At 44.3% G+C, this 57671-nt stretch carries 57 protein-coding genes and 1 tRNA gene (1 of these 58 running past the window's edge); 34 read left to right on the top strand and 24 right to left on the bottom strand.

Annotated elements, in window-relative coordinates; all coding sequences use genetic code 11:
• Positions 1-407 carry the end of a pyruvate kinase gene (gene pyk / locus P8X24_RS07785; RefSeq protein WP_372915100.1) on the top strand. 1024 nt of this gene lie to the left of the window's left edge, so 407 of the gene's 1431 nt are visible here — the last part of the coding sequence; its start codon lies off the left edge, out of view; its stop codon occupies positions 405-407.
• Here pyk and P8X24_RS07790 read toward each other — a convergent pair.
• Positions 404-1555, bottom strand: a complete 1152-nt coding sequence (locus tag P8X24_RS07790; RefSeq protein ID WP_372915101.1) for a magnesium transporter — start codon at positions 1553-1555, stop codon at positions 404-406. The genes pyk and P8X24_RS07790 overlap by 4 nt on opposite strands.
• Positions 1556-1665: 110 nt before the next feature.
• Between P8X24_RS07790 and P8X24_RS07795 the strand changes: the two genes are divergently transcribed.
• From P8X24_RS07795 to P8X24_RS07815, 5 genes are read left to right on the top strand one after another with little or no spacing between them, the layout of a single operon-like run.
• Positions 1666-2001 (top strand): hypothetical protein, encoded by a 336-nt coding sequence (locus tag P8X24_RS07795; protein ID WP_372915103.1) that lies wholly within the window; start codon positions 1666-1668, stop codon positions 1999-2001.
• Between the two features lie 51 nt (positions 2002-2052).
• The gene (locus P8X24_RS07800; protein ID WP_010884731.1) at positions 2053-2598 is read left to right on the top strand and encodes a 50S ribosomal protein L16; all 546 of its coding nucleotides are present in this window, start codon (positions 2053-2055) and stop codon (positions 2596-2598) included.
• 47 nt (positions 2599-2645) lie between these two features.
• Positions 2646-2993, top strand: coding sequence for a 6-pyruvoyl trahydropterin synthase family protein (locus P8X24_RS07805; protein WP_372915105.1), 348 nt, complete (start codon positions 2646-2648; stop codon positions 2991-2993).
• Entirely contained in the window at positions 2987-3751 is a 765-nt protein-coding gene (locus tag P8X24_RS07810) for a 7-carboxy-7-deazaguanine synthase QueE (RefSeq protein ID WP_372915107.1), read from the top strand. The genes P8X24_RS07805 and P8X24_RS07810 overlap by 7 nt, the downstream gene beginning before the upstream one ends.
• Positions 3752-3791: 40 nt before the next feature.
• Complete coding sequence (locus tag P8X24_RS07815; protein ID WP_372915108.1) at positions 3792-4076, top strand: hypothetical protein; 285 nt, start codon at positions 3792-3794, stop codon at positions 4074-4076.
• Here P8X24_RS07815 and cysS read toward each other — a convergent pair.
• The gene (cysS, locus tag P8X24_RS07820) at positions 4073-5503 is read right to left on the bottom strand and encodes a cysteine--tRNA ligase (RefSeq protein WP_372915348.1); all 1431 of its coding nucleotides are present in this window, start codon (positions 5501-5503) and stop codon (positions 4073-4075) included. The two genes, P8X24_RS07815 and cysS, sit on opposite strands and share 4 nt — an antisense overlap.
• 107 nt (positions 5504-5610) lie before the next feature.
• Here cysS and P8X24_RS07825 point away from each other — a divergent pair, with 107 nt between their 5' ends.
• On the top strand, positions 5611-5838 hold the full coding sequence (locus tag P8X24_RS07825; RefSeq protein WP_010884736.1) for an Lrp/AsnC family transcriptional regulator: 228 nt from the start codon (positions 5611-5613) through the stop codon (positions 5836-5838).
• Here P8X24_RS07825 and P8X24_RS07830 read toward each other — a convergent pair whose 3' ends face one another.
• The 3 genes from P8X24_RS07830 to P8X24_RS07840 all read right to left on the bottom strand — a co-directional run bounded on the left by P8X24_RS07830 (position 5839) and on the right by P8X24_RS07840 (position 8442).
• Positions 5839-6507, bottom strand: coding sequence for a TIGR00153 family protein (locus tag P8X24_RS07830; RefSeq protein ID WP_372915110.1), 669 nt, complete (start codon positions 6505-6507; stop codon positions 5839-5841). It abuts the gene before it with no gap.
• A 4-nt stretch (positions 6508-6511) separates the two neighbouring features.
• The gene (locus P8X24_RS07835; RefSeq protein WP_372915350.1) at positions 6512-7732 is read right to left on the bottom strand and encodes an inorganic phosphate transporter; all 1221 of its coding nucleotides are present in this window, start codon (positions 7730-7732) and stop codon (positions 6512-6514) included.
• 74 nt (positions 7733-7806) lie between these two features.
• Positions 7807-8442: a metallophosphoesterase gene (locus tag P8X24_RS07840; RefSeq protein ID WP_372915112.1), complete on the bottom strand. Its 636-nt coding sequence runs from the start codon at positions 8440-8442 to the stop codon at positions 7807-7809.
• 383 nt (positions 8443-8825) lie between these two features.
• Between P8X24_RS07840 and P8X24_RS07845 the strand changes: the two genes are divergently transcribed.
• Positions 8826-9614 carry a nitrilase gene (locus P8X24_RS07845; RefSeq protein WP_372915114.1) on the top strand — a complete coding sequence of 263 codons (789 nt, stop codon included), beginning with the start codon at positions 8826-8828 and terminating at the stop codon, positions 9612-9614.
• Between the two features lie 440 nt (positions 9615-10054).
• The gene (locus P8X24_RS07850) at positions 10055-11092 is read left to right on the top strand and encodes an aromatic amino acid transport family protein (RefSeq protein WP_372915116.1); all 1038 of its coding nucleotides are present in this window, start codon (positions 10055-10057) and stop codon (positions 11090-11092) included.
• Here the strand turns inward: P8X24_RS07850 and trm14 are convergent.
• Genes trm14 through P8X24_RS07865 form a run of 3 tightly spaced genes read right to left on the bottom strand, consistent with a single transcriptional unit; the run spans position 11085 to position 13504 of the window.
• Positions 11085-12140, bottom strand: coding sequence for a tRNA (guanine(6)-N2)-methyltransferase (trm14, locus tag P8X24_RS07855; RefSeq protein WP_372915118.1), 1056 nt, complete (start codon positions 12138-12140; stop codon positions 11085-11087). The two genes, P8X24_RS07850 and trm14, sit on opposite strands and share 8 nt — an antisense overlap.
• 4 nt (positions 12141-12144) lie before the next feature.
• Positions 12145-13215, bottom strand: coding sequence for a GTPase (locus P8X24_RS07860; RefSeq protein ID WP_372915120.1), 1071 nt, complete (start codon positions 13213-13215; stop codon positions 12145-12147).
• A complete protein-coding gene (locus tag P8X24_RS07865; protein ID WP_372915122.1) occupies positions 13142-13504 on the bottom strand; it encodes a TIGR04076 family protein in 363 nt (120 codons plus the stop codon). The genes P8X24_RS07860 and P8X24_RS07865 overlap by 74 nt, the downstream gene beginning before the upstream one ends.
• 136 nt (positions 13505-13640) lie before the next feature.
• Between P8X24_RS07865 and P8X24_RS07870 the strand changes: the two genes are divergently transcribed.
• From P8X24_RS07870 to tdh, 6 genes are all read left to right on the top strand, one after another.
• Positions 13641-15038, top strand: a complete 1398-nt coding sequence (locus tag P8X24_RS07870) for a DUF515 domain-containing protein (RefSeq protein WP_372915124.1) — start codon at positions 13641-13643, stop codon at positions 15036-15038.
• A gap of 7 nt (positions 15039-15045) precedes the next feature.
• Positions 15046-16011 (top strand): hypothetical protein, encoded by a 966-nt coding sequence (locus tag P8X24_RS07875; RefSeq protein WP_372915126.1) that lies wholly within the window; start codon positions 15046-15048, stop codon positions 16009-16011.
• Positions 16012-16017: 6 nt separating this feature from the next.
• The gene (locus P8X24_RS07880; RefSeq protein WP_372915128.1) at positions 16018-19446 is read left to right on the top strand and encodes an ATPase, T2SS/T4P/T4SS family; all 3429 of its coding nucleotides are present in this window, start codon (positions 16018-16020) and stop codon (positions 19444-19446) included.
• Between the two features lie 11 nt (positions 19447-19457).
• Complete coding sequence (locus P8X24_RS07885; RefSeq protein ID WP_372915130.1) at positions 19458-20522, top strand: type II secretion system F family protein; 1065 nt, start codon at positions 19458-19460, stop codon at positions 20520-20522.
• A 4-nt stretch (positions 20523-20526) separates the two neighbouring features.
• Positions 20527-21450 (top strand): type II secretion system F family protein, encoded by a 924-nt coding sequence (locus P8X24_RS07890; protein WP_372915132.1) that lies wholly within the window; start codon positions 20527-20529, stop codon positions 21448-21450.
• A gap of 71 nt (positions 21451-21521) precedes the next feature.
• Positions 21522-22568 carry an L-threonine 3-dehydrogenase gene (gene tdh, locus P8X24_RS07895; RefSeq protein WP_372915134.1) on the top strand — a complete coding sequence of 349 codons (1047 nt, stop codon included), beginning with the start codon at positions 21522-21524 and terminating at the stop codon, positions 22566-22568.
• Between the two features lie 161 nt (positions 22569-22729).
• Here tdh and pheT read toward each other — a convergent pair whose 3' ends face one another.
• The 5 genes from pheT to P8X24_RS07920 all read right to left on the bottom strand — a co-directional run bounded on the left by pheT (position 22730) and on the right by P8X24_RS07920 (position 27971).
• Positions 22730-24400: a phenylalanine--tRNA ligase subunit beta gene (pheT, locus tag P8X24_RS07900; protein WP_372915136.1), complete on the bottom strand. Its 1671-nt coding sequence runs from the start codon at positions 24398-24400 to the stop codon at positions 22730-22732.
• A 58-nt stretch (positions 24401-24458) separates the two neighbouring features.
• On the bottom strand, positions 24459-25961 hold the full coding sequence (gene pheS / locus P8X24_RS07905; RefSeq protein ID WP_372915138.1) for a phenylalanine--tRNA ligase subunit alpha: 1503 nt from the start codon (positions 25959-25961) through the stop codon (positions 24459-24461).
• Positions 25962-26174: 213 nt separating this feature from the next.
• Positions 26175-26813 (bottom strand): DUF120 domain-containing protein, encoded by a 639-nt coding sequence (locus P8X24_RS07910; RefSeq protein WP_372915140.1) that lies wholly within the window; start codon positions 26811-26813, stop codon positions 26175-26177.
• Positions 26810-27361: an endonuclease V gene (locus P8X24_RS07915; protein ID WP_372915142.1), complete on the bottom strand. Its 552-nt coding sequence runs from the start codon at positions 27359-27361 to the stop codon at positions 26810-26812. Before P8X24_RS07915 ends, P8X24_RS07910 begins: the two co-directional genes overlap by 4 nt.
• Complete coding sequence (locus P8X24_RS07920; RefSeq protein ID WP_372915144.1) at positions 27321-27971, bottom strand: haloacid dehalogenase; 651 nt, start codon at positions 27969-27971, stop codon at positions 27321-27323. The genes P8X24_RS07915 and P8X24_RS07920 overlap by 41 nt, the downstream gene beginning before the upstream one ends.
• 84 nt (positions 27972-28055) lie before the next feature.
• On the opposite strand from P8X24_RS07920, the gene P8X24_RS07925 reads away from it, so the two are divergent.
• Genes P8X24_RS07925 through P8X24_RS07940 form a run of 4 tightly spaced genes read left to right on the top strand, consistent with a single transcriptional unit; the run spans position 28056 to position 29883 of the window.
• Positions 28056-28388 (top strand): transcription factor S, encoded by a 333-nt coding sequence (locus tag P8X24_RS07925; protein ID WP_372915147.1) that lies wholly within the window; start codon positions 28056-28058, stop codon positions 28386-28388.
• The gene (locus P8X24_RS07930) at positions 28370-28549 is read left to right on the top strand and encodes a hypothetical protein (RefSeq protein WP_372915149.1); all 180 of its coding nucleotides are present in this window, start codon (positions 28370-28372) and stop codon (positions 28547-28549) included. Before P8X24_RS07925 ends, P8X24_RS07930 begins: the two co-directional genes overlap by 19 nt.
• Positions 28539-29288 (top strand): DNA polymerase sliding clamp, encoded by a 750-nt coding sequence (locus P8X24_RS07935; protein ID WP_372915151.1) that lies wholly within the window; start codon positions 28539-28541, stop codon positions 29286-29288. The genes P8X24_RS07930 and P8X24_RS07935 overlap by 11 nt, the downstream gene beginning before the upstream one ends.
• A gap of 31 nt (positions 29289-29319) precedes the next feature.
• A complete protein-coding gene (locus P8X24_RS07940; RefSeq protein WP_372915153.1) occupies positions 29320-29883 on the top strand; it encodes a DNA replication complex subunit Gins51 in 564 nt (187 codons plus the stop codon).
• On the opposite strand, the gene P8X24_RS07945 is transcribed toward P8X24_RS07940, so the two are convergent.
• Positions 29872-31104, bottom strand: coding sequence for an MFS transporter (locus P8X24_RS07945; RefSeq protein WP_372915155.1), 1233 nt, complete (start codon positions 31102-31104; stop codon positions 29872-29874). The genes P8X24_RS07940 and P8X24_RS07945 overlap by 12 nt on opposite strands.
• Before the next feature lie 83 nt (positions 31105-31187).
• On the opposite strand from P8X24_RS07945, the gene P8X24_RS07950 reads away from it, so the two are divergent.
• Positions 31188-31336, top strand: a tRNA-Trp gene (locus P8X24_RS07950).
• Here the strand turns inward: P8X24_RS07950 and P8X24_RS07955 are convergent.
• From P8X24_RS07955 to P8X24_RS08000, 10 genes are read right to left on the bottom strand one after another with little or no spacing between them, the layout of a single operon-like run.
• Positions 31315-32133 carry a GNAT family N-acetyltransferase gene (locus tag P8X24_RS07955; RefSeq protein ID WP_372915351.1) on the bottom strand — a complete coding sequence of 273 codons (819 nt, stop codon included), beginning with the start codon at positions 32131-32133 and terminating at the stop codon, positions 31315-31317. The two genes, P8X24_RS07950 and P8X24_RS07955, sit on opposite strands and share 22 nt — an antisense overlap.
• Before the next feature lie 9 nt (positions 32134-32142).
• Complete coding sequence (locus P8X24_RS07960; protein ID WP_372915157.1) at positions 32143-32820, bottom strand: aspartate racemase; 678 nt, start codon at positions 32818-32820, stop codon at positions 32143-32145.
• Positions 32817-33332 (bottom strand): cob(I)yrinic acid a,c-diamide adenosyltransferase, encoded by a 516-nt coding sequence (locus P8X24_RS07965; RefSeq protein ID WP_372915159.1) that lies wholly within the window; start codon positions 33330-33332, stop codon positions 32817-32819. Before P8X24_RS07965 ends, P8X24_RS07960 begins: the two co-directional genes overlap by 4 nt.
• A 20-nt stretch (positions 33333-33352) precedes the next feature.
• Complete coding sequence (locus tag P8X24_RS07970) at positions 33353-34291, bottom strand: transglutaminase-like domain-containing protein (protein WP_372915161.1); 939 nt, start codon at positions 34289-34291, stop codon at positions 33353-33355.
• Position 34292: 1 nt separating this feature from the next.
• The gene (locus P8X24_RS07975; protein ID WP_372915163.1) at positions 34293-34886 is read right to left on the bottom strand and encodes a lysine exporter LysO family protein; all 594 of its coding nucleotides are present in this window, start codon (positions 34884-34886) and stop codon (positions 34293-34295) included.
• Positions 34883-35128, bottom strand: coding sequence for a hypothetical protein (locus P8X24_RS07980; RefSeq protein WP_372915165.1), 246 nt, complete (start codon positions 35126-35128; stop codon positions 34883-34885). Before P8X24_RS07980 ends, P8X24_RS07975 begins: the two co-directional genes overlap by 4 nt.
• Positions 35125-35565 carry a hydrogenase maturation protease gene (locus tag P8X24_RS07985; RefSeq protein ID WP_372915167.1) on the bottom strand — a complete coding sequence of 147 codons (441 nt, stop codon included), beginning with the start codon at positions 35563-35565 and terminating at the stop codon, positions 35125-35127. Before P8X24_RS07985 ends, P8X24_RS07980 begins: the two co-directional genes overlap by 4 nt.
• 51 nt (positions 35566-35616) lie before the next feature.
• The gene (locus P8X24_RS07990) at positions 35617-36021 is read right to left on the bottom strand and encodes a Zn-ribbon domain-containing OB-fold protein (protein ID WP_372816803.1); all 405 of its coding nucleotides are present in this window, start codon (positions 36019-36021) and stop codon (positions 35617-35619) included.
• 1 nt (position 36022) lies between these two features.
• Positions 36023-37189 (bottom strand): thiolase domain-containing protein, encoded by a 1167-nt coding sequence (locus P8X24_RS07995; RefSeq protein WP_372915168.1) that lies wholly within the window; start codon positions 37187-37189, stop codon positions 36023-36025.
• A 10-nt stretch (positions 37190-37199) separates the two neighbouring features.
• Positions 37200-38249, bottom strand: coding sequence for a hydroxymethylglutaryl-CoA synthase (locus tag P8X24_RS08000; RefSeq protein WP_372915170.1), 1050 nt, complete (start codon positions 38247-38249; stop codon positions 37200-37202).
• A gap of 252 nt (positions 38250-38501) precedes the next feature.
• Between P8X24_RS08000 and P8X24_RS08005 the strand changes: the two genes are divergently transcribed.
• The 14 genes from P8X24_RS08005 (at position 38502) to P8X24_RS08070 (ending at position 57159) form a co-directional block, all read left to right on the top strand.
• Positions 38502-39059 (top strand): pyruvate/ketoisovalerate ferredoxin oxidoreductase subunit gamma, encoded by a 558-nt coding sequence (locus P8X24_RS08005; RefSeq protein ID WP_372915172.1) that lies wholly within the window; start codon positions 38502-38504, stop codon positions 39057-39059.
• 49 nt (positions 39060-39108) lie between these two features.
• Entirely contained in the window at positions 39109-39426 is a 318-nt protein-coding gene (locus tag P8X24_RS08010) for a 3-methyl-2-oxobutanoate dehydrogenase subunit delta (RefSeq protein WP_372915174.1), read from the top strand.
• 10 nt (positions 39427-39436) lie between these two features.
• The gene (gene porA, locus P8X24_RS08015) at positions 39437-40621 is read left to right on the top strand and encodes a pyruvate ferredoxin oxidoreductase (RefSeq protein ID WP_372915176.1); all 1185 of its coding nucleotides are present in this window, start codon (positions 39437-39439) and stop codon (positions 40619-40621) included.
• A gap of 5 nt (positions 40622-40626) precedes the next feature.
• Complete coding sequence (locus P8X24_RS08020; RefSeq protein ID WP_372915178.1) at positions 40627-41562, top strand: 3-methyl-2-oxobutanoate dehydrogenase subunit beta; 936 nt, start codon at positions 40627-40629, stop codon at positions 41560-41562.
• A gap of 53 nt (positions 41563-41615) precedes the next feature.
• A complete protein-coding gene (gene porD, locus P8X24_RS08025; protein ID WP_372915180.1) occupies positions 41616-41933 on the top strand; it encodes a pyruvate synthase subunit PorD in 318 nt (105 codons plus the stop codon).
• 14 nt (positions 41934-41947) lie between these two features.
• Positions 41948-43135 (top strand): pyruvate synthase subunit PorA, encoded by a 1188-nt coding sequence (gene porA / locus P8X24_RS08030; protein ID WP_372915181.1) that lies wholly within the window; start codon positions 41948-41950, stop codon positions 43133-43135.
• Positions 43136-43145: 10 nt separating this feature from the next.
• Positions 43146-44141: a pyruvate synthase subunit PorB gene (gene porB / locus P8X24_RS08035; protein WP_372915183.1), complete on the top strand. Its 996-nt coding sequence runs from the start codon at positions 43146-43148 to the stop codon at positions 44139-44141.
• A 33-nt stretch (positions 44142-44174) separates the two neighbouring features.
• Positions 44175-44948, top strand: coding sequence for a hypothetical protein (locus P8X24_RS08040; RefSeq protein WP_372915185.1), 774 nt, complete (start codon positions 44175-44177; stop codon positions 44946-44948).
• Positions 44945-47458 (top strand): CDC48 family AAA ATPase, encoded by a 2514-nt coding sequence (locus tag P8X24_RS08045; RefSeq protein ID WP_372915187.1) that lies wholly within the window; start codon positions 44945-44947, stop codon positions 47456-47458. The genes P8X24_RS08040 and P8X24_RS08045 overlap by 4 nt, the downstream gene beginning before the upstream one ends.
• 58 nt (positions 47459-47516) lie before the next feature.
• A complete protein-coding gene (locus tag P8X24_RS08050; RefSeq protein WP_372915189.1) occupies positions 47517-49124 on the top strand; it encodes a chloride channel protein in 1608 nt (535 codons plus the stop codon).
• Between the two features lie 287 nt (positions 49125-49411).
• On the top strand, positions 49412-50203 hold the full coding sequence (locus P8X24_RS08055; protein WP_372915191.1) for an integrase: 792 nt from the start codon (positions 49412-49414) through the stop codon (positions 50201-50203).
• A 418-nt stretch (positions 50204-50621) separates the two neighbouring features.
• Complete coding sequence (locus tag P8X24_RS08060) at positions 50622-53924, top strand: helicase-related protein (protein WP_372915353.1); 3303 nt, start codon at positions 50622-50624, stop codon at positions 53922-53924.
• A gap of 12 nt (positions 53925-53936) precedes the next feature.
• A complete protein-coding gene (locus P8X24_RS08065; protein WP_372915193.1) occupies positions 53937-54392 on the top strand; it encodes a hypothetical protein in 456 nt (151 codons plus the stop codon).
• A 4-nt stretch (positions 54393-54396) separates the two neighbouring features.
• Positions 54397-57159 (top strand): DUF1156 domain-containing protein, encoded by a 2763-nt coding sequence (locus tag P8X24_RS08070; RefSeq protein ID WP_372915195.1) that lies wholly within the window; start codon positions 54397-54399, stop codon positions 57157-57159.
• Positions 57160-57671: the final 512 nt, after the last annotated feature.

Genomic DNA, 57671 nt, shown 5'->3' on the forward strand with positions numbered 1-57671 from the left:
AAAGCTTTGGACTCAGTAGGATAAGAGAGTGGCTGGAAACTAACATTCACAGAGGCACGATAAAGGAGGCAATTACGAGGAGCGTAATAGATGCTCTCTGCACAGTTGATATAAAGTACATCTTAACTCCAACGAGAACGGGAAGGACGGCTAGGCTTATTTCAAGGTTCAAGCCAAAGCAGTGGATACTAGCATTCTCAACGAGCGAGAGGGTCTGCAACAACCTAATGTTCAGCTATGGAGTGTACTCCTTCTGCCTAGAAGAGGGATTTGATGAGAGGGATATAGTTAGGCTGATCAAGGGACTAGGACTCGTGGAAAGTGACGACATGGTTCTTATGACAGAAGGCAGGCCGATAGAGAAAACTGTTGGGACGAACTCCATAAAAATATTCCAGATAGCCTAGTGCAAAGCTAGAGCGACTACGAAAATCGTTCCCAGGACATCAGCTATAGTTGTTATCAGGGGAACTCCAAGGTTGTCAGGGTCGAGATGAATCCTAGGAGCAACGAGAACTAATGTTGCCCCTATGATCATCACAGCTAGGGCGATCAGAGGATAACCTAGGATCAAAGGAGCTACAAGATTGGAGTGCACATGCATTGTAAGCTCAACTATTAGAATTGCCATAACGTTTGCGATTACTATCAAGGGAACGCTCATTAAGAGCATTGCCAGTATTTCAAGGAAAGTATCCTTTGACTTTACCCCTTCTTCACCTTCTAGATGATATCTGGTCGATAACCTAGCTACTATGACGCTCCCCATATTGCCCAGACTGTCAAGGATGGAAGGATAGAGAACGGCCAAAAGTACCATCTTCCCTATCGCCGAGGAGTACTGCTCAAGGAGAGAGCCTGCAAATGACTCTATCAACGCTAAGAGGGTTAATATACCCGCAATTTCGGTAAAGCTACGCTCAATGATGTTCCCACTCTTTATCCCCATCCACATAAGTATGCCTAACGTGAAGAAAAACAGAAGATAGAATATTTGCCTGTTGGCGAGGTAAAGCTTCAGGAAGAATATGAGGGTCGGAATCGTTACTATGTCGGATATCGATGTTATTAATGGTGCGGCTATTCTATCCGGGTCGAATCCTCTCGAATATGGAACAACAGTTATCAGAGCTGCAGAGTATCCCAAAATTATCCCTATCACAAGGGCCGAAAGGATGACAACGAGCAACGCGGCAACTGCCGTCTTAAGGTTGTCCGTGTGTAACACTCCAATAATCCAAAGAATTATCAGGGGTATCTTTGAGGAGAAAATTGCTCTCAAAACTTCTCTCTTGAGTTCCCTGTCCTTGAGTCCCTTTATAATTCCAAGATTTAATTTTGTTGTCAGCCTAGAGGCAAGGGTTCCAAAAACATTCCCCCTAAGATCCATAAGGCCTGGGAGGATGACGAGAATTATGGGGAAGTTCTTTGCGATTTCAGAATAGTTAACGCCTAAGAAAGTCCCTCCTACGAAATCAAGAACTAAGCAGAGAAGCAATGCTGGGAATGTATATCTTATTGATTCTTTCAACTTTTGGAGGGCAATTGTTGCCATTCTCATCCCTCCTCATCCTCTCACCCCTGACAAGGCTATAAAAAGGCAAATTTAAACTTTTTGTATAATCAAAAAGAACGTTAATAAAGCTCCAAGAAGAGGAAAAGATCATGAAGGTATACCATCCTAAAAGAGAATGGCCTGAAGAATATAGGAAGGTCTTGGAGGAAATGCGGGACATAATAGATCCAGTCACCGGTGAGAGCATACTGGACTCAGGAGTTTTAGCTGGGATTGAAGTCACGGAAAACACCCTAAAGGTTTGGCTCAAGTTCGAGAGCCAGGCAGAATATAACATCTTGGGCGGTGCGGCAATGGCGTACTCAAGGATAGTGGGTAGCATAATGGAGAAGTTTGCCTTAGTAAAGTTCGACAACGTTTACGTTTACGACCTCAGGGGGAACATTATAGGGAAGTTTGAAGCCAAAAAGAAGAAAGCTTTATAAGTTTTCCCTGGGCGCATACATTGGAATCACTCTAATCATGGAGGTGAGAATATGGCTCTAAGGCCCGCTAAGATCGATAGGTACGTTGACAAGCCCGCTTACACAAGAAGGGAATACATTAGGGGAGCTCCCGGTCCAAAGATAACGATATTTGACATGGGGAACCCTGCAGGTGATTTTGAGTTCGAGGTTGCCCTCCACACCGCTGAACCTGTTCAGATAAGGCAGAATGCCCTTGAAGCTGCAAGACAGCAGGTCAACAGGTACCTCCAGAAGAACGTCGGTAGGAGTAACTACCACTTCAAGATAAGGGTTTACCCATTCCAAGTCCTTAGGGAAAATCCAATGGCTACCGGAAGGAAAGCTGATCGTTACGGTAACGGAATGAGGAGGCCCTTTGGAAAGCCCATAGGGCTCGCCGCAAGGCTCAAGAGGGATCAAAAGATACTCAGCATTAGGGTTAACAGGCAACACCTTAAGTTCGCTATCGAGGGTGCAAGGAGGGCAGCAATGAAGTTCCCATGCAAGTGTTATTACAGGATTTACGATAAGGAAGGAAATGACGTAACGACAAAGATACTTTCCCAGGGTCTCTGATTCTTAACCCTTTTATTTAGATCTGCCTAATTCTTCTTGGTGATTTCATGAAGACGAGGTTGATCGTTAAGACAAGCTTCGACGCTGCTCATGCTGTTAAAATAGGTAGCGATTGGGAGGAGCTACATGGCCACACGTTCTTCTTAGAAGTTGTTGTTGAAGGGCCAATAAAGCACGGTTATATAATAGACTTTGTAAAGCTCAGGAAAATCATCGAGGGGATAACCAAGGAGCTTGATCATAAGAATCTGAATAAGATCTTTGACAATCCAACGACCGAGAACATAGCTCTATGGCTTGCGGATAAAATAAAGGAGAAGCTGCCCGATAATGTTATTTTAAGGAGGTTAATTCTCTGGGAAGGAAGTGATTATGGGGTGGAGCTGGAGTGGTAAAGGTTATTCTAGCAGAGGTCTTTAACAGCTGGCAGGGGGAGGGAGGAAGCGTTCCAGGTAGTGCCTTTGGGAAAAGGCAGATATTTGTTAGATTCGCGGGCTGTGATTTAAGGTGCAGGTGGTGCGATTCCAGGAAGTACATAGATGCTTCAAGGGTTTCCCGTTGGAGATATGAGATAGAGCCCTTCACGGGAAGATTTGAATACAAACCGAACCCCGCGAGTCTAGAGGATGTTGAGAGGATAATAATTCGCCTAGATACGGGGGATATACACTCGATAAGCTACACGGGTGGTGAGCCAACCCTTCAGATAAATGCTTTGAAAGCTTTGATGACGAGAATGAAGGAGCTCGGCTTTGATAATTTTTTGGAAACCCATGGGGGTCTTCCAGAGGCAATAAGAGAGGTCGCAGATATTACGGACTATGCAAGCGTTGATATAAAGGACGAGAGCGCGAAGGCAGCGAAAGATTGGAGGGGATTGGTGCTCAGAGAAGTTGAAAGCATAAGGATACTTAAGGATGCAGGGGCTGAAGTTTACGCTAAGCTCGTTGTGACGAATGAGACAAAACTAGAAAACGTTCGCTGGTACGCTGAACTGCTGAAGGGTCTTGCTCCTCTAGCCATACAACCTAAGGAACCCATCGACATCTCCATGATTAAGCTTATGGATATTTACAGGGTTGCGGCGGAGATCCTTGGAAAGAAGAACGTTGGTCTTAGCTTTCAGGTTCATAAATACCTAAACGTCCTTTAACTTTAAAAACCCTTTTTACAAACGTAAAAACCGTGGTATTATGGATGATGTCAAGCAATACCTTGAGCTGTTAAGAGCTAGGATGGAATTCACTGAGAAATTTTACGGATTTAGAATGAACTACCTTCCCCTATACTTTGAGGGAGATGAAGTCGTCGTTCTGGATAAAAACGATGGGAAAATAAAGTGGCTTAGAAATAAGAGGCCACTCGACAATGAGGAGTTAAAGAGGATAATACCGAAAATTAAAGAGAACATAGAGAACGGTTTAATTGACATCTTGATGACTCTGAACTTTCAGTACATCCATGGGCCTGAAGATTAAACCTTTATTCTCTTCCAGATAGTTTCTCCGCCCTTGTCTTCAAGCTGTATTCCAAGCTTCCTGAGCTCTTCCCTTATTTTGTCCGCGAGATCATATCTCTTCTCCTTCCTGAGCTGGGCCCTAACCTCCACTAGTAGCCTGATAAGCTCTTCCTCCTCCCCTTTCTTCTCTTCCTTAAAGTAGTCCTCGAATATCCCGAAAACTTCGCTGACGATCCTAAAGAATTCCCAAGCTTTTCTTAATATTGATTCCTTGGGCCTTTCAACTTCGGTTAGATACTTGTTAACCGCGTTAGCTACTTCAAATACGGCCTTCAGTGCTTCCGCTGTATTAAAGTCATCATCCATGGCCTCGTAGAACTTTCTCCTTCCTTCCATAATTGCCTCGTAAGCCTCAAATTCTTCTTCTCCCCAGGTGTAGCTTATCTCAGCTCTCTCCATTGCCACCCTGATGTTTTCGAGGGCATTATAAAGTCTCTCCAAGTTGTTCTTCGCATGTTTTAATCCTTCCTCGGTGTAGTCGAGGGGAGAGCGGTAGTGCTTTTGGAGAACGAAGAACCTTATAACCTCTGGGCTATACCTCTGCAATAACTCCCTCACCGTGACGAAATTGCCCAAACTTTTACTCATTTTCTCTCCTTTAACCATTACGAAGCCCGTGTGGAGCCAGTAGTGAACCCATTCATGGCCAAAGCAGGCCTCGCTCTGAGCTATCTCGTTCTCATGGTGTGGGAAAATTAAGTCGTTTCCTCCCCCATGAATGTCAAACCTTTCACCTAGGTACTTGCTGCTCATTACTGAACATTCGATATGCCATCCCGGCCTTCCTTCGCCCCAGGGGCTTTCCCATTTGGGTTCTCCCGGCTTGGCCTTCTTCCATAGTGCAAAGTCTTCGGGGTTCTTTTTACCTTCACCGGGCTCGACTCTGGCTCCTTTCCTCAGCTCCTCTACTTTAACTCCGCTCAGCTTCCCGTACTCCTTGAACTTCTGGACTTCAAAATAGATGCCGTCGCTTCCCTCGTAAGCGTAGCCTTTCTCCTTGAGCTTTTCGATAAACTTTATTATATCCTCAATATGCTCCGTGACCCTGGGATAAATATCAGCCGGCTTAACCTTTAGGGCCTGCATATCCTCTAAAAATATCCTTATGAACTTTTCGGCAAGTTCCTTTGGGTTCTCTCCTGTTTCATTGGCCCTCCTGATTATCTTGTCATCTATATCCGTGAAGTTCATGACCATCAGAACAGTGAATCCCTTGTGCTCTAGGTACCTTCTTATTACGTCAAATGCTATGTACGTCCTTGCGTGACCCAAATGGGGGTAATCATAAACAGTCGGACCGCAAACGTACATCCGTATCTCCCCTTCTCTGAGAGGCTTAAACTCCTCCTTCTGTCTGGTTAGGGTATTGTAAACCTTCAAAACCATTACACCCACCGTCTAAAACCTTGAGTTATTATCTTATTAGAGTGTCGGTAGGGGCAAGAACAACCTTTAAATACCTGACAGAAAATAATTCAATTTGGTGATGGAAAATGGTGACGGCTTTTATCCTGATGGTGACCGCGGCCGGTAAGGAAAGGGAAGTTATGGAAAAGCTTCTAGCAATGCCGGAGGTTAAGGAGGCTTACGTAGTGTACGGTGAATATGATCTAATTGTCAAGGTTGAAACCGACACCCTCAAAGATCTTGATCAGTTCATAACTGAAAAGATAAGAAAGATGCCAGAGATACAGATGACTTCTACCATGATTGCCATCTGATCACTTGTTCATCATTATTCTTATTCTTTCTGCGGCGTCTTTTGCTTTATCTGAGATGTTGCTGAGAGTTCTTGCTATATTGAGGATGTAAAGACCATCTATCCAGTTTAAGTTGTTATTCAACACGAGTTCCATGAGCCTAGTATCGAGACCATCAATTTTGTTTTCAACTTCTTCTATCTGTTTTATTATCTCATATTCCTTTTCTATTTCCACATCGGAAAATCCGCTTTCAACAACCGTGTCCATCTGCCTAATTGCTTCGTAAACTAGCTTTGCAGCTTTAATGCTTTCCCTACCCATCTTCAAGATAAGTTCCTTTATTTCCTGAGGCACATTTATCTCTTTCTTCACTAGTAACCACTTGGCAGTATCCTCCGCAGCATCGGCAACCTTATCCTGCATGTGAAGATATTCAAGAATATCGGTTCTCTGAACGGGCATTAGCAATTTTGACGTGATACTATTCCTGAGCTCCATTTTTATCCTGTCAGCGACGTCTTCAAGCCTATCTACTTCAATCGCATACTTTCTCATCTCTTCATAGTTTCCCTGGGCCCACAGATCAAGAGCTTTTTCTAGTGTCTCCACGGCCTCCACTACAACTTCTGCGTGCTTTATCAGGGGCTTAAATGGGCTCTTTGCAAATAATCTAGTCCATACTTGCATTATATCACCCCACGATCACCATCAGGGCTTTGAAAATTATCGCTGAAATTACCCCCGCAGTGGGAACGGTAACGAACCACGAGATCACTATATCTTTCACTATATCCTTGTTTATTGCCTTTATTCCCCTAGCAAGTCCAACCCCAATGACAGCCCCAACTACGGTATGGGTCGTTGAGATCGGCATTCCAAGCCAGCTTGCTATTAGGACAACGGTAGCTGCAGAGAAATCTATCGTGAATCCTCTTGTATTTGTGAGCTCTGTAATTTTCTTTCCAACGGTCTCCATCACTCTGTAACCGTAAGTTGCTACGCCAATTGCTATTCCGAGACCACCTAGGGCTAGTATCCACTTGGGAACCGGAACTTTCGCTCCTGCCATTCCCATTGTCGCTATAGTGTACACAGCAGCAACAGGTCCTATGGCATTAGCGACATCATTTGCCCCATGGGCTAGTGCAACATAAGCTGATGTTATTACCTGAACTTTCCTAAATATGATCTCAGCTCCGAGATACGGATCGACGTTTGGAAATCTAGCTCTTAAGATTAGGGACACCATGATGAATGTTACAATTCCCGCAGGAATTCCAAACTTAACAAATCCAATAAAAAGTGATTCTCCATGCAGAACCTTAAGATAGAACATCGTTCCTATGACAACAAAGGCCAACCCTATCCAGAACGGAGACCATCTCTTTGCACTTTTTATTGGATCCTTACTCTGAAGAACCGTTTTGCTGAGCGCTTTGAATACAATAAAAGCAAAGATTGCCCCTACTATTGGGGAAAGGACCCAACTCATGACAACCTTGGCCACTTTGCCCCAGTTGACTATTGACGTTCCCCCGTATACGATTCCGTAACCCACTATTCCCCCGATAATTGAATGCGTTGTTGATACGGGAAGGCCGTACTTTGTTGCAATTATAAGCCATATTGTTGCTCCTAAGAGCGCTGCTATTGACCCATAAATCAGAACGTTTGGGTCATTGATCTTTGAAGGATCAATTATTCCTTTCCTTATAGTTTCCGTAACGCTCTTGCCGAAAAAATAGGCTCCAGTGAATTCTAACACTCCCGCAATTAAAACTGCCTGCTTTGGTGTTATTGCACCTGCTCCAACAGCGGTACTCATTGAATTTGCGGCATCATTTGCCCCGATCGCCCACGCCATAGCCAGTCCTAGAATTATCGTGAAAAACACCCAAGGATCCGCGACCATCGGATCCACCAGTTGGTGGGTATTGAGGCTGATATAAATTCCTTGTCGAAATAAAATATAGACTAACAAATACTCTATATAGAATATCCGTTTATGTGGATAGATGGAGGAATCAACAAGTCTACAACCTTTACATCCCTAAGGAACGGAATCAGTCTTATTCCTTCCCTTATATCCATTCCCTCGAAGAATGGGTTTATCGTAGGTAGGATTATAAAATTCCCAGCTTTAACAAAGCACTTTACTCTTCTCTTAACTCCTCTCAGAGAAATAATTGCAGTTGGATGGATATGTCCCAGGAAGGCCCTCTTGAACTTCACATCCGGTAGGGATCTATGACCATGCATAAAAAGTGTCTCATTTAGCAAGTAGTACTCAACGACAGATACATTATCGAACTTTTCCGTTACCTCCTCAATCCTACCGTCGTGGTTTCCTTTCGTTATTATGATCCTGTAATCTTTCAGCATGCTGAAAAACTCTAGCAGTACTCTCCGCGTGTACTCTCTAAGGCTCAGATCTTCTTTGACATCCCCAAGGATAATAACGAGATCAGGATCCTCAGAAATTATGAATTTCGCAAGTTTCCTCTCAAACCTACTCCTGACGTTTATCCCCCTAAATGGCTCAAATCCGAGGTGAGGATCCGCAAAAATAAGGGTTTTGCCTTGAGGGCTTTCAAATTCAAAAGAATATAAGAAAAGCTCCATGTTAGATTAGCCCTCTCTCTTTCTTTCTCTGCCTCTTTAATCTTCTAATTCTCTTCTTGATCCACTTCCACCTCATCCTACCCTTCTTTTTCCATTTCCTTGGTCTCCTCTTCATGAACGTCACCCCCTTATTCTCTCATTTCTAGCCCAGGAGGCTTAATTTTTAAGTTTTATTAATGCAAATGTAAAGCGAAATTATTTAACGTTTTTTGACGAAATAATGGCTTAAATGCCTGAGATAATAGAATGCGATATATAATGCCATTATTTTACGGAATGGTTTAATTTAACGATGTCATCTTGTCGAAAGATCCACAATATCCGAAAGCACAAATCCACAAACCTTAATTAGAACATTTGTTGTAAGCTCTTTCGGTGAGAACATGGTTAAGGTTGGGTTTGTCCAAATGAATCCTGAGCTTTTATCCCTCGATAAGAACTACTCCAAGGCCGAGAAACTAATAAGAGAGGCAAAGAAATTAGGAGCCCAATTAGTCGTATTGCCTGAATTGTTTGACACTGGATACAACTTTGAGACTAGAGAGGAGGTTTTTGAAGTTGCCCAGCCAATTCCTGAGGGAGAAACTACAAGTTTTCTCATGGATGTTGCCTGGGATCTGGAGATATATATTATAGCTGGTACTGCAGAGAAAGATGGAAGGAATCTATACAATTCTGCAGTCGTGGTTGGTCCAAGAGGATATCTTGGAAAATATAGGAAAGTTCACTTGTTTTATCGGGAAAAGTACTTTTTCGAGCCCGGGAATCTCGGATTTCGAGTGTTTGATCTCGGCTTCTTAAAGGTAGGAGTCATGATATGTTTCGACTGGTTCTTTCCCGAATCTGCTCGAACACTTGCGCTGAAAGGGGCAGATGTCATAGCACATCCCGCTAACCTGGTAATGCCCTATGCCCCAAGGGCCATGCCCATTAGGGCACTAGAAAATAGAGTGTACACAATAACTGCCGACAGGGTTGGCGAAGAGAGGGGTCTTAAGTTCATTGGCAAGAGCCTAATAGCCTCTCCCAGAGCGGAAATCCTTGCCATGGCTTCTGAAACTGAGGAAGAGGTTGGGGTTGTCGATATAGACCTAAGCATTGCGAGGAACAAAAGGCTCAACGAGCTTAACGATATATTCAAGGACAGGAGACCAGACTATTATTTCATCTAACCTCCTCCCCGCTCTAAAGGGTGAGACTTTCAAAAGAAAATGTAATCGCCTTACAAAAAATTACGTCAAGCACGCAAAAGAGATGGAGTGAGGAGGGAGTTCTAAAAAGCCAATAGGTGGAGTACATGACCTCAGTTATGACTTTGGCTGGTGATATAATTGCAACTGGCACTCTCTGGTGTTGGGCCACTAACTGCAAGGGTATAGGAATAAAATAGAAACTTGGATAGAAGGAATAAGGAGGATGTGGTAGCTGAGGGCTCCATACTTTGTTAAAAATTTTCGGTAAAATTATTTTTCACGTGAACTCACTTCTACACTTTTTTGTATAATTGTGCTCAAGTATGCATTTGATCGTTTTCTTGCAATCAGTGAAGTTTATATTTTACATATAGCAATCTATATTATCTCCGAAAAACTATCAATATTTGGTGGTGACCATGAAGAAGAGCGAAGCTCTTGCTATATTAGTAGGAACGCAAATTGGGGCGGGAGTTTTAGGTTTACCCTATGCAGCGAGCGAAGTTGGGTTAGTTCCTGCTTTAGCAGTTTTAATTGGAGTAATGCTTCTCATGCTGTTCACGGCTTATATAGTCCTTGACCTCTCCGCGAAGATGAATGGGGCCCAAATGAGCACAATAGCTCAGAGAGTGCTAGGTAAGCCCGGTGGGTGGATAATGCTTATCAGCATTACTATAATGAGCTTTGGAGCTCTACTCGCCTACATCTCAGGGATGGGTGGAGTTCTAAATGGACTCTTTGGGATTAATGAGAAGCTCGGTGCAGTGCTGTTCTGGCTCTTTGCGAGCTTGATAGTGTACGTTGGGATAGAAATGAGCGGGAAGAGTGAACTCGCAATGAGCTTGGCTATGTTGGTGCTCTTTCTTCTTGTGGCAATCCTACTGCTACCGAAGGGTGATATTCATAAGGCGATGTACTTCAACCGTGAGGGCCTTTGGAAAATCATAGGAGTTTCGATATTTGCCCTAGGGTGCCACAGTATAATTCCCGATGTCTACAAATCCTTGGGCAACTATAGAGAAATGAAGAAGATTGTCTTGTTAGCATTCCTAATACCAACAGCTGTGTATGCACTGTTTATGACATCCTTCCTAATAGTGTTTGGAAAGGAAACTCCTCAAATAGCCACTCAGGCACTAGCCTCACTGTACGGTAGCTTTGGGAATATAGTGGGCAATCTCATCCCCCTCTTTGCTATCACAACAAGCTACATAGGTATAGCCCTTGCCCAGTTAAGCAACCTCCAAGAATTCCTTAAGCTTCCTAGGAATGTTGCCTTCACCCTTACCGTTGTTCCTCCTCTGGTAGTGTACCTCTTGGGAATGGGGGACTTCGTCAGTGTGCTTGGAATTGCAGGAGATACTGGAGATTTAATGGCATTCATAATCCTTCCAATAGTGATTTATATAACAACCAGACTACTGCCAATAGGGAGTGAGGAAGCTGAAGCTACTTGACTACGTAGCAGTGAACATTTAACCCTCCGTGTCCTATGATCCTATGGTGAACAACTCTGAAACCGTTCTCCTCTATAGCCCTTTCAATTTCCCTCTTTTCAGTTGTTATGAAGACCCCTCTCCCATCAAGAACCTTTGCCAGCTCAGAGAAGAACTTCATATAGAGCTCTGGGATCATGCTTTTCCTACCTATCTTCAGGCCATACGGGAGATTGCTTACGACGGTATTAATACTATCAACGTACGAGCTGAGCTTGGTTGCATCACCCAAGATAAATTCAATTTTGTTGTAAACGCCTGCTGAAAGGGCGTTCATTTTTGCTCCAATTAGATGCTTTTTAAATTTCTCAAGGCATATTATCCTATCTTCATATCCCCTCAGTGCTAGCTCTATAGGTATCGTTCCAGAGCCACAGAATGGATCTATAAATGTGCCTTCAGGTTCTGCTAACTCAATTAATGCGTTTGCAATGCTTGCCTTTAGGTGAGCTGGGTGATCATAGACACGCCATGGTCTTCTGTGGAGAGAATGATCCCCCGTAACATCTATCCCCAAGATAAAAGTTCTTCCAATAAGTTCAGCCCTGAATATTACGGAAGGATAATCTAAGTTCACAATTGCATCAGTTTTATTTTGAATGATTTTTCCAACGACTTTTGCTATATCAATGCTTGTAAATTCATGTTCCCCAAGACGTTCCGCTCTAACTGCAAAGCTTTCTTTCCTTTTCAAGTACTCTTCAACCTCTACCTGGCTTGTGGCCTCTTCTATATCTTCCAAGGATTTAGCATGCCCCATGTACAGTAAAACCATAACTCTATGTATTGTTCGAGAATTTTCAATCAGAATTTCTGGTATGCTTAGTTGTCTTTTCCGTCCCTTCTCGTCTACGTACCATTTTTCTTCTGCTCTTATGAATATTCTCCCTGTTATTCCCAAAGGTCTTTCTTTTACTTTATGGGTAACATTGAATTTCGAGAGTATCTTTTCCACTTCTCTTTTAGTTATGTCTTCGATGCCTTGAGCTGTAGTTGCTATTATCTCCATGATTTTAAGCCTCCAGTACAGCTACTACTCCTTTCCATTTCTTTCCAAAACACTCACTTGTGAGAACATTTTTCTCCGTAATCTTCTCTACAAACTTTACGGCATTTGGACACTTTTTAAAGCCTGTCGCTATTGCGACTATGAAATCTCCTACTTTAATCATTCCAAATCTTTTTTCCTTTCCCAGGTATTCCCAGAGTTCTTCTTTAAATTTCCATAAAATAATTCTTGGTTCGGTTAATCCCTCTTTCTGTATCTTCTCAAGTATCTCATCAAAGCTCTGTATGTACTCTTCTTTCTTTTCAGGCTCTAAGCTAAAGAGTGTGAATCTCCCTGTTTGCCATTCTCTAAGGAACCATCTAGCTGTTTCTTCTATGTCAACTTCACCTCCTTCTCTGAACAATCCTCTCCTTTCTCCAATTTTCCTTAAAATGTCTTCTTCATTTTTAAACTCCCTTATTCCGAATTTTTCAGTCAATGCTTCCTTTCTTGTCTCTAGAATCCTCCTTATGAGCTTTAATGCCGGTGAAACAGGATCTCTAATTTTATCTGCTGGAAATCCTCCCTTTATCACGAGTTCATCGAAGTCATCTATTGGAACAACTCCTGGTGTGTCCAATAGCCATAGTCTTTTTGTTAGTCTAATTAGTTGTTTGCCTTTTGTATATCCTGGGATAGGGGCCGTTCCAACTGCATGTTTGCCCTTAAGCACGTTGATGATTGTGCTCTTACCAACATTTGGATAACCTATCAGAGCAACTTTTACTTTCTCTTTGTTTATCCCTTTTGCTATTTTCTTCAACTCTTTCCTAAGAATTCCAGTCCCTTTCCTGTTTCTTGCCGATATAAAAATTACTGGGATTTTACTTTTTTTCTTGTATTCTTCCGCCCATTCTTTAGGAACTAAGTCAGCTTTGTTCATTACAATTAGCAATTTCTTACCACTTTCAATAATCATCTTTTCTAATTTCCTGTTTCTTGTTCCTATTGGATCCCTAGCATCAACAACTTCCAGTATGATATCGGCTTCTTTTATTACTTCCTTGACTACCCTCCAAGCTTTTTTCTGCTTCATCTCTGATCACCGTTATCTCAAATATCACAGTTCCACCATCAGTATATGGAGGGCCAGGGTCTAAGCACTGAACGTACGCTTTTTCGCCCTTTCCCAATCCAAGTTCATGCGGTTTAATTCCTTTCCTTAATGCAACTATGTAAGGAAGCAACGAAGCAAATGCATGGGTGCATATAGCGTCCGTCTCCTCTAGTACCACTTTAGGTCCCTCTATAACTATCTTATCTCCCAATTTAAAGACTGGACACTTTCCTCTAATCTTAACGACTTTTGCTACTAGCCTCTCCATAGCTTACACCTTAAAACATGTTTAAAAACTTTGGAATAAAAATTATAGGGCCGAAATATAAATAAGCATTTGTGCTGTCATGAATATGTAGTGATATCATTAATACCTATTACGATAACCTCAGGTGGTGTCAACGGTGGCCGAGGATATTGAGGCGAAGATAAGAAGGCTCAGAGAATTAGGTAGAGCCGTAAGTGAGAGTGAGGAACAACCTGCCCCTGCTCCGCCAAAACCTCCCAGGAGAAGGGTCTCCAGAATTGGCATGTTGAGAGAGAAAGAAAGGAAAAAAAGGATCATTATTGGTGCCCTTGTCTTATCGATCATTATTGTCGGGGCCATCGTTAGTATCTATATGTATTTAGAAAATAAGGCTGCAAAAGAGCTTGAAAATGCAAAGAAAAATAAAATTGCGGAGGTTAATGCATGCTTTAAGGGAGAATTAGCTAATGACACAGCTAAAATCCAACTAATAAACGCTATAATGGCAGCAAAAAGCATAGAAGAATTAAGTAAAATAGATGTAAAAAAGATTTGTGAGGAGAGATGGAAAGCCTTACAGGAAGCTAAAAAGAGAGCCGAAGAAGAGAGATTAGCTAAAGAACTGGCAGAATTGAAAAACCAGACGAAAACTAACATAAGGATAGCGTTTGATCCACTACTTCATGTCCAAGTTCCTGATAAACTTAGGGAAGATATCATTGATACAATGAACGCGCTACTCTCACAGGTAGATAGGGCAAAGACGAAGGAGGATGTTATGGAAATAGATCCAACCCCTTATCTCTTGGACTTATGGAAAAAAGTCTACCTTTATAGAATCGATTCAATTCCTGGGACTAAGGTTATCCTAGCGAAGGGAAATATCACAAATATCTATACAAAATCAGAGGCTAAGGAGGTAATAAGTAAAACTGAAACGCTTACAGACTTGCTTCAATATCAGATTAAAGAGGTTCAGCTAGTTCAACTTGCTCTTGTTTTAAGCAGAAAGGACGTTAATGGTGGGTTCTTGGAACCTGGGGATAAGATTCAAATATATGATAAAAGAACTGGTAAGAGGCTAGTACCCGAGGGTTATGTGGTGTTAGTTCTTTTTGACGCCGGCCAAATCCAAGTGTCTGAATCTCAATCCAAGACAAACTCTTGGTCTTCAACATCATCAACGCTTACCCAAGAATCTTCGAGTACTAATTACACCCCAGGAGAAACCCCGTACCAAGTATCCCAAACCACACAGAGCCAAACTTCAGTTCAACAGGGGAGTAGTGAAACTCTCTCAGCGAGTTATCAATATTCAGTAAATTTAGCGGAAATCCTTAAGGCAATAGCTGCTGGAAAGATAACTAATCCTGCAGAAGTGCAGAAGAAGCTAGAGAAATATGGATGGAAAGTGCTTAACCTTGAAGAGGCATCTAACCTACTGGCATTGGATGAAAACACTAGAGTGCTTGTAATAGTCGAAGTTCCCGCCGAATTCGTTTCTGAAATATTGAAGTCAGAAAATTACATTGTAATCACCAAGATATCGGGGTGAGAGGTACATGAGAAGCAATAAGGGACTTGTTTTCCTTGTTATAGTACTTGTCTTTGCTTTTGTTCCAGCTCTTACTTTAGCACAATTTGAAGTAACAGAAAATAACAATATTTACCTTACAGGAACAGTAGAACTGGAGCTTAATGTAACTCTTGTTAATTTAGATGATGCTCCAAAGTACATAATGGTTAATCCGAGATACCAATTTGAGGTTATTAGGGAAAATAGAACTGAGTTCTTACATCACAATAGCACTGGTGCTTCAATCATAGGCAACCCTGCAAAAACCCTATTAAATTATAGGCCAGGTTTCTGGATATACCCTCATGAAGTTCTTAAGATTAGGTTCTTTATTAATGAGGTTGACAAAATTCCAGTTCCCTTATACGATTATTATCAACCTCAATGTACTGGGTATGCATATGTGGAAGATCACGACCTTAGAATTAACGTACCTGTAGGGTTTTATGCAACCCCTTTCTGTGATGTTTTGTACCCTCAGCTCCTAAATAACCCCATCTACCTATATCCAGAGGCCTTATTTAATGTAAAGGACTTCAATGTGATCATGTATAGTTATGAAGGGACTGTTAAATTTAAAATAACCCATAATACTACCCTTGATCTGCCAACAAGAGATGTTTTTGCAGTTGCCCCTCCTATATTATTCCCTAACGCTGAAATATATGGATACTCTCCATCCCCAACAATGGACTATAGTGAATATTTAGAATACGTTAAGAGTTTTTGGAAACTAAAGGCTCCAAAAACACTTTCTCCTCCTAGTAATTCAAAAGGTGAAACAGTGTTGTACGATATAACTAATGATCTCCTAACTTCAAAGTTTGAAATTTCAAGGGTAAAAGACGTTAAGCCGGTAAAAATTGAATATCCAATATGGATAGTATGGTTGGGAGATAATTCCACCCTTGAAATTACGTACAAGTTTAAGTGGGGGATAAATAAGGGGTGAGCGTTATTGGTAGAAGAAAAAAAGAAGAAATCTTGGATTGATGAGATATTAAGTAGTGATAATCTCACATTGGAAGCTATATTGAAGAAGGGAAGGGTTGCTGAAGAGGGTACCGATAAAAAAGAGACAGCAAAGTCATTTTCGTTAGGCGATATCCTAGCTGGAAAGCAAGCCCCACCACCCGAAACTAAGAAGCCAGAAGAAAAGCCACCTCTTCCCCTGGCGTTCCTAAAAGATCAGGGAGCTCCTAAACTAGAAGATATCCTCAAAAGACCTGAAGCACCAATTAGAAAAACTGAGGAAAAACCAACAATAAGCCTGCAAGATATCCTTTCGGCAGGTGGCAAACCCACCGAATATATTGGAGAGGTTAAAGTTCTTGATGTTTACGGTAATATAAGGGTTCTAAGGGTTAAGGGGGAGGCAGTTCCAATATATGAAATTAACCTTCCCAAGCTAAGCAAAGAAGAGGAGAAGCTACTCAAGATGGTTAGAGATAGAGCAATTGTTGAAATTCAGATTGATCCTGAAACAATACCTAATTTTGAAGAAAGAAGGAGAGTATTTATGAGAGAAGTCAGAAGAATGGTAAAAGAAATGGCTCCAACTCTTTCCGAAGGAAGAGTTGAACTCCTAGCAGAATTAGTTGTTCAAAACATGATAGGATATGGGAAACTTGATCCCCTTGTAAGAGATGACAATCTTGAAGAAATCATGGTCATTGGAACTAACAGGCCAGTGTACGTTTGGCATAGACGTTTTGGCATGTGTAAGACAAACATTGTATTTGAGAACGAGAGGGAGATATTAAATATAATTGAAAGGATCGCCAGGGAGGTTGGGAGGAGAATCGATCAACAGAACCCACTCCTTGACGCCAGGCTTCCTGATGGTAGCAGAGTTAACGCAACACTACCTCCAATAAGCCTGGATGGGCCAACGCTGACGATAAGAAAGTTCAAGAAAGATCCTCTGACTATTATAGACTTGATAAAATATGGAACTTTAAACTCGGAAGTCGCTGCGTTTCTCTGGTTACTTGTCGATGGTCTCGGTGTTAAGCCGGCAAATATTCTAGTTGCAGGTGGAACTGGTTCAGGTAAGACCACAACCCTTAACTCGCTAGCAATGTTTATCCCACCAAGCGAGAGGGTCATAAGCATAGAAGATACTGCCGAGCTACAGCTCCCAATAGAGCATTGGGTAAGGCTTGAAACGAGGCCACCAAATGTTGAAGGCAAAGGAGAAATCACAATGGACGACCTCGTCAAGAACACGCTAAGAATGCGTCCTGACAGAATTATAGTCGGCGAAGTTCGTGGTCCAGAGGCCAGGACGATGTTCACGGCAATGAATACAGGGCATGATGGAGCTCTCTATGACTTTTCAGTTATCCAGCTCTCAGACGGTCGCTTCATTCTGATCGGTGATCTGCTCGAAGAACTATTCAAGAAGTACTCTGATAGGATTGAAACTTACAAAGATTTAGAGTATGTAGTTCTCGACGAAGAAGACAGGTTCGAGGTTGTAAGCATTGGCCCAGACCTCAAGGCCAGAAAGCATATTGTTTCGAGGATTTGGAGGAGAAAAGTTAGGGAAGGAGAAAAGTTAATCCGCGTGATAACCAGGACAGGCAACGAGGTCATCCTTACCAAGACCCACCCATTCTTCGTCTTCTCGGAGGGTGACGTGGTTAGAAAGGAAGCAGAAAAGCTCAAGCCCGGAGATAGAGTTGCGGTAATGAGGAAGCCACCAAAACCGCCGCAGAGAAAGGCAATTATTAATCCAGAGATTTACGCGGGAATAAGTGACTACTATCTCGTCCCCAATGGAAATGGCCTCGCGAAGGTTCCAAATGATGGCGTTCCTCCGGAGATGGCCCAGTATCTCCTTTCAATAAACTCAAAGCCTGTAAAGATCGTCCGCGAGGTAAATGCGAATCTTTCCTACATAGTTGGGGTCCTCCTCGGAAATGGCTACATCTCTTCAAACGGTTACTATATCTCAGCTACATTCGATGACGAATCTTACATGGAAGCGTTCACCTCTGCAGTTCAGGAGTTCCTTCCAGAGAGCGAGCCCCAGGTTAAGCGTGAATCCGGATATACCGTTGTAACATACGGCTCAAAGCCTTTCGCCGAATTCCTACATAGGGCCTTTGGAATACCAAAAGGAAGGGAGGATGCTGTTGACGTTCCCGATTTAGTGCTCTCGAACGATGACCTGCTGAGGCACTTCATAGCAGGCCTTTTTGACGCCGACGCCTACATAGATGAAAAGGGCCCAGCGGTTGTCCTGACGACCAAGAGTGAGAACCTCGCGAGAAAGGTCTGGTATGCTCTCCAGAGGCTCGGAATAATAAGCACGGTTTCTCGTGTAAAGAACAGAGGTTACAAGGAGGACGTGATCTTCCGGGTTATCGTAAGGGGAGTTGAGAACTTAGTTAGATTCTATACTTACATCCCACTCAGACATCCAAGGAAGAAAGCGAAGCTTGAGAAGATAATAAAGAAGCATAAGGCCCACCGCGGAAAGGGAGCTGATCATGTGCCGATTTCACCTGTAATGCTCGAACCTCTCAGGAAGAAGCTAGGTCTCACTGTTTCAGAGCTCTCGAAGCTTGCCTCATATTATGCTGGCGAGAAGGTCTCGGAGAGTTTAATTAGGCATATAGAAAAGGGCAGAATAAAGAAAGTTAGGAGATCGGCCCTTAAAGGAATTTCACTGGCTCTTCAGCAGATTGCTAGAGACATTGGTGATGAAGATTCCTGGGTTCAGGCAAAAAGGCTCGAGCTCATAGCAGATGGTGATGTTTACTGGGATGAAGTCGTAAGTATTGAGGAAGTTGATCCTAGGGAGTTGGGCATAGAATACGTTTACGATCTAACCGTGGAGGATGACCACAACTACATTGCCAATGGAATAGTTGTATCAAACTGCATGGGAACGATACACTCCAACTCCGCCAGGGAAACTATAATCAGGCTCGAGAGCCCTCCAATGAATGTCCCCAGGATAATGATACCTGCACTTGATATAATAATAATGCAGGTAAGGTATCATACAAGAAAGAAAGGTACCATAAGGAGAATTACGGAAATAGCTGAAGTCTCTGGAATTGAAGGAGAAAGTGTTCAGTTGAACTTCCTTTACAAATATGATCCGGCAAAAGACGAGTTAGTAAGAACAGAAGTTCCCAGCAGGTTCCTCCAAACTTTATCATATCATACTGGAATGCACCCTGATGAATTAATGTACGAAATAGAAAAAAGGAAACTCGTCCTTGATTGGATGATTGAAAAGGGGATAAGGAGAATAGACGAAGTGGGAGCCCAGATTAGAGAGTTCTACATAGATGAAGAGGAGTTCTTTAAGAAAATAGAAAGAGAAGCAACAACAATAAAGACGAGTAAAAAAGCTAGGGAATTTATCTGAGGTGATGAGTTTTGGGTATAATTTCTGTGTTCATAGAATTCCTTGAGAAGCTTGGAGGTAAAACAATAGAAGTTACGGAAGCTCCAATTAGGAAAATTCCCAGGAGAGAAATGTCAATTAAGGATAGACTTGAACTTCTCAAACAGATGAGGGAACAAATTGAAAAGGAAAAAGAGGAGGAAGAGGAGAGAATAATCGAAGAGGCTATAGAGTGGAGAGAAAAGGTAATAACAAAGCCTCTCTCAGAGAGAATAGCAGAAGGAGTGCTAAAGTATTTCAGGGGACCAGTTGAATCTCTCAGCAGGTCAATTAAGGGTCTGGAACTAGACTTATACAGAGCAAATATCTCAATGTCAAAGGAAAAATATGTGGCCCTAATGCTTGGAGTAGGAATTATAGCTGGAATAATAAGCTTTGTTCTTTCTATCGTGATTTTCCTTCCATGGGATATATCAATACTAATTGGAATGGCAGGTTTCATCTTGGGCTTTATGTACATGAGGTTCTATCCAAAGATCTTATGGAGAAGGAGAGTCGAAGATGTTGAAAAAGCACTTCCCTATGTCCTTAGACACATGGCCTCTCTTCTAAGTGCAGGTGTTGGCATTGCTGAGGCCATGGTTTCTGTAGCCAAGTCAGATTATGGGGTGATCTCTGAAGAGTTCAACTTAATCATACAGGATATGCACAAAGGAGCTAGTTTCGAGGACGCTCTCTCAAGATTTGAAGAAAGAATGGCTTCTGATAGTGTCACCAAGGTTGTAAAACAAATATTGAGGGCAATAAAATTTGGAGGAGACCTTGCAGATATACTGTATAAAATGGCAGACGAATTTGCATTTGAGTATAGAATTAAACTCATGGACTACGTTCAGAAAATAAATGGAATAGCATTTGTGTACATGTTTATGTCTGTTGTTATGCCAACGCTTCTAATAGTGGCAATACTTGCAGGGTCGCTCTTGTCTAAACGTCTGATAATCCCAATTTCAGGACTTGCAGTTCTAATGCTATTAGCCTTCCCGCTCCTCTCTACAATAATTGTTGTTATGATTAAGAGAGCAGAACCGAGGTGAGCATATGGCCAAAAAGGAAAGCCCAATAGGCAGTTTACTGGTCAAGTTTATAGAGCGAGTAATTCCTAAGAAAGTTCTAAAGAAATATGATCTCCTCCTGTATTCGGCAGGGATAGACTTTAAGGCTCCAGAATACTTGGGAGTCTCTATTATGTTAGGTCTTATAGTCGGAGCCACATTACTGATATTATCTGGTTCTATTACCCAATTTGCAATAGGAACATTTGTTGGATTTATAGGGTTTGCTTATGTTTATCCACACTTCAAAATTTCTAGGAGAATAGAAGAGATGGAAAGGACTCTTCCTGATGCTCTTTTTTACTTAGCCGGTTCTTTAAGAGCAGGTGTTTCTTTTTCTGAGGCTTTAGGAGAGCTTACTACAACTAAATTTGGAGCCCTAACAGAGGAATTTAAGAGAACTGTCGCTGAGATAAAAAGGGGTAGACCAACGGTAGATGCACTAAGGGCATTTGCACTTAGAAACAGAAAATCCCTCGTAATTTATAGGGCAATGATGATAGTAATTGAAGCGTTGGAAAGAGGTGCCCCAATGGCAGATGTTCTTATTGCTGTTGGCAATGACGTTAGGGAGGTACTAAGGATCAAAAAAGAAAGGAAAGCCTCTACTGGGATGCAGATGATGTTCTTTATAACTTCTGGAGGTTTTGTTGGACCTTTTATCGTGGCTATAATATCAAATATAGCCACTATGGTAACATTAACCCAGGGAACGAACATTCAAATACCTGTGGCGGAGCTTAAAACTATCTTATGGCTATTCTCAATTATCCAAGGATTTATAACTGGCTTAGGAATTGGAGTTATAAGAGAAGGTAAATTCTCCTCGGGAGCAAAGTACGGAGTACTAATAGGCCTTATGGCAGGAGCAGTATACTGGGCTGGCCTTCAGGTTAAGATTGGATTCTAATTTTATCTCCATAAATCGTTTAAATATCTATTTAATATGATAATATGTCAACCGAGATAGGGGGGAATATCATGCCCGAGAAGATGGTGGCTATCATGAAGACAAAACCAGAGTACGGTGCTGAGCTCGTGGAAGTTGATGTTCCAAAGCCTGGCCCAGGGGAGGTTCTCATCAAGGTGTTGGCAACAAGTATCTGTGGTACCGATTTGCACATCTATGAGTGGAATGAGTGGGCCCAATCCAGAATAAAGCCACCTCAAATAATGGGTCATGAGGTTGCTGGAGAAGTAGTCGAGGTAGGTCCTGGGGTAGAGGGTATTGAAGTTGGAGATTACGTTTCAGCTGAGACCCACATAGTCTGTGGGAAGTGCTACGCCTGTAGAAGGGGCCAGTACCACGTTTGCCAGAACACGAAGATATTTGGTGTTGATACTGATGGAGTTTTCGCAGAGTACGCAATAATCCCCGCCCAAAACGTCTGGAAGAATCCAAAGAGCATACCTCCCGAATATGCAACTCTTCAGGAGCCTCTGGGAAATGCAGTTGACACCGTTTTAGCAGGCCCGATAGCTGGAAAAAGTGTTCTCATAACTGGAGCAGGACCCCTTGGATTGTTAGGGGTAGCCGTGGCTAAGGCTTCCGGAGCTTATCCTGTTATAGTCTCCGAGCCAAGCGAGTTTAGAAGAAATTTGGCAAAGAAAGTTGGGGCAGACTATGTCATTAACCCATTTGAGGAAGATGTCGTCAAGGAAGTAATGGATATAACTGATGGAAATGGTGTCGACGTGTTCCTCGAATTCAGTGGGGCCCCCAAAGCTTTAGAGCAGGGTCTCCAAGCAGTGACTCCCGCCGGCAGAGTCTCCCTCCTGGGTCTATTCCCCGGGAAGGTCAGCATAGACTTCAACAATCTGATAATATTCAAGGCTCTAACAGTTTATGGAATAACAGGTAGGCACCTCTGGGAGACTTGGTACACCGTTTCAAGACTCCTCCAGAGTGGAAAGCTCAACCTTGACCCAATTATTACCCATAAGTACAAGGGATTTGATAAGTTTGAGGAAGCCTTTGAGTTAATGAGAGCTGGCAAAACTGGAAAAGTTGTTTTCATGTTAAAATAATGCCTTTACATACGTAATGTTTTTTGACCTTTTTTCAACATTGTTTGCCAAATGTTTATAGGATACCACTTCTGCAACATATGCGGGAGGTAGCCATGGACATAGAGTTGATAATGAACCTAGAGAACTTTGAAATAATGAGCACAATAATGGAAAATATATCAAGAGCGATACAGAGGTCTCAGAAACAGCTCGAAGGCAACTACGGGCACTTCAATATTCCAGTTCTCAAGAACTTGTGGATGAATCTCCCCTATAATCCCTATTTCCTTTCCGTTGACCAGGATTTTACCGACCCTTCCTGGGATAAAGCTTCCGTGCTCCGTCTCCTCTATCTCATACTCAATCCCTAAGTGTCTCATAAGTGAGTCAAGTATTTCCTTTGCATTTGTAAAGGTATAGCCGGTTCCCGCAAGGGCTACCGCTAGCTTTGGCTCGCTAATGGTTTTAGTTTCCCTCGATTCGTCAATGAGTGTCGCGAGCCCAACCTCAAAGATCCTTTGTGGATACTCCACATGAGTGTTGTTGCTTAGGAACTCCATTAAGCTTGGAAGGAGCCACTTCCTTAGTGCACTCCACTTCTGGCTTATTGGATTTGCTATCTCGACTATGTCTTCCTCTGGAATGTTCATCTTTGTGAACTGAACTTCCTTATTAGTTAAGTTGAACGTCATGATCTCCTGTAAGCCAAAGCCGACCATTAAATCCCTTATTGCATCTTCGAAGTCCTTAAAGGGATCTCCTCTTCCCTGAACCGCCAGCTTTGGTTCCTCCGGCTCTATGTTATTGTAGCCGTAGGCTATGAGAACATCCTCCAGGACGTCCCTAGCATGCATTATGTCATCTCTGAACGCCGGATACTTAAGCTTGGCCTTTCCGCCCTCGATTTCCACAGAGTACATCATCCTCCTGAGGAGCTCCTTTATCTCCTCATCCTTCAAATCAAGACCGGAGAGCTTCCTTATGTAACTAAGGTCAACTTCGAACTCTCTCGGGGTTAAGTCCGGGGTTTCTATCTCGAAGTCCTTGTATACAACTTTAACGCTCTTGATCCTTCCTCCTCTCTCCGCCAATGCTGTTACCATAACGTTTAAGGCCAGCATTATCTTCTTTAGATCCCATCCAGTAACATCTATGAAAACATTCTTAGTTTCTTCAGTTACCCTTCCCGTATACTCCGAGTTTATTATCGGGGGCATTGAGAGAACGTTCCCTTTGGAATCAACAAGTAATGGATAATAGGGTTTGCCCCTGATTAAGTGCCCATACTCCTTACCTTTCTCGTGCTTCTCCAAGACTTCTTCAAGGGTTAGCTCCTCAGTGAACCCCAGGGGGACAAACTTCTCACTCCTCTCTGCGGCCCTGTAATAAATTGGGGGCTTAACTTTGTCAAAGTCAAAGACTCCTATCGCTACTTCCCTTCTCCTCCTCCCAAAGGTTAAGGCTACCTTCTCCTGGAGTTGGATTAGTTGACTCAGTGAATCTTCGTCAAACTCCAGTCCCTCCACTATGGCGTAAACACCGTACGGCCTTACATCCTTGAGCTTTTCATCAACGTAAACTACAACGTCGCTCTTCTCAACTTTGTACTCAGGAAGCCCCTTCTGGATGCCTAGGGCAAATCTTATCTGCCTAGCAACACCCTCCGCACTCCACAGGTCGGGTCTGTTCGTGTCCTTTGAATCAAGCTTGAAGTAAACCTTTCCATTCTCTTCCCAAACATCGTCAAGCTCACACTTTGCATATAAAACTAAGTCTTCCCACTCCTCGATGCTGAACTCCCTTCCTATGAGCCTTTCCAAATCGGATTTTGAAACATCGAACTTTGGCATATTATCACCCCCTTTGTGGGCTGGAAGCCTCGCCCTTTAGGACGGGGAAGAGGTCAGCTCACCAGATTAGCCTAGCTTCCCTGAGCCACTTCAAGTCATAGCTGAATAGGTACCTTATATCGTCGATTCCAAGCTTGAACATCGCCAACCTGTCAATTCCAATTCCCCAAGCTATTACAGGCTCCTTTATTCCCAAGGCTTCTGTCATCTCTTCTCTGAACACTCCCGCCCCTCCAAACTCAACCCAGCCAAGCTCTGGATGATAGGCACTCAGCTGAACACTTGGCTCAGTGAACGGGTAATAGTCAGGAAAGAACTTGACCTTCTTGGCCCCAGCTATCTCTATTGCAAATCTCTTGAGTATCCCAAGGAGATGCCTGAAGGTCAAATCCTCACCAACCACAAAGCCGTCAATCTGGTTGAACTCTATTAAGTGCGTCCTATCTAGAACATCTGGCCTAAAGACCCTCTGTATAGTGAAGTACTTCCCAGGAATTTGAACACCCTCAGCAAGTTGCCTTGCGCTTAAGGCTGTGGCGTGAGCCCTTGGCATTAGCAACATTGCCCTCTCCGGGCTCCAAACGTAGCCCCACCCTCTTGATCCTGCTAATCCTTTTTCATGAGCGGTTTTAACTCTCTCGACTAGCTCCTTGTTAGGGAGGTATCCCTTTTCGGGATACTTGAGCTGATATGTATCGGTCCACTCCCTCGCTGGGTGATTCTGAGGCTGGAACAGGGCATCAAAGTTCCAGAACTGGGTCTCGATTAAACTATCAACGGTCATCTCGATGAAGCCCATCTCAATTAACCTTCTCCTTATCTTATCAAGGAAAACCCTATAGGGTTGCTTTTTCCCAGGGTAGATCCTCTTAACTGGTGCCTTTATGTTGAAGGGCTTGAACTCAACTTCCTTCCACTTGCCCGTGCTTATTAGTTCTGGTGTTAGAATTGTAACTTCCCTCTTTAGTTCTATTCCTTCCTTCACGAGCTCTAAGCCCTTCTCCGTTATCTCAACGATCCTTTCCACTATCTCATCTTCCTGAACTACCTTTCTCCTCTTGAGCTCCTTAACTGAGATTACCTTCTCGACTTCCTCACGTGCGAGATAACCTTTTACCGCAAGCTTTTCGAGAATTTCGTCGATTGCCCTCTTTCCAGCTTTCTCCCCCTTCTCAGTGATCTCGAGTATTAACCCTTCAGGAGTCTTTTCAACTTTAACCCACCCCTCTTTTCTCAGTACACCGACTATTGGCTTTATCTCGTCTTTAGCCAGAACTTCCCTTAATTCGTCAAGTTTAACTCTCTTTCTCTCTTTCAGCAACTTAAGGGCCCTCACTTCTGGCAGACCTATTTCAGCGTACTTCTTCCCTGTATCTGTAAGCTTAACAACCTTTTCCCTTTTCTCTTCAAGCCTTACAAGCCCCTGGGATTGAAGCGTTAGAATTGCTCTCATAACGGCAACTTGCTCAAGTCCCGTTGCCTTCATCAACTTCTCGACTTCTGCCCTTTTCAGTTCTCCCAGCTTAAGTAAGACCAGCTTTTCGTTGTAGCTAAGAGTCATACTCACACCCCGAGAAGTGAGGGTCGAAGGTTTAAAAATCCTTTTTGGTTAAATTAGAATGTCCGACCCCGCCCGGAGGCCCGACCGAGGGAGCGTGCCGATAACGGCACGCCGTGAACGAGGCGACGTCGCCGGGCGGACAGGGCCCGGTCTCCGGGGCCGCCTGAGGGAGCCGATAATGGCGAACAATGAGGGCGGGTGGATAAACCGGGCCTATACTGCTTCAATTCTTATCCTGTCCCCATCTTTGAGATTCAGGGCTTTTCTCAAGTTTACGGAGGCTATTATCTCCGCTATCTTTGGAGGATGAATCGTCCGCGAAGGAATGACTATTGCCCCCTCAATACCATTTATCCTGATTCGATAAGCTCTGACGTCTCCAAAAGTTCTTCCATTCTTTACAAAACCTGGGATTATTATAGGCCGAGAGTTACAGAGCGCATCGAATATTGTCTTTGGAAAGATTACCTTAACGTTTAGGGTTCCTGGGTAGGGATTAAATCCCAAGTACTCTCTTATCAGGGGAGAGTACTGCTTAACATAATAGGCCCCTTCCCCAATCCCGGAAACTACCTCGCCGATAATTATCCCCCTGTAAAGTGCTGATGATAACTCCTCGTACAGAGTTTCAAGTAACTCCATACCTTCATCCTTTATCTGAACCAATGTACCCCTTTTTGAGCACCTTCTTGAGATGTACCCCAATTCTTCGAGCTCATCAAGCCACCTGAGAACTGTCTGAGGAGAAACATTGAGCTCTTTAGCGAGCTCTCTTAGGGTCACCGTAATCTCCCTTCCTATTGCTCCCCTCTTTGTAAGGTTTATTAAGAGGAACAGGGTTTTAAGTTTCATTTTATCCTCCCCTTTGACAATTTATCTGCTAATTTTAAGGGTTTTGGATAGCCTGTTTCATCGAGAACTTGGCTAATCACTTCAATGGCATCTTTAAGGGTTACTAAATTTCCAACGCTAACATATACTTTCCCTACCTTTTCGTAGCTTCCCGGAGGGATCCCCCTTAGGAGTTTCTTTGCGACACCTATCGTTGGCTTCTGAAGGACAACCCCGATGTGAGAGGCAAGACCATATCCACGGGGATGAGCCTTTCCATGTCCTTCTACAATTAACACATCAAAGCTCTCTCCTTTAGATGCCAGCAAAATGGGCTTGGTTTCTCGAAGGAAGAAAAATGTGGGAATGTAGGGGAACGAAATTTCAACTTTCAATGTTTTCATTTTTATAATGTCACACCCAGGATAAGTGCATATAACAAAGCCCACCTTAGCTAGGTCCCCTTTATATGAAACATCAACGGCAGCAATTCTTTCGACCTTCCTAAGGGGGACTTCCCTAACTTTCCTACTCAGCTTTTCCTGAGCTTTTGCTATTTTCTCCAGCATTGATGGCCTCCTCCAGCTTTCTCTCAAGCTTCATATTTAGCTTTGCCCTTGTTAGATCCTCAAGTGTTCTCTCCAATATGTACCTTGCCTGATCCTGCTTCTGCCTGACGTTAACGAGACCTTTTGGATACTCAAGCGTTATTAGTTCTCCATATACTTCCTCCATAAACTTGTACGTTTCCTCAGCTCTCTCTATGTTCCCCTCCATTAGGCTTATCAGGAAATATCTCCTTAGCTCACCTATGAAGTCACCAACCCCTAGGATGTAATCTTGGGGTGGTACACCCAGTTCCTCGTAGCTTGGAAAATCTTTGTTCGTTAAGTAGTGGTGTAGTAATGTTGCCTCAGTAAACTCTTGGTTTGCGGTTTGCACGTGGCCTGTATAGTAAAGATCAGGATGATTGCTCAACTTCTCCCTTAGCATGGCCACGAGCTCTCCTGCTTTCTTGAGTCTCTCCTCAGCTATACCCAGTTCCCCTCTATGCATGGCCTTTATTGAATCCCCACTCAGTCTCACTATCTCCCTTGTGATTTGGAGAGCTTCTTCCCTGAGGGAATCTTTCTCATCAAGCACTTCCTTGACCTTTCTTATTGCTTCTTCAATTCTCATGATCTACCACCACTTATCTTGAGATAACAAAGTTTTTATCTTGAACGGCCTAACTTTGCCCTCGGCTAATGTGGGGGTGAGAAAATGGTGAAGTTCTGTCCTAAGTGCGGGAGTATCATGATTCCTGATAAAAAGAGAGGAGTTTTCGTTTGCAGGAAGTGCGGTTATGAGGAGCCAATAAATCCTGAGGATGCCAAGGCTTACAAGAGAACTGAAGAGGTAAAGCACAAGCCCGATGAGGGAGTTATTGTAGTTGAGCAGGATTTTTCAACCCTACCCACGGCAAAAGTTACGTGCCCCAAGTGTGGCTACCATGAGGCGTGGTGGTGGGAGTTACAGACTAGGGCGGGAGATGAGCCAAGCACGATCTTCTATAAGTGTAAAAGGTGTGGCTACGTATGGAGGAGTTACGAATAGAGGTTCTCAGGAGGTTGGCTGAAAGGGCTTTAAAAGATCTGGAGGAGGCATATAAAAGGACCCCTGATATAAACAACGGAAAGACTTATCTATGGAGAGGTAAAGAAAGAGTTAGGCTCATGCTTAACATTCTGAAGGAGGTGCAGGAGGATGCCATTTGAAATAGTCTTTGAGGGGGCTAAGGAGTTCGCCCAGCTCATAGAGACGGCAAGTAGGCTTATAGACGAGGCAGCTTTCAAGGTTACAGAAGAAGGAATAAGTATGAGGGCGATGGATCCGAGTAGGGTTGTTCTAATTGATCTTAACCTCCCAACGAGCATTTTCAGTAAGTATGAGGTCGATGGAGAAGAGACTATTGGAGTAAATATGGATCACTTCAAGAAGGTTCTCAAAAGAGGAAAAGCCAAGGACACCCTTATCCTGAGAAAGGGCGAGGAAAACTTCCTCGAGATAAGCTTACAAGGAACTGCAACAAGGACATTTAGGCTCCCGCTTATAGACGTTGAGGAGATAGAAGTTGACCTTCCAGATCTCCCCTTCACGGCTAAGGTGGTTGTCTTGGGAGAGGTTCTCAAGGAGGCCGTCAAGGATGCCTCCCTTGTCAGTGACAGCCTCAAGTTCATAGCTGGGGAGAACGAGTTCATAATGAGGGCCGAGGGAGAAACCCAGGAAGTTGAAATAAAACTCACGCTGGAAGATGAAGGATTGCTCGACCTAGAGGTTCAGGAGGAAACCAAGAGCGCCTACGGTGTCAGCTATCTAGCAGATATGGTTAAGGGCATTGGAAAGGCTGATGAGGTAACGATAAAGTTCGGCAACGAGATGCCAATGCAGATGGAGTACTACATTAGAGATGAGGGTAGGCTAATATTCCTGCTTGCACCAAGAGTTGAGGAGTGACTTTTCTTTCTTTCATTTCTAGGTGTTGCTTATGGATATAGAAGTTTTAAGAAAGCTCCTCGAAAGGGAACTCTCTTCAGATGAGCTTACTGAGATAGATGAAGAGTTTTATAAGGATCTAGCTAGCTTTAGGAAGGCCCTCGAGATAAATGCCGAAAGACATGAGGAGAGGGGAGAGGATATAGAGAAGAGGCTCTATTTGGCTCAGATTTCTCTACTTCAGCAGATAGTTAGAGAAATACTCAAGATAAGGTTGCATAAAATAGTTGATATGGCCTTTGAAGGGGTTCCCAGGAACCTAGTTGGAGACGAAAAAAAGATATTCGCAATAATATCTGCCTTCATAAACGGAGAGCCTCTCCCTCTCGAGGGAGAAGTGGAGATAAAAGAAACCGAGGAGATTATCGAAGAGAAACAGACAAAGCCCGCTTTTATTGACCTTTACCTGCTAAGGGTGGATATACCTAGGATCATAGACGAAGAGCTCAGGGAGTATGGACCCTTCAAGGCCGGAGACTTAGTCAGCCTTCCAAGATCCCTGGGAAATGTTTTAGTGAAGAGAGAAGTCGCCGATAGGATAACACTAAGCCTTTAGAACCAGAATCAAGGCCAAGATTAATGGAACAGCTGTTGAGTACAGCATTAGCTCAAAGCTTATGTCCGCTAAGTATCCGCCCAGTAGGGGACCAACTACCCACCCGAGACTCATCATGGTGTTAAGTAGACCCATTCCCTGGCCCCTCTCTACTGGAAGAACTCTTTTGGCAACATATGTTGAGGAGGAGCTTATCATCATTGCCCACTTTATTCCAGAGAGTATGCATACGAGGGTCATAAGCTCAACGGAATTTGCCCAAGCGTAGCCTAAGAAGGTGAATATGTAGCCAATCAGGGAGATTTTATAAAATAATCCTTCACCATACTTATCTATTAGTCTCCCAATTGCGAGGGAGCTTAAAGCTGCAGCTAAGGAGTCAATGCCAAAGAACATGCCAACGAATTCTTCTCCAAACTTCTCTTGGAAGTACACGGAGAGTGTTGAGTAAACCTCACCAGACGCTATCATCGCCAAGAACACTGAGATGTAAAACAATCCAAGTTTTCCCTTCATTAATCTTTTGAACGCTAACTTCGTTAGCTCAACCCTCTCAGATTCTCTGCCCTCTTGCCCTATTATTAATTTGTCACCTCCCCTTTTCGGTCTCTCCCTCTCCTTTATCGGGATCAGAAACAGTATTGAGAGTAGGGAAAATGCAGAGGCTACGAAGAAGGCACTCCTAACGTCCATACTCTTCACTATGTAACTCCCTAGGAAGTTACCGGCCATGTAACCTATGTTCTCAACAAAGTTAAAGAAACCAAAAGCCGACCCTATCTTTGTAGAGAGCTCTGGGATTAGTGCTGAGTAGGCCGGTGTCATTGAAGCGCCTAAGGCTCCCTGTATCGCCCTAAATCCAAGTAGGAGGATCGGAGTTGTTATAAAAGCTATTACGGCGTAAGTTGTTGCTGAGGAGAGTATTCCTAGGGCTATGAAGGGTTTCCTTTTTCCTATCCTATCTGAGAGATAGCCGAAGGGATATTGGAAAATGGTTGACGTTATATTGAAAACAACGCTGAGCATCCCAACAAGGAACATAGTTCCCCCAATAATCTTCATGTATACCGTGAGGTAGGGGAACGCTATTCCCCAAGATAAGTTAGCGAAGAACATTGCTATAGCAAAGAAAAGCATGTTCCTCCTTGTTATACTTTTCTTTCGAACTTTTCTTGCTTTCTCGTTTATTCCCTGGAGCGTCACTGCTTTCCTAGGGTTCATTATAACCACCTTCTAAACGTTTAACCGAGAACCATATAGGAGTAAAGCTTATAAGCTCATCGGGTGCTAAAGCTTAATCGAGTGGGGGCGTGGTGTAGCCTGGTCCATCATCGCGGGCTCCAGAGGCCATGAGGACAGGCGGGTTTGCTGACCTCGGGGCGTGATGAACCTTTGGAGCCCCGAGGGCCGGAGAAACCCGCGGACCGGGGTTCAAATCCCCGCGCCCCCACCACCTAATAATTCTCTCCTAAAGACCGCTAAAGGCGGATCTGGATACTTCTCTCTCATGTAAAAGCCTAAAGCAAAAAGATCTTCAAGAAATCCCTTAATGCTTCCAGGAAGAATAATCCTTGCTTCTTCAGAATTCTTGGATAACCAAGCCATTGCTGGTAAAACCTTCCTAATGGCATCTGGTGTATACGAGAGAGGTGTGAACTTGGGAGAATCCTTAGATTTTATGAATTTAATACCCTGATATTCGTAAACCTCTCCTTTAGTTAGTATCCACCTAAGAGCCTCCTTGCTTGGGTGAACAAATCTGTATCCAACTGGAATCAGCTCAAGATTGATATCCTCTAAAGTCAGAGAAGATCGTGACGGTTTCTCCATGGAGTAAGAGCTAGGTCTAAATCTAAGGTTGTAGAATTCCCCAATTATTCTAAACCCAGTTTTTAGAGCCATCTTTGCACTCAAGCTTCTAAACCTGTTCGTGACAAATTCCATTGCGACAGCTATTCCCTTTTTTGCTAACTCTTCCCCCTTTGCTAAGAGAAAGTTATGTAGCATTTTTCCAAACCCTTTTCCCCTAAATTCTGGATGAACTCTGAGTCCTTCCATCCAAAGAACCCTATTTGGAAACAACGTTAGCTTTGCAGTTCCTATTATTTTGCCATTAAGCTCAAGAACAAAAAAGTTGTCTCCCACCCACTCATCAAAGACTTCGGGAATATAATCTCCACCCATGCTCCTTGCGAGCTCTTCAATGCCCTTCTTGTCCTTAGGTTCCGCTTCTCTTATAATTGGCTCCATTTTTCTTCACTAACCTAAAGCCAACTTAACGGCTACTTCTGCAATAACATCCATTGGATCTACCAATCTAGCTTTTAGGTCTTCCTGCCTCAAAACAACGCTAACTTCTGTGCATCCCGCTATTATGCAGTCTGCGCTTTTTCTCTCCAGCTCTTTAGCTACGTTAAGCAGGATCTCCCTCCCAAGCTTTAAATTTCCGGCCTTGACGCCTTCATATATTCCCCTCATAACCTCCTCCTGGTTTTCGGGTAGAATTACTTCAATTCCATACCTCTCTAGGGCTTTGTGGTAAACCCTACTCACTATCGTTCCCGTTGTTGCAATAAGCCCAGCTTTTCTGCATCCAATCTCGCTAAGCATCCTTGCAGTCTCCTCTACCATACTAATAATTGGTATTCCTATCTCCTTTTGTATGTCCTCTATGAATGCATGCGCGGTGTTGCATGGCATTATTATAAAATCTGCCCCACACTCCTCGAGCTTTTTTGCAGTCCAAATAAGCTGGGGCCTTGGATCTTCTCCCTTCCCCAGGATAAAAGCCGTCCTGTCAGGTATTTGGGGGTTATTATAGATTATTATCTTGGGATGGTCCTGATCCCTCTTTGCTGGGGTTTTTTCAACGATTCTCCTGAAGAGCTCAACTGTAGCAAGGGGACCCATCCCACCTAGTATTCCTATAACTTTCATTTTGCCTCCCTCAGCTTCCCTTCTTTCATCTCGATATCCCTAGCCAGAAGGAACAGGAGGTCGCTTAGCCTATTCAAGTAAATCAAGGCCCATCTCCCAATTCCATATTCCCTGAGAACGGTCGCAACCCTCCTCTCTGCCCTTCTCGCTATGGTTCTACATACATCAAGCTTGGCACTCGCCACCGTTCCTCCCGGAAGAACGAAGCTTCTCAGCTCTATTCTCTCTTCATAATCCCTTATCAGGCTTTCAAGCCAATCGATCTCCTCCCTTCCAACGCCTTTAAACTGACCTTTGCTGCCCAGCTCCCCCATTATTCTGTATAGGTGGGCCTGAACTTTATCCAGTATCTCCCTAACCTGCTCGTCGACATAGTGCCTTGCTTCCCCCAAGAAGCTCGTTAGCTCATCTATAGTTCCGTTGGCTTCTGTTATTGGAGAGTCCTTCCAAACTTCATCTCCTCCAAAAAGCCTCGTGGTCCCCTTATCTCCGACCTTCGTCGTAACTTTCATATCATCACCGAATAAATGATTCACTTAGCCAAGAAAAGCTTAACTACGAGGTCATCCCCCTCCCAGTACGCGTACGTCCAGAACGCCTTGTAGGTTTGTAAATCTTTACTCACTTCACTATCTTCTACAATGGTCTCGGCGAGCATTGTGGCGTACTGCTGGAGAAATATGGGATTGTAAGATATCCTGAGCATTTTAAACCTGAACACCCACACCTTCTTTTCTGAGAATCCTGGGGGGATTGTAACCCTTAGCTCTTCCCTGGGGAAAAGGCCTGTTTTTCTCCTAAATATTTTTGCTATTTCCCTGCTCAGCTTGAAGGCATCATAGTAGGTGGGGGTATAATCGTTCTCCCTAAACCTGTCAACTCCCCAGATGCCCACATACGATACATTTCCTGGGATGTTAAGCATGTAAACTTCAGCAAACGTTATAACTTTACCATTGTAGGCAAAGCTTTCCCAGTAGCTCCCCAAATCGCGTGGGGGGAGCTTTTGATCGAGTATGAAAGTGTAGTTCCCGATCTCTACCGCGACAGCGGAGTGTAGCGTTGGTGTCTCCGAGAAATGGATTACCAAAACGTAAACCGGAGTTACATTTAAGGCCAGAAGAATCCCCGATGTAAGGACGGTGTAGTCAGTGCAGACCCCTTTTCTAATCTTTAAAAATTCCGAGGGCCTTAGTATGATGCTCGAATTCTTGAAATCATCGTATCTAAGATTTTCCTCCTCCCACTTGAGAATGTCCCAGATTGTCCATTCAAGGGTTTCGTTCTTGAATTTTGCTGAAAGGTTTGTTAAAAGATCCCAATCTTGAGGGATGTAACAGGATAAAGCGAGGGTCAAGTTTGACGTTAAGCATTCCTGGGGTCCATTAACGGTCTCTGTAAATTTGTTTCTCTGAAGACATCCCGATGAGATAAGGAGAATCAACAATATGATTACTGCTAGTTTCCTCATTCTATCCACCAGCCGCAATCGAGGCGAGGAACGGGACAATAACCGGGACTATGAGGGACAGTATGAAGCCATGGATGAAGGCGATCATCGTTATTTCCTTCCCACCGAACTTTGTGATTATGGGAAGAGTTGAATCCATCGTCGTTGCCCCGCCAATAGAGATTGAAGGCTCCTTGCCAAACATATTAGCGAAGAAGGGATACAAGATCACGGTAAATACCTCCCTGAGGAAATTAGCGAGAAATCCTATGATGCCATAGAAAGCTGAGTACTGGGCCAAGATAGGGCCGGTAAGGGAATACCACCCAACTCCAGCAACAACTGGAATAGCCCATTTTAGAGGGATATTTAAAATGATTCCTCCAATAACACCTCCAATTAGAGAGCCAATTAACGTGGCTATGGGAAGAAGCAGACTCTTCACGCTTAGGCTTTTCTTAATATCGGCCCATCTACCGTGGAGTCCTATGTCGAAGCCTATAATGAAAATTAGGAGATAGAGGGTGAGCTCGTACAGCTCCCCCGCCTTCACTCCCATTTTTCCCAGTATGTACCCTGCTATTAGGGAAGCTATAACGACCACAGTAACCTTCACTTTATCCCCCTCCACAAAACCTTTGCCGCGCCAATGCTCCCTGCAACTGCAAATAGCATTAGAGTAAAAGAGTAAAGAACGGCCTTTGTCGCGCTAACCTCAACCTCTCCAGCCTTTATCCCCATAAGGAATACAAGAGCAATTACTGATGCAGACATTAAAACTTCGGTATTAACCTTTACTTTATTTCTTAGCAGGTATCCCAGGATGATCCCCAAGATTAGTGGAATCAGGAAGTTCATCTTGCTATCTCCTCCACGAGTTTTACCGCCCTTGGAATAGCCCTCTCAACGCTTTCACTGAGTTCAAGGCCAAGCTTTATCTCCTTAATAGTTATCCCAACGAAGTGTATCTCAGCACTTCTCAGCCTTTCGTCGAGGACCATTAAGAGCTTAAGCCCTTCTATGGCACCCATAAAGTGGGCGCTCCTGATTTCCGCCTTCAATCTTGAGAACACTTCCCCTCCTTTGAGGTGAATAACCTCTCCAGGATTTTCTGAAAGAACCGCATCGATAATTATAATTCTCTCTTCTCCCTGGTAAACCCTCTGAAGTGAGAAAATGTCAGTCCCCAGCTCCTCTACCCTGTAGCCCTTCTCCTTTAGTACCCTGCCTATCTTTATCCCTACTCCATCGTCACCCATGACCTCATTTCCAAGTGCAACTATTAGCGTTCTCATCAAAATTTGAAAAAGAAATAGAGTATTTAAAGCTGAAGTCGAGAAGAAAAGTCACTTCAACACGGGCCTAAACTTGTAGCCGTACAGTATTATTCCGTCTTCATCAAATTCCCTGATCTTCCTAGTTACCATCTCTACTTCCATGCCCTCCTTAATTTCATCTGGATCGACGTCAGTTAGCTGAGCCAGTATTATTGGTCCTTCCTCAAGCTGTATCAGTGCTATTGGATATGGTTTATAGTACTCGAAACCGCTTGGCGGATTCCTAACTAATGTCCATGAGATGACTTTGCCTTTGCCGCTGAACTGGAAGTCTTCAACGTTCCTGCTACCACAAACCGGACAGACGGGTCTCTTCGGGAAGAACACGTGACCGTTCTCACACTTCCCTCCAATGAGCCTGTACTTCTCCTTGAAATGCCTCCAGTAACGGGAAACCTGCATTGGCTTCCCCATTTCAGACCCTCCTCAAAACTGTAACGGTTATATTTGAGCCTGTCCCACCAATATTCTGTGTAACTCCAACCTCAGCATCTGGAACTTGAATTCCCTCTGGTGCTTCTCCTCTCAATTGAAGCACAGCTTCAACTGTCTGATAAACTCCAGTGGCTCCAACTGGGTGGCCTCTCGCCTTAAGTCCACCCATCGTCTGGATTGGATAATCACCATCAATCGCTATCTGCCCCTCCTTTGCAAGCTTTGCTCCCTCTCCCTTCTTTGCCGCACCCAGTGCTTCCAAGCTTAGAGCGGCCATGACCGTGAAGGCATCGTGAACCTCGAAGAAGTCTATATCATCAACCGTGACTCCGGCCATCTTATAGGCCCTCTCAGCGGCAATCTTGGCGGCTTTAAGTGTGAGTAGGTCTTCCCTGTTAGCGAGATTTATTGTGTCAATGGCTCTTCCCATTCCTGCAATTTCAACCCACTTCTCCTTTGGAATTCCAAGCTCCCTAGCTTTTTCGGGAGTGGTTATTATCACCGCGGCAGCTCCATCGCAAACTGGAGAAGCGTCGAACAGCTTTAGCGGGTCAGCTATGTAAGGACTCTTCATAACGGTATCAACGGTGATTGGTCTCTTGAACATTGCATAGGGATTCTTTGCACCGTTAGCATGGGCATTGACTGCGAATAAGGCTAGATCCTCTTCCGTGTATCCATAAGTCTTCATATAATGCCTCATTATCAACGCGTTAAGGGCCACAAAGCTTGCTCCATGGAATAGCTCCCATTCCGCATCGCTTGCATAGGCTAAGTATCTAGTTGCATCACTTGGCCATGCATCGGTCATCTTTTCAACACCAACAACGAGAACAACATCCTCAAGACCACTTAATACGGCCTTTGCTCCCTCTTGGACAGCTGCACCTCCAGAGGCACAAGCCGCTTCGATTTTAACGGCGGGTATATTCCCAAGGCCAGCCCAATCAGCTATTAACGCTCCAAGGTTTTCCTGCTCGACGAATGCCCCAGAAGCCATATTACCCACGTAGAGCGAATCGACTTTATCTACGCTAGCGTCATCCATGGCGTTGAGAATTGCTTCAACCGCGAGATCCCTAAGTGAGAGCTTCCAGTGCTCTCCAACTGGGGTCATTCCAACTCCAACAATAATTGCTTTCCTCATTTAAATCACCTCAAAGTATGTATTTTCTTCTCGCCTTGGCGTACAGTGCGTAGTCGATGACCTTCCTCCTCTTTATGTAATCCTCAACTTTTGGAGCAAGATCTCTCTTCTCCTCAATTGCATCCTGAACAACTATGCTGAACGCATCGCTTCCCGCTCCCGAACCAAATGAAACCCAAAGTATCCTGTCCCCAGGCTTTGCAATGTCGAGAACTGCAGAAATTCCAACCATCGTTGCTCCGCTGTAGGTGTTCCCAATCTTTCCGGTTAAGAGTCCAGGAAGGACTTTTTCCTTAGGTATTCCCAAGATTTTAGCTACAGTAAGCGGGAATTTGACGTTTGGCTGATGGAACACGGCATAGTCAAAGTCACTTGGTTTTAAACCGAGTTCATCCATTAACGTCTTCGCTGCAGTTATTATGTGATGGAAGTACGCTGGCTCTCCGGTGAATCTGTTTCCGTGCCTAGGATAATGCTCATGTTGCCTCCTCCAGAAGTCAGGAGTGTCGGTAACATAGGAGTAGCTCCCCTCAAAGTACGCTAGGGTTTCATTATTCTTCTCCCCAATTATAAAAGCTGCTCCTCCAGCTCCAGCAGTAAATTCAAGGTGATCAGCGGGTCTCCCTTGGGCTGTATCAGCCCCTATTGCCATTGCGTATTCTGCCATTCCAGAGGCGACGAAGCCCATTGCAGCTTGTAATGCTTCAGTTCCAGCCTTACACGCGAATTCAAAATCCGCAGCCTCTAAATCTGGAGTAGCCCCAATGGCTTCAGCTATTATTGTTGAAGAAGGCTTAACTGCATAAGGCTTACTCTCAGTTCCAAACCATATTGCCCTTATTTTCCTAGGATCTATTTTAGCTCTCTTCAGGGCGTTTCTTGCAGCTTCAATTCCGATAGTTACGGCATCCTCATCAAGACCAGGAACGGCTTTTTCTTCGATTGGGAAGCTTGAAACCCCCCAAACTCTACCTATCTCTTCATTTCTGATCCTGTACATTGGCACGTAGGCCCCATAACCAACAATACCCACGTCTTTTGCTGGCTTTAGCAGTTTCATTCACATCACCTTTTAGTGAATTTTCATTAGGACGAACTTTCGTATTTGGAGGATTAAGGATTATATAAAAGGCTTTCGGTGAAAGCCAAAATATCATTCGTTGATTATCGAACACATGAAATAAACATTTTCAACTAAAAGTTTAACAATTGACGTGACAAGCTTCACTCTCCACCGAAAACTAAATAAATGGAACATAATCAAACAAAAAATGATCCAGATTAATCTGAAAAAATTCAAGGAGGCTTGAAGATGATAGAGATCCGTTTTCACGGTAGAGGTGGACAAGGTGCCGTTACAGCTGCAAACATTCTCGCTGAAGCAGCATTTCTAGAGGGCAAGTACGTTCAAGCTTTCCCATTCTTCGGTGTTGAAAGAAGAGGTGCTCCAGTCACAGCATTTACCAGGATAGATGACAAGCCCATTAGGATCAAGACCCAGATTTATGAACCCGATATTGTCGTTGTTCTCGACCCAAGTCTCCTTGAGACTGTGGATGTTACCGCCGGTCTTAAGGATGATGGGATCGTTATTATAAATACCGAGAAGAGCAAGGAAGAAGTACTTAAGAATCTTAAGAAGAAGCCAAAGAAGTTAGCCCTGGTTGATGCTACTACAATAGCTCTCGAGGTTCTCGGCCTTCCAATTACGAACACTGCAATTCTTGGCGCGATTGCAAAGGCAACTGGACTTGTAAAGATCGAGAGTATCAAGGAAGCTATTAAGGATACATTCTCTGGAGAACTTGGGGAGAAAAACGCTAGAGCTGCCCAAGAAGCTTTTGAAAAGACCCAAGTCTTTGAGCTTTAACTATCTTACTTTTTAGCTTAACCCTCTTCCTGAGAATGGGGTGGTCAACGTGAATACGCTATTTGGGAAAACCAAAGATGAAGCAAAGCCAATTTCTCCTAAGTCTGTAGATGAATATCCAGAAGCTCCAGTTAGTTTAGGAACCACACTAGTTAACTTCACCGGAGATTGGAGGACTTTCATGCCCGTTGTTGACGAATCTAAGTGTGTAAAGTGCTACATTTGTTGGAAGTTCTGTCCTGAGCCGGCAATTTACATCAAACCAGATGGAATGGTTGCAATAGACTATGACTATTGTAAGGGTTGTGGAATTTGTGCAAATGAGTGCCCAACCAAGGCAATTACGATGATGAGAGAGGAGAAGTGAGGTGTTAACTATGGAGTACAAGCCAATTAAGAAAGTTGTAAGCGGTAATTATGCGGCTGCTTATGCAGCTCTCCATGCAAAGGTTCAGGTTGTTGCCGCTTATCCTATAACCCCTCAAACGAGTATCATTGAAAAGATCGCTGAGTTCATCGCTAATGGCCTCGCAGACATTCAGTACATTCCAGTTGAGAGTGAGCACTCTGCGATGGCCGCGTGTATAGGAGCTTCCGCAACTGGAGCTAGAGTTTTCACAGCAACTTCAGCTCAAGGTCTTGCTCTGATGCACGAAATGCTTCACTGGGCCTCTGGAGCAAGATTGCCAATAGTAATGGTCAATGTGAACAGAGCAATGGCCCCTCCATGGAGCGTTTGGGATGATCAAACTGACTCGCTTGCTCAAAGAGACACTGGATGGATGCAGTTCTATGCAGAGAACAACCAAGAAGTTTACGACGGGGTACTGATGGCTTACAAAATTGCCGAGAATGTAAACTTACCAGCAATGATCATAGAGAGCGCATTTATCTTGAGCCACACCTATGATGTAGTCGAGATGATCCCCCAGGAACTAGTGAATGAATTCCTCCCGCCTAGAAAGCCCCTCTATAGCTTAGCAAACTTTGACGAGCCTTTCGCCGTCGGCGGGCTCGCAACTCCAAATGACTACTACGAGTTCAGGTACAAGATAGCGAAGGCTATGGAAGATGCAAAGAAGGTTATTAAAGAAGTTGGTAAAGAGTTTGGTGAAAGGTTCGGAAGAGACTACAGTGAGATGATAGAGAAGGCCTACATCGATGACGCAGACTTCGTGTTTATGGGAATGGGTTCACTCATGGGAACGGTTAAAGAAGCGGTTGACCTTTTACGGAAAGAAGGCTACAAGGTGGGTTATGCAAAGGTCCGCTGGTTCCGCCCGTTCCCAAAGGAAGAGCTTCTCGAGATAGCGGAGAGCGTGAAAGGAATAGCCGTCCTAGACAGAAACTTCTCATTTGGTCAGGAGGGTATCCTCTTTAACGAGGCTAAAGGATCTCTCTATAATACCAGTGCGAGGCCAATAATGAAGAACTACATTGTAGGACTTGGAGGAAGGGACTTTACGGTCAAAGACGTTAAGGTTATTGCTGAAGATATGAAAAAGATTATTGAGAGCGGTAAGTTGGATAGGGAAATTGAATGGTATCACCTTAAGAGGTGAGAGTGATGGAGGTTCCTGAGAATATTAAGAAGAGGCTCACCATTCCATTTGACGAACATTTTTATGCCGGCCACACGGCCTGCCAGGGCTGTGGTGCATCTCTCGGCCTTAGGTACGTCCTTAAAGCCTACGGAAGAAAGACTATAATTGTAATCCCAGCATGTTGTTCAACGATAATAGCTGGACCTTGGCCATACTCAGCTTTAGACGCTAACCTCTTCCATACTGCTTTTGAAACTACTGGAGCCGTGATTAGTGGTATTGAGGCCGGCCTGAAAGCTCTTGGTTACAAAGTTAAGGGAGAAGATGGAATAATGGTGGTCGGCTGGGCCGGCGATGGAGGAACTGCAGACATAGGTCTTCAGGCCTTGAGCGGATTCCTCGAGAGAGGCCACGATGCAGTTTACATTATGTACGATAATGAGGCTTATATGAACACCGGAATCCAGAGGTCAAGCTCAACCCCCTACGGAGCATGGACCACAAATACCCCGGGAGGAAAGAAGCACTTCCTTGAGAAGAGACACAAGAAGAAAGTTATTGATATTGTAATTGCTCATAGGATTCCTTATGCTGCAACTGCCAGTGTGGCTTATCCTGAGGACTTTATAAGAAAGCTCAAGAAGGCTCAGAAGACCCCTGGGCCTAGCTTTATTCAGCTCTTTTCTCCCTGTCCAACAGGATGGAGAAGTCCAACTGACAAGACAATAGAGATTGCGAGGCTGGCGGTACAAACCGCATACTTCCCGCTCTTTGAGTACGAGAACGGCAAGTACAAGATCAACATGCCAAACCCAAAGAAGGATCCAAAACCAATCGAGGAATTCCTCAAGCTACAGGGGAGATTTAAGTACATGACAAAGGAAGACATTGAAATACTTCAGAAGTGGGTGCTTGAGGAGTGGGAGAGGCTCAAGAAGCTTGCTGAAGTGTTTGGTTGAATTCCCCTTAATTTATTTAAATTTAAGTGGATAACTCATTTGAGGTGGTATGTATGGCTGAGAGCCCGTTTAAGGCGGATATTGAGAGAGCAGAAAAGGAATTAACAGAAAAAATGACTCCAGGAGCTATAGTGTACCTCCCAGGAAGTAGCGTAATTAACAAAACGGGTTCTTGGAGAGTCTTCAGGCCCGAGTTCAAGAAGGATAAGTGTGTTAGGTGCTTCTTGTGTTACATCTACTGTCCAGAGCCAGCAATCTACTTAGACGAAGAAGGCTACCCAGTTTTCGACTATGACTATTGTAAGGGTTGTGGGATTTGTGCAAATGAGTGCCCAACCAAGGCAATTGAGATGGTTAGGGAAGTTAAGTGAATGGGGTGGTGAAGATGCCAATTAGAACCGTTATGAAGGCAAATGAGGCTGCTGCTTGGGCTGCAAAGCTCGCTAAACCCAAGGTCATTGCGGCGTTCCCAATTACACCGTCAACCCTTGTTCCCGAGAAGATCAGCGAATTCGTAGCAAATGGTGAACTCGATGCGGAGTTTATAAAGGTTGAGAGCGAGCACTCAGCTATTTCAGCACTAGTAGGAGCTGCAGCTGCGGGAGTTAGGACATTCACGGCGACTGCATCTCAAGGTCTTGCCTTAATGCATGAGGTACTCTTCATAGCAGCTGGAATGAGGTTGCCGATTGTGATGGCAATTGGTAACAGGTCATTATCTGCCCCAATCAACATCTGGAACGATTGGCAAGATAGCGTTAGCCAGAGGGATACAGGATGGATGCAGTTCTACGCTGAGAACAACCAAGAGGCCCTAGACCTAATATTACTTGCGTACAAGGTTGCTGAAGATGAAAGAGTTCTATTACCAGCAATGGTTGGGTTTGATGCGTTCATCCTAACGCACACAGTTGAGCCGGTGGAGATACCAGATCAAGAAGTTGTCGATGAGTTCTTGGGAGAGTATGAGCCAAAGCACGCGTACGTTGATCCACACAGGCCCATAACCCAGGGAACGTTAGCTTTCCCAGCTCACTACATGGAAACCAGATACTTAGTGTGGGAGGCCATGGAGAGAGCAAAGAAGGTAATTGATGAAGCATTTGCAGAGTTCGAGAAGAAGTTCGGTAGGAAGTACCAGAAGATTGAGGAATATAAAACTGAGGATGCCGATATAATCTTTGTCACTATGGGGTCACTGGCTGGAACCCTCAAGGAATGGGTTGACAAGAAGAGGGAAGAGGGATACAAGGTTGGGGCAGCAAAGATAACAGTCTATAGGCCGTTCCCAGTTGAAGAGATAAGAGAGCTTGCAAAGAAGACTAAGATTCTCGCCTTCATCGAGAAGAATATAAGCATGGGTCTATATGGGGCAGTCTTTACAGATGCCTCAGCCGCCCTAATTAATGAGAGCGAGAAGCCGATACTCCTAGACTTCATAGCCGGACTCGGTGGAAGAGACGTGACATTTGACCAGCTTGATGAAGCATTGGGAATTGCTAAGAAGGCCCTTGAGGAGGGTAAGGTTGAGAAGCCAATAAGCTGGATTGGACTGAGGAAGGAGCTCTTGTGAGGTGATTAGAATGGCGGTTAGAAAGCCTCCCGTTACCACTCGTGAATATTGGGCTCCCGGTCACGCTGCCTGTGCTGGCTGTGGCTGTGCTATAGCTTTAAAGCTTGCAACTAAGGCATTTAGTGAAGCCATGGAAGAAAAATATGGAGATCCAAATGCATTCGCAATCGCCCAAGCAACTGGATGTATGGAGGTAGTTTCAGCAGTATTTCCATACACCGCTTGGAAAGTTCCCTGGGTTCACGTTGCATTTGAGAACGCTGCAGCTGCGGCAAGTGGAATTGAAGCAGCATGGAAAAAGAAGGGAATTAAGGGGAAGATTCTTGCCATAGGTGGTGATGGTGGTACAGCAGATATAGGCCTGCAAGCTCTCTCGGGAATGCTCGAAAGGTGGCACAATGTAGTATACTTGATGTACGATAATGAGGCTTACATGAACACGGGAATCCAGAGGTCAAGCTCAACCCCCTACGGAGCATGGACCACAACATCACCGCCAGGAAAATACTCAATTGGTGAGGACAAGCCAAAGAAGTGGGTTGCTCTCATTGCAGCTGCCCACCAAGTCCCATATGTTGCAACTGCTAGCATTGGTAACCCATTCGATTTCATAAAGAAAGTAAAGAAAGCTGCTAAGGTCGATGGCCCGGCATTCGTACAGGTTCACTGTACCTGCCCAACCGGTTGGAGAACACCACTCGAAAAGAGTGTTGAGATAGCAAGGCTGGCCATTGAGACTGGGATATGGCCACTCTTTGAGATCGAGTACGGGGACATATGGAACATTAAGATTCAGCCACCAGGAGGGGGAGCAAAGGTACACAAGGAGGGTGGAAGGGTAGTGAGGATAGAATTCAAGAAGCCAATCGAGGAATACCTTAAGCTCCAGGGAAGATTCAAGCACTTGTTCAAGAGACCTGAAGCCATTGAAGAGCTAAGGAATCAGATAAAGGCCATGTGGAAGGTACTTGGTGTTGAGGCAATTCTCCCCAAGCCTGAGGAGTGAGCTTTTTATTCTTTCTCTTTTACTTATCTAACGATGCGGGTAGCAATAATAACAACGGATGCGAGGGTATATTATATAGCTACTAAGGTATTAAGGGAGCATAAGATTCCATTTTACAGCTTAAGGATTGATGAAGAGATCCCCTTTGATGTGGAGATTGTATTGACTTCAGAAAAAGATTACAAAAAGATAAACTTTCCCACTAAAATAGTTGTTAGGGATGAGAATTTTATAGACGAGCTACTTTTGAAGCTAGAGGGGAAGAGAAGGTTTGAGTCCGTATACATTGCAATTGATCCCGGAGAAAGACCCGGAGTAAGCGTTGTAGCTGATAATAGGGTTCTTGAGGTTTATCACTTAAAAAGCCCCAAGGATGTTGATGTTATAGTTCAGCTACTTGAAAAATATCCTGGGGCAAAGATAAAAATCGGCCATGGTGCTAAGAGGCATAGAACGCTTATGCTAAAGACGCTTTCAAAAATCTTAGGTGATGATTATCGAGTAATCTTAGTCAACGAGAAAGGGACAACACCGAGGGTTGGAGGGATAGAAGCCTGGGCAATTCAGGACATTATTGCGTCAATAAATATAGGGTTAAGAGAGGGAAGGGAAGTTACAATAAGGGAACTCATCAAAGGGAATAATGTTACAAAGGGAGAAATAGAAAATATAAAAGCTCAAAGTAGAAGGCTAAGTGGAGGCAAAATCACTATCTCCTCGGAACTTGCGAGGGAAGTTGCGTTGGGTAATATTACGATAGAAGAAGCAATTGAGATTCAAAAGAAGAAAAGAGAGGTGGGAAAATGATACTTGGGAGAGGAGAGGAAAAGAAAGAGGAAATAAAGCTCAGAGTTGCTGAAGCTTTAAAGTGGGATGTGGGAAGGGGAATAGTTAGATTTGATAGAAAATATCAAAGAATGCTTGGTGTCCAAGCGGGAGATATCATAGAGATAGAAGGAGAAAGAGTTACAGCCGCAATAGTTGCAAACGCTCACCCAGATGATAGAGGCCTTGACATAATTAGGATGGATGGATATATAAGGAAGAATGCTGGGGTTAGCATAGGGGATTTTGTAACAGTCAGAAGAGCTCAAGTTAGAGAAGCTAAAAAAGTCATCTTAGCACCAGCACAAAGAGGTGTTATCCTCCAAATTCCTGGGGACATTATAAAGAACAACCTTTTGGGCAGACCAGTTGTAAAGGGAGATATAATAGTTGCGAGTGGCAGGGGTGAATTTTATTCAGGTACACCTTTTGATGAACTATTTAGAGGGTTCTTTGAAGCGATGTCCGTTGGCTTTGGTGAGCTTAAGTTCGTAGTCGTCAACACGATACCAAAGGGTATAGTCCAGATAACGTACAACACTGAGGTTGAAGTTCTCCCCCAAGCAGTTGAGGTTCGTGAAGAGAAAGTTCCAGAAGTTACCTATGAGGATATTGGCGGGCTCAAGGATGCAATAGAGAAGATTAGAGAAATGGTTGAGTTACCTCTTAAGCATCCTGAATTGTTTGAAAGGTTGGGAATTGAGCCTCCAAAGGGTGTTCTTCTCTATGGTCCCCCAGGGACGGGTAAGACTTTACTTGCTAAGGCTGTGGCTAATGAGGCGAACGCTTACTTCATTGCAATCAATGGGCCAGAGATAATGAGCAAGTACTATGGAGAGAGCGAGGAGAGATTAAGGGAAATATTCAAGGAGGCTGAGGAGAATGCTCCAGCAATAATATTCATAGACGAAATTGACGCAATAGCACCGAAGAGGGAGGAAGTTGTTGGGGAAGTGGAAAAGAGGGTTGTGTCTCAATTACTGACTTTGATGGATGGCCTTAAGTCAAGGGGCAAGGTCATAGTTATTGCAGCCACTAACAGGCCTGATGCTTTGGATCCTGCTCTTAGGAGGCCTGGAAGATTTGATAGGGAGATTGAGGTTGGCGTCCCAGACAAACAGGGCAGAAAAGAAATCCTACAAATCCACACAAGAGGAATGCCAATAGAACCAGACTTCGAGAAGGATGCAGTGTTGAAGGTTCTCAAAGAATTAGAAAAGGAGGAGAGATTTGATAAGGCCGTCATCTCCAAGCTTATGGAGGAAGTGAAAGAAGCGAGTAGCGATGAGGAGATAAAGGATATCCTAAAGAAAGAGGGGAAGATATACGTTGAAGTCAAGGGGAAACTTATTGACAAGTTACTTGACGAGCTTGCAGAGATAACCCACGGATTCGTTGGTGCTGACTTGGCGGCATTGGCTAGAGAAGCTGCAATGGTCGTTCTGAGGAGGCTGATCAAGGAGGGTAAGATAAATCCAGAGGCCGAAACAATTCCGAGAGAAGTTCTTGAAGAACTCAAGGTAACGAAGAGAGATTTCCTTGAAGCTCTAAAGATGGTTGAGCCTTCAGCGCTGAGGGAAGTGTTAATTGAAGTTCCAAACGTTCACTGGGACGACATAGGAGGCCTTGAAGAGGTAAAACAACAGCTTAGAGAAGCTGTGGAATGGCCACTCAAGTACCCAAAGGCCTTCAAAAAGTTGGGCATAACTCCTCCCAAGGGTATCCTCTTATATGGACCCCCAGGAACTGGTAAGACATTACTAGCTAAGGCAATAGCCACCGAGAGTCAGGCGAACTTCATAGCCATTAGGGGACCAGAAGTTCTCAGCAAGTGGGTTGGTGAGAGTGAGAAGAGAATAAGGGAAATATTTAGAAAGGCTAGACAGACCGCTCCTTCGATAATATTCATCGATGAAATTGACGCCATAGCTCCAGCAAGAGGAACCTCCGAGGGAGAGAAAGTCACAGATAGATTAATTAATCAGTTACTCACCGAAATGGATGGGATACAAGAAAACAGTGGGGTTGTTGTTATTGCTGCAACAAACAGACCGGATATACTTGACCCAGCTCTTTTGAGGCCAGGAAGGTTTGACAGGCTAATCCTGGTTCCAGCGCCCGACGAGAAGGCCAGGCTTGAGATATTCAAGGTGCACACGAGGAACATGCCACTAGCAAAAGATGTGGATCTTAGAGAGCTGGCTAAGAGAACAGAGGGTTACACAGGAGCTGACATAGCAGCTTTAGTGAGGGAAGCAGCGTTGAATGCATTAAAGAGAGCAGTTTCATCTCTACCAAGGGAATTAGTCGAAGAGGAAAGCGAAGAGTTCCTAAGTCAGCTTGTAGTTACGAGGAAAGATTTTGAGGAGGCGTTTAAGAAAGTCAAACCAAGCGTTACCAAGTACATGATTGAATATTATAAGCAGTTCGAGGAAAGCAGAAAGAGAATGAGCGGCGAAACCGTTAAGGAACCTGATTACTTCACTGGTTAATTTTAATATTCCATTTTTATGATGAAGGATTAATAACCTTGGGAACAATTTAACGACGATGGGATGGGCAAAGATAATATTTGCCTCTATAATTGCCGGAATTGGAGGTGGATTAGGAGCATTGCTTTTCAGGTTCTTAGTTACCGTTACAAGGAAGTTTTTCTTTGATATTCTATCCGCAAGGTTCGAGGTCTTTTTGATGCCAATAATAGGGGCTCTTCTGATATACCCAATAGTCAAGAACAATCCAAGGGTTAGGGGAACGGGAGTGCCCGAGGTTATAGAGAGCGTAATCTTCAGAAAAGGGGAAATAGGGGGAAAGTTCGCAATACTAAAAGTCATTGCAACTTCCATAACAATAGGTTCTGGAGGAAGCGCAGGCAGGGAAGGCCCAATAGGGTTCATAGGAGCATCAATAGCATCTTGGATTAGTAGGAGGCTTTCTCTCTCACCTCAGATAAAAAGACTCATAACAACATGTGGACTTGCCGCCGGAATATCTGGGACTTTTAATACCCCCCTTGCTGGAGCCATGTTCGCCCTTGAAGTTATCTACATGGGAGCGTTTTCCCTAAATTTAGTTCCAATATTTATCTCATCGATAATAGGGAATGCCATAACCTTGGCCTTTCTTGGGAGAGCCTTTGAAGTTGAAATACCTTCTGGGCTGTCTCACTCAATTTCCGAAGGCCTTTATTATGTCCTTATGGGGCTAATTACAGGGGTTTTGGCCCCGGCTTTTGCCAAAACCCTCTACAAGATTGGGGATGTCCTTGAAAGGATTCCCCTTCTACCAAGATTGATTATTGGTGCATTGGTTGTTGGAGTTCTTGGATCGCAACTAGAAGGCTATGGAATTTTTGGTGTTGGTTATGAAGGCCTTCAGCTTGCTTTACTTGGTAAATTAGGATTAAGAACCATGATAATTCTAGCAGTTGCAAAGGCCGTCGCAACGATTTTTACTATTGCCTCGGGCTTTAGCGGTGGTATCTTCGCTCCCAGCCTCTATATAGGGGCAATGCTCGGTGGAGCGTTTGCCATGTTGTTCAACTTAAATCCCCAGAGCTACTCCCTCATTGGAATGGCGGCATTTTTTAGTGCCCTAACCCAGGCGCCAATAACCCAAATTCTTATGGTGGCCGAGCTCACAGGGGAATACTCCCTTCTACCGGCGGTAATGATAGCTTCAACTGTCAGCTTTTTGACTGCGAGGCTCATATTCAAAGGATCTTCTATTTACACTCTCAAACTTGAGAAGAGAGGGCTAAGAATAAGAACTGGAAGGCCAATGATACTTGAAATGGTGAAGGTTGAGGAGATAATGTCTAGGGATGTTGTCTATTTAAGAGCTGGGTTTAAGAATGAGGAAGTAATTTCAAAAGCTATACAGACTTGTCATGACTGTTTTCCAGTTCTGGATGAGAGTGGCACAGTTATCGGCGTTATATGTGTCCAGGATGTTTTGAGGGGGACGAAAGAACCTTTGAGAGCATGTACAATTGAAAAAGATAAGAGTGCTAGGGATGCCCTTGAGATCTTAATGAAACAGAGAATTTTGCCAGTTGTTGATGAAACAGGGAAATTAGTTGGAGTTGTCACTAAGAGCGATATATATAAGGCCTATTATATGGCTGTTGAGGAGACATTCATAGAGGGTGAGCCGTGATGACCTGCTCTCGGTACACTTCCAAGCACGCGTTTTCAGGGATGCATATCTATCTAAAAAGTTCTTCTGAATAAAAATCTCCTTCAATTTTCTATCTTACCAAAAGACCATCGTTCTAATAATAGAGGAAAAATTGTTCTTGGTGGGCCCGCGGGGATTTGAACCCCGGACCTCCACCTTGTCAGGGTGGTTTAGAGGCAGAAGGGCCCGCCTTTTCCCAAACGGAGGTTGGAGAGGGATTTGAAACCAAAAAGCGGCTTGAATTCGGCGCTCTTATCTCACGACTCTTGAAGTTGCACGAGCCAGACAAACTTATCGAAGCATATGGTGATTGGCTCGTGCAAAACCAATACAGCAAGAAGCTTGTGAGACAATATGTGAGTGTTGTTCGCAAACTGCTCTCTCACGAGCTCGAGATTGATTCTCTCGACACTGACATAAAGATACGGGCCTTCAGGGCGTTCGTCAAGTTCGCCTTTGAGAGAAGATATATTCCCGAGCACGTCGCAAAGTATTGGTTGCTTACTATCAAAAAGGAGCAGAACCAAAGCGAGGGGCGGAGGCGGCTTGAGTTCTATTCGATTGATGAGCTGGTGAGGTTGCTTAGAAAGTCCAAGAAAGATGAGCGTCTATACTACCTTGTTAGATTATCTATAGAGAGTGGGCTGAGGCGCTCTGAACTTGTCCTTGCAGTCAAGATGATGATGAGAAGGCGGGTGAAAAAGTTCGATGAGTTTGTGCTCGTTGAGCTCAATAAAGACAACAGAACGAAGAAGGCATTTGTGTGTCTGTGCTCATCAGAGACTGCTAAGTTTTTCATGAATTCAAGTGCAAAGGTTACAGTTTACGTCCTTGAAAATTACGCGAAGAGGGCAAGAATAAGTTGGCAAAAACTCAGACGCTCTCATGCAATCTTTTTAGCACAACTGCATGTGCCTGAGAGTGTTATTGACTTCCTGCAGGGCAGAACTGCTCGAAGCGTGCTCGCAAAGCACTACTTGAACTTGCTCGCTCTCGCACTCAAGGAGTATCCTCGTTTTTTACAGTTTCTCGAACGTGAGATATATTCGAAGCTCTAACCCTCTCACCTCGCTTTTCTTCCTTGATTTGATGCTACTCAAGATGATTTGACATAGTTCCAAAATAAATAAGGAAGAAAAAAGAAGTATCAGCAACAGGAGAAGGTATATGGTATGGCATAAGCTGAGGGAACCCAAGCGATGCTCTAGCCCAACTACAAACCAATAAAAAGACATAAATCTCATGCAGATCGAGCTACTCACTCTGTCTTTGATGAGATCCCCATAACTCTTTGTTATAGACCTCAAGCGTTATAAGGAAGAAGGCTATTGGGAGTATACGGAGAGCAAAAGCGCAAGGAGAGAATAGGAAGACTAAGAGCACTCTTCCGATTCTTATAGTACCCTATATAAATTCTTCAAGCTATCTCAAAATCTTTTTATCTCACGAGATAGAAAATCTCTCCGGTTGGTAGGAATGAAAGAGATGATAAAACCCGGCTACATTCTCAAGAGCACAAAATGGAAAGAACCTATTCTTGTTGAAATGGTTCAGTATAATGAAAGAGCTCAAACATTCAAAATAGCTTGGAAAGGTCTTTTCAGTAGTCAACCTGGCATGTCACTCCTCACAAAAGAAGAACTCAAGAACATAGAGATTGTAGAAAATCCCCTCACATTCAAAGGAGATCCCGAAGCTGTAGCCCTTGCAATCGAAGCCAAGAGATATCAGTTTGCTTCACTCTACGATCCTATTTTAGCCGTTAGCGTTTCAAAGATAGTTCCACTCCCCTTCCAGATTGATGCAGTTTACAACTACATCCTCAAAAATCCCCAAATAAGATTCCTCCTTGCCGATGACCCTGGTGCAGGAAAGACAATTATGGCTGGACTCGTGATAAAAGAGCTCAAGCTCAGAGGACTCGCAGAAAGAATCCTCATCGTAGTCCCGGGGCATCTTATAGACCAATGGCGCAGGGAAATGAAGGAAAAGTTCGAAGAGGAATTTACGGTCGTTGGGAGAGAAATGTATAGGAACACGCCAGATATATGGAGGCGAGAAAAGCAAGTAATAGCATCAATCGACTTTCTCAAACAGGAAGACATAAGGAAGAGCCTTGAAACAGTGAGCTGGGATCTGGTAGTGGTTGATGAAGCTCACAAAATGGCTGCTTACCGATTCGGCAGGAAAATATATCGCACCAAGAGATACCGCGTCGGAGAAGTGCTCTCCCAAAATTCCACCCACATGCTCTTCCTCACAGCAACTCCTCACAAAGGAGATCCTGAGAACTTTCGCCTTCTCCTCGACCTCCTCCTACCGGGGCTCTTCAGCGATAAAGAAATACTCCTTGAAGCTATAAGAAAAAACGAGAACCCTATATTCCTTAGGCGTATGAAAGAAGATCTTGTAGACTTCGAAGGTCGGAGGATATTCAAGCCCAGGTACTCCCACACAGTCTCATTCAAACTCACGGACGAGGAGATGAAGGTCTATAACTATCTCTCCCTCTACATTCGCGACCAGTACACAATGCTGGAAGAAGGGAAGAAAAGAAGCATAGTCTTCCCCCTCGTCATACTTCAAAGGAGGTTTGCTTCAAGTACTTACGCCCTCCTTCAATCACTAAAGAGAAGAAAAGCTCGCTTGGAAGAATACCTGAGAACCGGGAAGATAGAAGAGGAACCGGCACAACTAACCTTTGAGGACCTGCTCGAACTTGAAGATGAAGAAGAAAGGAAACGTTGGAAAAAAGAGCGTGAAATGGAAGTTATGCTTATAACGAGGAAAAAAGAGAAGATAAGACGTGAAATCCAAACTTTGGAAGAACTCATTCGCATGACTGAAGACCTTATAGCGAGGGAACAGGAAACAAAACTCCGCAAGCTCAAGGAGACACTTGAAATCATACGGAAAGAGCACGGGGAGAACGAGAAAGTCCTGATATTCACCGAGTTCAAGGATACTCTCGATTACCTCGTAAACAAGCTCCAAGAATGGGGCTACACCGTGACCTCAATCCACGGTGAGATGTCGATGGAAGAGAGAATTCAGCGCGAAAAGGACTTCAGGACATGGGCCCAAGTCATGGTCGCTACAGAAGCCGCAGGAGAGGGGATAAATCTCCAGTTTTGCCACCTGCTCATAAACTACGACATACCCTGGAACCCAAACAGGCTTGAGCAGAGGATAGGAAGGGTGCACCGCTACGGGCAAAAGTATCCAGTACACATCTTCAACTTCGTCGCTGAGAACACGAGGGAAGGCATAGTCCTCAGGAGATTATTGCAGAAGATAGAGGAGATAAGAAGAGCCCTCGGAGACAAGGTCTACGACGTCATTGGCGAGCTCCTAGACGGGGAGAACCTCTACAAGGTGCTCGCAGAAGTAGCAGCCATGATGAGGGACCCAGAGAGCGTCCTGCAGGAGCAAGAAAAAGCCCTCCAAACAGATGAAGTTGTCAAGAGGGCAAAAGAGGTCCTCGGGGAAAGCCTCGCGACCAAACACATTGACCTCACTAAGGTAAAACACCTTCTCGAAAAGGCTGAAGAGAACAGGCTCTCACCAGAGTACCTTGAACTCTTCTTCGTGAAAGCCATGGCAAGACTCAACGCGAGGGTGAGGGAGAGAGAACCCCACGTGTACTCAGTAGATAGAGTGCCCCGCGTTCTCCGTGAGATAGCCGAAAGAGAAGGCTACGGAAAGGTAGAACGCTCGTACAAGGCAATAACCTTCGATAAGGAGCTATCGGAGAAGAGGGACGACGTTGAGTTCGTCTCCTTCGGGCATCCACTCTTTGAGGCCTTACTTTACTGGGTTCGCGAGAACTATCGCGAAGAACTCCTGAAGGGCTCGGTATTCTATGATCCAAGGAACAGACTACACGGCGTCATCTGGTTCTTTGAGGGAGAAGTGAAAGACGGATTCGGCTCGACGGCAGGAAAAACCCTCATAGCAGTGTACGACGACGGAGAGAAGTTCGAGACCATTGACCCAAAGATCATCTGGGACCTTGAGCCAGCGAGAGACTCCCCAGAGGTTGAGGTGGACTTCCAGCGCAGGGACGAAGCCATGCACTATGCCCATCAGGAATTGAGGAAGTACATGAAAAAACTCCTCGAAGAGAGAAAGAGACAAGCGGAGATAAAGGAAAAGTACGGCATCAAATCACTCAAGAAACTCATAGACGACCTCGATTACAAGCTGGCTGAATATGAGCTCCTCCCACCCGAGGAAAGGAAAAGATATACTCTTACAATACGCAACCTTGAAGAAAGGCTAAACAGATATAAGAAGGCACTCGAAGAACTCCCGGAAAGGATTCGGAGAGAAACAAGCCTTACAACCGAAGTGCCAACCTTTGTGGGTGCAGTCTACGTTCTGCCACGGGGAGATATGGGCGAAGACCCAAGCATAGAGGAGATAGGGATGCAGATAGCGATGGAATACGAGAGAAAACATGGAAGAGAGCCAAGGGACGTCTCGAAAGAGAACCTCGGTTACGATATCTACTCCGAGGGTAACGGTGAGAAGAGGTACATAGAAGTAAAGGCAAGGGCAAGACTTGGGGATGTGGAGCTTACATGGAACGAGTACGTAACCGCGAAGAGGCTGAAGGACAAGTACTGGCTTTACGTCGTCGCCTACGCCGCCGAAAGGCCGACGCTCTACATCATCCGTGATCCCGCTCACACCCTCAAAGTCGTGGAGAAGTACGAGATAAGGTTCAAAGTCCCGGTTGAGGAGTGGAGGAAGAAAGGGGAAAAGGTTGAGGTCTGAGGAGGCGGTAGAATGGAGACCAATGGAGCTGATAACTCGAAAACAGATCCTCAAATGATAGTTGAAGAGCTCAAGCTGATAGAGAGCAAAATACAGCAGTTTGACTCTCAGCTCCATAGTATTACTCAGTTTGGACTTCCATTATTGTTTACTATTGTGTCAGTTGCAATGCTCCTCTATGACAGAAATCAGATACTGGCAGGTCTTGTTCTCATACTGGGAGGCTGGATAATGGGTACCGTCGGATTTATCGCCAGGAAAAATGCCCGCTATCTACGTGCGATGGCAAGTCTTGCACTCAAGAGAGAGCGGGAATTGGGATTCGAGATTACATCAACCATCGTAGAGACAAGAAAAACCCAGTTCAATCACCTCGAAGATAAGGTATTCGACCCAAAATGGTATAGCATATTCAAGTTTATCCTGTTTATTGTCGGATTGTTGGTAATCGCAAGGGCTTGGAGGTGAAATTATGGAGGACAAGCGCTTTATCGAGGTGGCCTTTCCGGTCAAAGCGGTAAGTGAAGAATCCGTAAGGGAGAAGAACATAAGACATGGTCATATTTCGACTCTTCACATCTGGTGGGCGAGACGTCCCCTAGCAGCATCAAGAGCAACTAACTTTGCTGCTCTTATTCCAGCACCAAAGGACGAGCATGAAATTGAAAGAAAAAAGAAATTCATAGCAAAGCTCTCAAAATGGGAGAATTCACTAAACGAGGAAATAATAAAGAAGGCTAGAGAAGAAATTCTTGAATACTTCAAGCAAATACGTGACGACCCAAACCAGGAAAGGCCCCGCGTTCTCGATCCCTTTGCAGGCGGTGGTTCAATACCTCTTGAGGCACTCCGCCTAGGGTGTGAAACCTATGCCCTTGATTACAATCCAGTTGCCGTTCTCATCCTCAAGGCCGTCCTTGAGTACCCTCAGAAGTACGGGAAGAGAAAGAAGGGGGTACTTGAAGAGTGGCTCTCACCGGAGGAGAAGGGTAAGGGGTACGACCTCGTGAGGGACGTAAAGAGGTGGGGAGAGTGGGTTCTTGAAGAAGCTAAGAAAGAGCTTGAGCGCTTTTACCCCCAAGATGAGGACGGTTACATTCCTGTAGGATACATTTGGGCGAGAACGATAAAGTGCCAGAACCCCACGTGCGGTGCCGAGATTCCTCTAATGAGACAGTTCTGGCTGGTAAGGAAGGATAACAAGAAGGTAGCCCTGTATCCTTACGTTGAGGGCAACGAGGTCAAGTTCAAGATAGTTGGCGACGGCTACGAGCCTATGCCAGAGAATTTTGATCCCTCAAAGGGCACAGTCAAGGGCGCGAAGGTGACCTGTCCGGTCTGTGGCATGACCCACGACGCGAACACCGTGAGAAAGCTCTTCCGCGAGGGAAAGGCCGGGCAAAGAATGGTTGCCGTTATCCTCCACCATCCAGACAAGAGGGGTAAGATGTATCGCCTGCCAACGGAGAAGGACATCCAAGCCTACGAGGAGGCGAAGCACTATCTTGAGGAGAAAAGAGTAAAGCTTATGGAGAAGTGGGACATTGATCCAGTACCGGACGAACCCCTGCCTCCAAAGGGTACTCTGGGCTTCAGGGTTCAAAACTATGGTATGAAAATTTGGGGTGATCTTTTCAACGACCGACAGAAACTTGTTATGATAACTTTAGCAGAAAAAATAAAAAATGCTTATCAGAGAATGCTTGAAGAGGGTTATAATAAAGAGTACGCAAAAGCTATTGTTACATTTCTAGCACTTAGTGTAGATATGGTTGCAGCCTTCTCAAATACTCTCACGCGCTGGGAAAATACCTCTGAAGCTGTAAAACATTTGTTCTCAAGAAATGCTCTTCCTATGGTGTGGGACTATCCTGAGGTAAACCCATTTAGTAATTCGACTGGTAGTTTTAGAACTATCCTGCATCTATGTCTAAAAAGTGTTGAGCACTTTTCAGAGGTACAATCACCTAGAGTTCCTCAGGTTGGTCAGAATTCAGCAACTTCTCTCCCCTACCCTAATAACTACTTTGATGCTGTATTCACAGATCCCCCCTACTATGACAACGTGCCCTACTCTTATCTCAGCGACTTCTTCTATGTTTGGCTCAAGAGAACCATCGGAGACCTCTATCCAGAGCTGTTTCTGACACCACTAACTCCAAAGAGCAAGGAACTCGTTGCTTATACTCACGATAAGGATTGGAAAGCGGCAAAGAAACAGTTCGAAGAAGGCATGAGACAAGCCCTAAAGGAAATCCACCGCGTCCTCAAGCCGAACGGAATCCTCGTGCTCGTTTACGCCCATAAAACTACAGAGGGCTGGGAAACGCTCATAAACTCGCTCCTTGACTCTGGTCTCGTTCCCACAGCTTCCTGGCCAATCCATACAGAGATGGCGAACAGGCTCAGAGCGAAAGAATCTGCCGCTCTAGCTTCATCAATTTACATCGTCGCTCGCAAGATAGAAAAGCAGGGCGTTGGCTGGTTTGAGGAAATCAAGAGAGATCTAAGGAAGACTCTTGAGCAGAAGCTTGACGCCTTATGGAAGGAGGGCATAAGTGGTGCGGACTTCTTCATAGCTGCAATAGGCTCGGCCATCGAAGTCTTCGGCAAGTACGAGAAGATTCTTGACTATGAGGGCAACGAGATAAGGGGTGATCGCTTGCTCCAGCTCGTGAGAGACATAGTAACTGATTATGCTATAAGACAGGTTCTCCACGAGGACATCTCTTCAGAGCTATCACCACTCACGAAATTCTACGTGCTCTGGCGCTGGATGTACGGCGAGGCGAAGGTTCACTTTGACGAAGCAAGAAAGCTCGCAACTTCCGTTGGGCTCGACCTTGAAAAAGAGTGGAACAAGGGCTTTATCGTGAAGGAGAAGGAGTTCATTCGTGTTCTTGGCCCGCAGGACAGGAAGCTGAATGAGATAAAGGGTAATGATCTCATAGACGTTCTTCACAAGGTCTTACTCCTATGGCAGGCCAATAGGAAGAGGGAGATGGTAAGCTTGCTCGCTGAGACAGGCTGGGGCGAGAAGGACGTCTTCTACAAGGTGGCTCAAGTCATCAGCGAGGTTCTGCCGAAGGACAGCAAGGAGAAGAAGCTCCTCGATGGCTTCCTCGCTGGCAGGGAGCACATAAAGAGGGCCATTGAGAAAGGTGACTACTCGCTCTTCAACAGCGAGGAGAAGTCTGGAAAGCAGGAGACACTTGAGAAGTTCATAAGGAGGTGATTTTTGGCTCGTTACGGTCCTTCTCTCCAAATTTCATCTGGGAGGTAAACTACTCGAAGTTTTTTCTCCGGGTTCTCAGCTTTCACTTCCTCAAGGGTTTCTTAGCAGTTCTCGCGAAGTTTTTATCAATGGTGTACAGGGTGCATAGCTCGTCAGACTTGCTTGACAACATAACTACCTCGCTGAAGATGAGGGCATCGTAGTCGTCCTTGAATCTATTCCTTACCTCCTATTGCAGATTCAAGCTCCTCTCGTAACTTTATAGCCTTATGGACACTACCGAACTTGTATATCTTCGCCACCTGCTCGATTATAAAGTCATTATTATCTTCTAGAGGGATTGTCTCATGAGTATTCAATGAGTTCTCTAGCTTTGAAGAAATTCAGTAGTTGTTACCCCTACTCTGATATTGGGGTGGTTACTTATATCAGTCTTAGGACATATGCCTAACTCTAGGGGGTACACTTTTGAAGCAGACTACTTCTTGAAGCTATTTACAACAAGAGAAAAG

The sequence above is a fragment of the Pyrococcus kukulkanii genome, from assembly GCF_041647995.1.
Lineage (GTDB): Archaea > Methanobacteriota_B > Thermococci > Thermococcales > Thermococcaceae > Pyrococcus.

Excerpts from the sequence above, each read along its gene's own strand:
- P8X24_RS07790 (WP_372915101.1), bottom strand. The coding sequence starts at position 1,555 with ATGGCAACAATTGCCCTCCAAAAGTTGAAAGAATCAATAAGATATACA.
- P8X24_RS07795 (WP_372915103.1), top strand. The coding sequence starts at position 1,666 with ATGAAGGTATACCATCCTAAAAGAGAATGGCCTGAAGAATATAGGAAG.
- P8X24_RS07800 (WP_010884731.1), top strand. The coding sequence starts at position 2,053 with ATGGCTCTAAGGCCCGCTAAGATCGATAGGTACGTTGACAAGCCCGCT.
- P8X24_RS07805 (WP_372915105.1), top strand. The coding sequence starts at position 2,646 with ATGAAGACGAGGTTGATCGTTAAGACAAGCTTCGACGCTGCTCATGCT.
- P8X24_RS07815 (WP_372915108.1), top strand. The coding sequence starts at position 3,792 with ATGGATGATGTCAAGCAATACCTTGAGCTGTTAAGAGCTAGGATGGAA.
- cysS (WP_372915348.1), bottom strand. The coding sequence starts at position 5,503 with ATGGTTTTGAAGGTTTACAATACCCTAACCAGACAGAAGGAGGAGTTT.
- P8X24_RS07825 (WP_010884736.1), top strand. The coding sequence starts at position 5,611 with ATGGTGACGGCTTTTATCCTGATGGTGACCGCGGCCGGTAAGGAAAGG.
- P8X24_RS07830 (WP_372915110.1), bottom strand. The coding sequence starts at position 6,507 with ATGCAAGTATGGACTAGATTATTTGCAAAGAGCCCATTTAAGCCCCTG.
- P8X24_RS07835 (WP_372915350.1), bottom strand. The coding sequence starts at position 7,732 with ATGGTCGCGGATCCTTGGGTGTTTTTCACGATAATTCTAGGACTGGCT.
- P8X24_RS07840 (WP_372915112.1), bottom strand. The coding sequence starts at position 8,442 with ATGGAGCTTTTCTTATATTCTTTTGAATTTGAAAGCCCTCAAGGCAAA.
- P8X24_RS07845 (WP_372915114.1), top strand. The coding sequence starts at position 8,826 with ATGGTTAAGGTTGGGTTTGTCCAAATGAATCCTGAGCTTTTATCCCTC.
- P8X24_RS07850 (WP_372915116.1), top strand. The coding sequence starts at position 10,055 with ATGAAGAAGAGCGAAGCTCTTGCTATATTAGTAGGAACGCAAATTGGG.
- trm14 (WP_372915118.1), bottom strand. The coding sequence starts at position 12,140 with ATGGAGATAATAGCAACTACAGCTCAAGGCATCGAAGACATAACTAAA.
- P8X24_RS07860 (WP_372915120.1), bottom strand. The coding sequence starts at position 13,215 with ATGAAGCAGAAAAAAGCTTGGAGGGTAGTCAAGGAAGTAATAAAAGAA.
- P8X24_RS07865 (WP_372915122.1), bottom strand. The coding sequence starts at position 13,504 with ATGGAGAGGCTAGTAGCAAAAGTCGTTAAGATTAGAGGAAAGTGTCCA.
- P8X24_RS07875 (WP_372915126.1), top strand. The coding sequence starts at position 15,046 with ATGAGAAGCAATAAGGGACTTGTTTTCCTTGTTATAGTACTTGTCTTT.
- P8X24_RS07890 (WP_372915132.1), top strand. The coding sequence starts at position 20,527 with ATGGCCAAAAAGGAAAGCCCAATAGGCAGTTTACTGGTCAAGTTTATA.
- tdh (WP_372915134.1), top strand. The coding sequence starts at position 21,522 with ATGCCCGAGAAGATGGTGGCTATCATGAAGACAAAACCAGAGTACGGT.
- pheT (WP_372915136.1), bottom strand. The coding sequence starts at position 24,400 with ATGCCAAAGTTCGATGTTTCAAAATCCGATTTGGAAAGGCTCATAGGA.
- pheS (WP_372915138.1), bottom strand. The coding sequence starts at position 25,961 with ATGACTCTTAGCTACAACGAAAAGCTGGTCTTACTTAAGCTGGGAGAA.
- P8X24_RS07910 (WP_372915140.1), bottom strand. The coding sequence starts at position 26,813 with ATGAAACTTAAAACCCTGTTCCTCTTAATAAACCTTACAAAGAGGGGA.
- P8X24_RS07915 (WP_372915142.1), bottom strand. The coding sequence starts at position 27,361 with ATGCTGGAGAAAATAGCAAAAGCTCAGGAAAAGCTGAGTAGGAAAGTT.
- P8X24_RS07920 (WP_372915144.1), bottom strand. The coding sequence starts at position 27,971 with ATGAGAATTGAAGAAGCAATAAGAAAGGTCAAGGAAGTGCTTGATGAG.
- P8X24_RS07925 (WP_372915147.1), top strand. The coding sequence starts at position 28,056 with ATGGTGAAGTTCTGTCCTAAGTGCGGGAGTATCATGATTCCTGATAAA.
- P8X24_RS07930 (WP_372915149.1), top strand. The coding sequence starts at position 28,370 with ATGGAGGAGTTACGAATAGAGGTTCTCAGGAGGTTGGCTGAAAGGGCT.
- P8X24_RS07935 (WP_372915151.1), top strand. The coding sequence starts at position 28,539 with ATGCCATTTGAAATAGTCTTTGAGGGGGCTAAGGAGTTCGCCCAGCTC.
- P8X24_RS07940 (WP_372915153.1), top strand. The coding sequence starts at position 29,320 with ATGGATATAGAAGTTTTAAGAAAGCTCCTCGAAAGGGAACTCTCTTCA.
- P8X24_RS07945 (WP_372915155.1), bottom strand. The coding sequence starts at position 31,104 with ATGAACCCTAGGAAAGCAGTGACGCTCCAGGGAATAAACGAGAAAGCA.
- P8X24_RS07955 (WP_372915351.1), bottom strand. The coding sequence starts at position 32,133 with ATGGAGCCAATTATAAGAGAAGCGGAACCTAAGGACAAGAAGGGCATT.
- P8X24_RS07960 (WP_372915157.1), bottom strand. The coding sequence starts at position 32,820 with ATGAAAGTTATAGGAATACTAGGTGGGATGGGTCCCCTTGCTACAGTT.
- P8X24_RS07965 (WP_372915159.1), bottom strand. The coding sequence starts at position 33,332 with ATGAAAGTTACGACGAAGGTCGGAGATAAGGGGACCACGAGGCTTTTT.
- P8X24_RS07970 (WP_372915161.1), bottom strand. The coding sequence starts at position 34,291 with ATGAGGAAACTAGCAGTAATCATATTGTTGATTCTCCTTATCTCATCG.
- P8X24_RS07980 (WP_372915165.1), bottom strand. The coding sequence starts at position 35,128 with ATGAACTTCCTGATTCCACTAATCTTGGGGATCATCCTGGGATACCTG.
- P8X24_RS07985 (WP_372915167.1), bottom strand. The coding sequence starts at position 35,565 with ATGAGAACGCTAATAGTTGCACTTGGAAATGAGGTCATGGGTGACGAT.
- P8X24_RS07990 (WP_372816803.1), bottom strand. The coding sequence starts at position 36,021 with ATGGGGAAGCCAATGCAGGTTTCCCGTTACTGGAGGCATTTCAAGGAG.
- P8X24_RS07995 (WP_372915168.1), bottom strand. The coding sequence starts at position 37,189 with ATGAGGAAAGCAATTATTGTTGGAGTTGGAATGACCCCAGTTGGAGAG.
- P8X24_RS08000 (WP_372915170.1), bottom strand. The coding sequence starts at position 38,249 with ATGAAACTGCTAAAGCCAGCAAAAGACGTGGGTATTGTTGGTTATGGG.
- P8X24_RS08005 (WP_372915172.1), top strand. The coding sequence starts at position 38,502 with ATGATAGAGATCCGTTTTCACGGTAGAGGTGGACAAGGTGCCGTTACA.
- porA (WP_372915176.1), top strand. The coding sequence starts at position 39,437 with ATGGAGTACAAGCCAATTAAGAAAGTTGTAAGCGGTAATTATGCGGCT.
- P8X24_RS08020 (WP_372915178.1), top strand. The coding sequence starts at position 40,627 with ATGGAGGTTCCTGAGAATATTAAGAAGAGGCTCACCATTCCATTTGAC.
- porD (WP_372915180.1), top strand. The coding sequence starts at position 41,616 with ATGGCTGAGAGCCCGTTTAAGGCGGATATTGAGAGAGCAGAAAAGGAA.
- porA (WP_372915181.1), top strand. The coding sequence starts at position 41,948 with ATGCCAATTAGAACCGTTATGAAGGCAAATGAGGCTGCTGCTTGGGCT.
- porB (WP_372915183.1), top strand. The coding sequence starts at position 43,146 with ATGGCGGTTAGAAAGCCTCCCGTTACCACTCGTGAATATTGGGCTCCC.
- P8X24_RS08040 (WP_372915185.1), top strand. The coding sequence starts at position 44,175 with ATGCGGGTAGCAATAATAACAACGGATGCGAGGGTATATTATATAGCT.
- P8X24_RS08045 (WP_372915187.1), top strand. The coding sequence starts at position 44,945 with ATGATACTTGGGAGAGGAGAGGAAAAGAAAGAGGAAATAAAGCTCAGA.
- P8X24_RS08050 (WP_372915189.1), top strand. The coding sequence starts at position 47,517 with ATGGGATGGGCAAAGATAATATTTGCCTCTATAATTGCCGGAATTGGA.
- P8X24_RS08060 (WP_372915353.1), top strand. The coding sequence starts at position 50,622 with ATGAAAGAGATGATAAAACCCGGCTACATTCTCAAGAGCACAAAATGG.
- P8X24_RS08065 (WP_372915193.1), top strand. The coding sequence starts at position 53,937 with ATGGAGACCAATGGAGCTGATAACTCGAAAACAGATCCTCAAATGATA.
- P8X24_RS08070 (WP_372915195.1), top strand. The coding sequence starts at position 54,397 with ATGGAGGACAAGCGCTTTATCGAGGTGGCCTTTCCGGTCAAAGCGGTA.